Source organism: Pseudomonas gingeri, assembly GCF_013385425.1.
In the GTDB taxonomy this organism is placed as follows: Bacteria; Pseudomonadota; Gammaproteobacteria; order Pseudomonadales; family Pseudomonadaceae; genus Aquipseudomonas; species Aquipseudomonas gingeri_D.
This window is the reverse complement of sequence record NZ_JACAQA010000003.1, coordinates 399795-457465: the sequence shown is the minus strand read 5'-3', so window position 1 is coordinate 457465 and position 57671 is coordinate 399795. Positions and strand designations below refer to the sequence as shown.

General features: G+C 61.4%; 47 protein-coding genes, 3 pseudogenes and 1 riboswitch (2 of these 51 cut by a window edge). Of the genes and pseudogenes, 27 read left to right on the top strand and 23 right to left on the bottom strand.

The window, feature by feature from the left end; translation table 11 throughout:
- Positions 1-711 carry the end of a cystathionine beta-lyase gene (gene metC, locus HX830_RS04695; RefSeq protein ID WP_177099249.1) on the top strand. 2046 nt of this gene lie to the left of the window's left edge, so the window shows 711 of its 2757 coding nt (coding positions 2047-2757); its start codon lies off the left edge, out of view; its stop codon occupies positions 709-711.
- A gap of 151 nt (positions 712-862) precedes the next feature.
- Here metC and HX830_RS04690 read toward each other — a convergent pair whose 3' ends face one another.
- A complete protein-coding gene (locus HX830_RS04690; protein WP_100943409.1) occupies positions 863-1768 on the bottom strand; it encodes an AraC family transcriptional regulator in 906 nt (301 codons plus the stop codon).
- A gap of 125 nt (positions 1769-1893) precedes the next feature.
- Here HX830_RS04690 and cobF point away from each other — a divergent pair, with 125 nt between their 5' ends.
- Complete coding sequence (gene cobF / locus HX830_RS04685; protein WP_177099115.1) at positions 1894-2643, top strand: precorrin-6A synthase (deacetylating); 750 nt, start codon at positions 1894-1896, stop codon at positions 2641-2643.
- Positions 2644-2854: 211 nt separating this feature from the next.
- A complete protein-coding gene (locus HX830_RS04680; protein WP_256350393.1) occupies positions 2855-5188 on the top strand; it encodes a glycoside hydrolase in 2334 nt (777 codons plus the stop codon).
- A 3-nt stretch (positions 5189-5191) separates the two neighbouring features.
- On the opposite strand, the gene HX830_RS04675 is transcribed toward HX830_RS04680, so the two are convergent.
- A complete protein-coding gene (locus tag HX830_RS04675; protein ID WP_177099114.1) occupies positions 5192-6484 on the bottom strand; it encodes a glycosyltransferase in 1293 nt (430 codons plus the stop codon).
- Positions 6485-6572: 88 nt separating this feature from the next.
- Positions 6573-6791: riboswitch (cobalamin riboswitch) on the top strand.
- Between the two features lie 95 nt (positions 6792-6886).
- On the opposite strand from HX830_RS04675, the gene cobW reads away from it, so the two are divergent.
- The 4 genes from cobW to HX830_RS04655 are packed head-to-tail and all read left to right on the top strand — an operon-like array spanning position 6887 to position 13416.
- A complete protein-coding gene (gene cobW, locus HX830_RS04670) occupies positions 6887-7954 on the top strand; it encodes a cobalamin biosynthesis protein CobW (RefSeq protein WP_177099113.1) in 1068 nt (355 codons plus the stop codon).
- A 3-nt stretch (positions 7955-7957) separates the two neighbouring features.
- Positions 7958-11731: a cobaltochelatase subunit CobN gene (cobN, locus tag HX830_RS04665; RefSeq protein WP_177099112.1), complete on the top strand. Its 3774-nt coding sequence runs from the start codon at positions 7958-7960 to the stop codon at positions 11729-11731.
- 12 nt (positions 11732-11743) lie between these two features.
- Positions 11744-12769, top strand: coding sequence for an ATP-binding protein (locus HX830_RS04660; protein WP_177099111.1), 1026 nt, complete (start codon positions 11744-11746; stop codon positions 12767-12769).
- Between the two features lie 35 nt (positions 12770-12804).
- Complete coding sequence (locus HX830_RS04655) at positions 12805-13416, top strand: vWA domain-containing protein (RefSeq protein ID WP_177099110.1); 612 nt, start codon at positions 12805-12807, stop codon at positions 13414-13416.
- 162 nt (positions 13417-13578) lie between these two features.
- Here HX830_RS04655 and HX830_RS04650 read toward each other — a convergent pair whose 3' ends face one another.
- The gene (locus tag HX830_RS04650) at positions 13579-13842 is read right to left on the bottom strand and encodes a hypothetical protein (protein ID WP_100943402.1); all 264 of its coding nucleotides are present in this window, start codon (positions 13840-13842) and stop codon (positions 13579-13581) included.
- A gap of 360 nt (positions 13843-14202) precedes the next feature.
- Here HX830_RS04650 and HX830_RS04645 point away from each other — a divergent pair, with 360 nt between their 5' ends.
- Entirely contained in the window at positions 14203-15528 is a 1326-nt protein-coding gene (locus HX830_RS04645; RefSeq protein WP_152739680.1) for a sigma-54 dependent transcriptional regulator, read from the top strand.
- A gap of 67 nt (positions 15529-15595) precedes the next feature.
- Here the strand turns inward: HX830_RS04645 and HX830_RS04640 are convergent, their stop codons facing one another.
- The 8 genes from HX830_RS04640 to HX830_RS04605 form a co-directional block, all read right to left on the bottom strand.
- Entirely contained in the window at positions 15596-16897 is a 1302-nt protein-coding gene (locus tag HX830_RS04640) for a hypothetical protein (RefSeq protein ID WP_177099109.1), read from the bottom strand.
- A 49-nt stretch (positions 16898-16946) separates the two neighbouring features.
- On the bottom strand, positions 16947-17696 hold the full coding sequence (locus tag HX830_RS04635; RefSeq protein WP_152739682.1) for a hypothetical protein: 750 nt from the start codon (positions 17694-17696) through the stop codon (positions 16947-16949).
- Between the two features lie 43 nt (positions 17697-17739).
- Positions 17740-18420, bottom strand: a complete 681-nt coding sequence (locus tag HX830_RS04630) for a C39 family peptidase (RefSeq protein ID WP_152739683.1) — start codon at positions 18418-18420, stop codon at positions 17740-17742.
- Positions 18421-18483: 63 nt separating this feature from the next.
- Positions 18484-19458: a heme utilization protein gene (locus HX830_RS04625; RefSeq protein ID WP_152739684.1), complete on the bottom strand. Its 975-nt coding sequence runs from the start codon at positions 19456-19458 to the stop codon at positions 18484-18486.
- 65 nt (positions 19459-19523) lie between these two features.
- Positions 19524-20099, bottom strand: a complete 576-nt coding sequence (locus tag HX830_RS04620; RefSeq protein ID WP_152739685.1) for an adhesin — start codon at positions 20097-20099, stop codon at positions 19524-19526.
- 1 nt (position 20100) lies between these two features.
- Entirely contained in the window at positions 20101-20541 is a 441-nt protein-coding gene (locus HX830_RS04615) for a hypothetical protein (protein ID WP_152739686.1), read from the bottom strand.
- Between the two features lie 338 nt (positions 20542-20879).
- Positions 20880-21407 (bottom strand): AAA family ATPase, encoded by a 528-nt coding sequence (locus HX830_RS04610; RefSeq protein WP_177099247.1) that lies wholly within the window; start codon positions 21405-21407, stop codon positions 20880-20882.
- 61 nt (positions 21408-21468) lie between these two features.
- A complete protein-coding gene (locus HX830_RS04605) occupies positions 21469-23103 on the bottom strand; it encodes a methyl-accepting chemotaxis protein (RefSeq protein ID WP_177099108.1) in 1635 nt (544 codons plus the stop codon).
- Between the two features lie 295 nt (positions 23104-23398).
- Here HX830_RS04605 and HX830_RS04600 point away from each other — a divergent pair, with 295 nt between their 5' ends.
- The gene (locus HX830_RS04600; RefSeq protein ID WP_177099107.1) at positions 23399-24226 is read left to right on the top strand and encodes an undecaprenyl-diphosphate phosphatase; all 828 of its coding nucleotides are present in this window, start codon (positions 23399-23401) and stop codon (positions 24224-24226) included.
- Positions 24223-24654: a DUF1294 domain-containing protein gene (locus HX830_RS04595; RefSeq protein WP_152739689.1), complete on the top strand. Its 432-nt coding sequence runs from the start codon at positions 24223-24225 to the stop codon at positions 24652-24654. The genes HX830_RS04600 and HX830_RS04595 overlap by 4 nt, the downstream gene beginning before the upstream one ends.
- On the opposite strand, the gene HX830_RS04590 is transcribed toward HX830_RS04595, so the two are convergent.
- Together HX830_RS04590 and HX830_RS04585 are read right to left on the bottom strand one after the other, a co-directional pair.
- Entirely contained in the window at positions 24649-24993 is a 345-nt protein-coding gene (locus HX830_RS04590; RefSeq protein WP_218171194.1) for an MmcQ/YjbR family DNA-binding protein, read from the bottom strand. The genes HX830_RS04595 and HX830_RS04590 overlap by 6 nt on opposite strands.
- An 11-nt stretch (positions 24994-25004) precedes the next feature.
- Positions 25005-25913, bottom strand: a complete 909-nt coding sequence (locus tag HX830_RS04585) for a LysR substrate-binding domain-containing protein (RefSeq protein WP_103494242.1) — start codon at positions 25911-25913, stop codon at positions 25005-25007.
- Between the two features lie 129 nt (positions 25914-26042).
- On the opposite strand from HX830_RS04585, the gene HX830_RS04580 reads away from it, so the two are divergent.
- Together HX830_RS04580 and HX830_RS04575 are read left to right on the top strand one after the other, a co-directional pair.
- On the top strand, positions 26043-26654 hold the full coding sequence (locus HX830_RS04580; RefSeq protein WP_177099105.1) for an FMN-dependent NADH-azoreductase: 612 nt from the start codon (positions 26043-26045) through the stop codon (positions 26652-26654).
- Between the two features lie 248 nt (positions 26655-26902).
- Positions 26903-27934 carry an alpha/beta hydrolase family protein gene (locus HX830_RS04575; protein WP_177099104.1) on the top strand — a complete coding sequence of 344 codons (1032 nt, stop codon included), beginning with the start codon at positions 26903-26905 and terminating at the stop codon, positions 27932-27934.
- Position 27935: 1 nt separating this feature from the next.
- On the opposite strand, the gene HX830_RS04570 is transcribed toward HX830_RS04575, so the two are convergent.
- The 3 genes and pseudogenes from HX830_RS04570 to HX830_RS04560 form a co-directional block, all read right to left on the bottom strand.
- Positions 27936-29129, bottom strand: coding sequence for an MFS transporter (locus tag HX830_RS04570; RefSeq protein WP_177099103.1), 1194 nt, complete (start codon positions 29127-29129; stop codon positions 27936-27938).
- A 125-nt stretch (positions 29130-29254) separates the two neighbouring features.
- Entirely contained in the window at positions 29255-30844 is a 1590-nt protein-coding gene (locus HX830_RS04565; protein WP_103494246.1) for an ABC-F family ATPase, read from the bottom strand.
- Between the two features lie 20 nt (positions 30845-30864).
- Positions 30865-31388: pseudogene (locus tag HX830_RS04560) on the bottom strand (tyrosine-type recombinase/integrase); the annotation flags it as partial.
- 61 nt (positions 31389-31449) lie between these two features.
- Here HX830_RS04560 and HX830_RS04555 point away from each other — a divergent pair.
- From HX830_RS04555 to HX830_RS04545, 3 genes are read left to right on the top strand one after another with little or no spacing between them, the layout of a single operon-like run.
- Positions 31450-31983, top strand: coding sequence for a glycoside hydrolase family 19 protein (locus HX830_RS04555; RefSeq protein WP_177099102.1), 534 nt, complete (start codon positions 31450-31452; stop codon positions 31981-31983).
- Entirely contained in the window at positions 31980-32354 is a 375-nt protein-coding gene (locus HX830_RS04550; protein ID WP_371317469.1) for a hypothetical protein, read from the top strand. Before HX830_RS04555 ends, HX830_RS04550 begins: the two co-directional genes overlap by 4 nt.
- The gene (locus HX830_RS04545) at positions 32351-32608 is read left to right on the top strand and encodes a hypothetical protein (RefSeq protein WP_177099101.1); all 258 of its coding nucleotides are present in this window, start codon (positions 32351-32353) and stop codon (positions 32606-32608) included. The genes HX830_RS04550 and HX830_RS04545 overlap by 4 nt, the downstream gene beginning before the upstream one ends.
- 4 nt (positions 32609-32612) lie before the next feature.
- Here HX830_RS04545 and HX830_RS04540 read toward each other — a convergent pair whose 3' ends face one another.
- From HX830_RS04540 to HX830_RS32030, 3 genes and pseudogenes are all read right to left on the bottom strand, one after another.
- Positions 32613-32822, bottom strand: coding sequence for a hypothetical protein (locus HX830_RS04540; protein ID WP_177099100.1), 210 nt, complete (start codon positions 32820-32822; stop codon positions 32613-32615).
- 229 nt (positions 32823-33051) lie between these two features.
- A complete protein-coding gene (locus HX830_RS04535) occupies positions 33052-33807 on the bottom strand; it encodes a hypothetical protein (RefSeq protein ID WP_177099099.1) in 756 nt (251 codons plus the stop codon).
- Positions 33808-34330: 523 nt separating this feature from the next.
- Positions 34331-34601 (bottom strand): annotated as a pseudogene (locus tag HX830_RS32030) (hypothetical protein); the annotation flags it as partial.
- A 487-nt stretch (positions 34602-35088) separates the two neighbouring features.
- Here HX830_RS32030 and HX830_RS04530 point away from each other — a divergent pair.
- Together HX830_RS04530 and HX830_RS04525 are read left to right on the top strand one after the other, a co-directional pair.
- Complete coding sequence (locus HX830_RS04530; RefSeq protein ID WP_177099098.1) at positions 35089-41385, top strand: TcdA/TcdB pore-forming domain-containing protein; 6297 nt, start codon at positions 35089-35091, stop codon at positions 41383-41385.
- A 109-nt stretch (positions 41386-41494) separates the two neighbouring features.
- A complete protein-coding gene (locus tag HX830_RS04525) occupies positions 41495-41839 on the top strand; it encodes a hypothetical protein (protein WP_177099097.1) in 345 nt (114 codons plus the stop codon).
- 14 nt (positions 41840-41853) lie between these two features.
- On the opposite strand, the gene HX830_RS04520 is transcribed toward HX830_RS04525, so the two are convergent.
- Positions 41854-42960, bottom strand: coding sequence for a GNAT family N-acetyltransferase/peptidase C39 family protein (locus HX830_RS04520; RefSeq protein WP_103494249.1), 1107 nt, complete (start codon positions 42958-42960; stop codon positions 41854-41856).
- A 92-nt stretch (positions 42961-43052) separates the two neighbouring features.
- Between HX830_RS04520 and HX830_RS04515 the strand changes: the two genes are divergently transcribed.
- Both HX830_RS04515 and ilvA read left to right on the top strand, forming a co-directional pair.
- The gene (locus tag HX830_RS04515; RefSeq protein WP_248745905.1) at positions 43053-44639 is read left to right on the top strand and encodes a RimK family protein; all 1587 of its coding nucleotides are present in this window, start codon (positions 43053-43055) and stop codon (positions 44637-44639) included.
- A 199-nt stretch (positions 44640-44838) separates the two neighbouring features.
- Positions 44839-45870, top strand: a complete 1032-nt coding sequence (ilvA, locus tag HX830_RS04510; RefSeq protein WP_177099095.1) for a threonine ammonia-lyase, biosynthetic — start codon at positions 44839-44841, stop codon at positions 45868-45870.
- An 11-nt stretch (positions 45871-45881) separates the two neighbouring features.
- Here ilvA and eco read toward each other — a convergent pair whose 3' ends face one another.
- Positions 45882-46361, bottom strand: a complete 480-nt coding sequence (gene eco, locus HX830_RS04505) for a serine protease inhibitor ecotin (RefSeq protein WP_103494252.1) — start codon at positions 46359-46361, stop codon at positions 45882-45884.
- Positions 46362-46788: 427 nt separating this feature from the next.
- Here eco and HX830_RS04500 point away from each other — a divergent pair, with 427 nt between their 5' ends.
- Together HX830_RS04500 and pgm are read left to right on the top strand one after the other, a co-directional pair.
- Positions 46789-47058, top strand: a complete 270-nt coding sequence (locus HX830_RS04500; RefSeq protein WP_103494253.1) for a DUF1652 domain-containing protein — start codon at positions 46789-46791, stop codon at positions 47056-47058.
- Between the two features lie 164 nt (positions 47059-47222).
- On the top strand, positions 47223-48869 hold the full coding sequence (gene pgm / locus HX830_RS04495) for a phosphoglucomutase (alpha-D-glucose-1,6-bisphosphate-dependent) (protein ID WP_177099094.1): 1647 nt from the start codon (positions 47223-47225) through the stop codon (positions 48867-48869).
- Between the two features lie 158 nt (positions 48870-49027).
- Here the strand turns inward: pgm and HX830_RS04490 are convergent, their stop codons facing one another.
- Positions 49028-49726, bottom strand: a complete 699-nt coding sequence (locus tag HX830_RS04490; RefSeq protein ID WP_177099093.1) for a pirin family protein — start codon at positions 49724-49726, stop codon at positions 49028-49030.
- 271 nt (positions 49727-49997) lie between these two features.
- On the opposite strand from HX830_RS04490, the gene HX830_RS04485 reads away from it, so the two are divergent.
- Positions 49998-52463: a UvrD-helicase domain-containing protein gene (locus tag HX830_RS04485; protein ID WP_177099092.1), complete on the top strand. Its 2466-nt coding sequence runs from the start codon at positions 49998-50000 to the stop codon at positions 52461-52463.
- Between the two features lie 149 nt (positions 52464-52612).
- Here the strand turns inward: HX830_RS04485 and HX830_RS04480 are convergent, their stop codons facing one another.
- Positions 52613-52903, bottom strand: coding sequence for a DUF1652 domain-containing protein (locus tag HX830_RS04480; protein WP_177099091.1), 291 nt, complete (start codon positions 52901-52903; stop codon positions 52613-52615).
- A 170-nt stretch (positions 52904-53073) separates the two neighbouring features.
- Here HX830_RS04480 and HX830_RS04475 point away from each other — a divergent pair, with 170 nt between their 5' ends.
- From HX830_RS04475 to HX830_RS32390, 5 genes and pseudogenes are all read left to right on the top strand, one after another.
- Positions 53074-53889: a helix-turn-helix transcriptional regulator gene (locus HX830_RS04475; protein WP_177099090.1), complete on the top strand. Its 816-nt coding sequence runs from the start codon at positions 53074-53076 to the stop codon at positions 53887-53889.
- Between the two features lie 49 nt (positions 53890-53938).
- On the top strand, positions 53939-55345 hold the full coding sequence (locus HX830_RS04470) for an NAD(P)/FAD-dependent oxidoreductase (protein WP_177099089.1): 1407 nt from the start codon (positions 53939-53941) through the stop codon (positions 55343-55345).
- 104 nt (positions 55346-55449) lie between these two features.
- Positions 55450-56529 carry a polyamine ABC transporter substrate-binding protein gene (locus tag HX830_RS04465; RefSeq protein WP_177099088.1) on the top strand — a complete coding sequence of 360 codons (1080 nt, stop codon included), beginning with the start codon at positions 55450-55452 and terminating at the stop codon, positions 56527-56529.
- A gap of 336 nt (positions 56530-56865) precedes the next feature.
- Positions 56866-57585 (top strand): annotated as a pseudogene (locus tag HX830_RS32395) (MCP four helix bundle domain-containing protein); the annotation flags it as partial.
- A 42-nt stretch (positions 57586-57627) separates the two neighbouring features.
- A protein-coding gene (locus HX830_RS32390; protein WP_371317471.1) for a methyl-accepting chemotaxis protein crosses the window boundary here: on the top strand, positions 57628-57671 show its beginning. The gene runs 820 nt beyond the window's last position; only the first 44 of its 864 coding nucleotides appear in the window; the start codon lies at positions 57628-57630; its stop codon lies off the right edge, out of view.

The window sequence follows — 57671 nt, the reverse complement described above, 5'->3', positions numbered from 1 at the left end:
CCGAGTTCCCTGCTCTACGAACTGAACGATCTGCCGGCCATCGCGGCCTTGTGCAAGCCACGGGGTATCCTGCTGGCGGTCGACAACACCTGGGGTTCGGGCTACCAGTACCGGCCGTTGGTCCTGGGGGCGGATATCTCGATCATGGCCTTGACCAAGTACCTGTGCGGTCACAGCGACGTGGTGATGGGCAGTGTCTGTACCACCGAGGCGGCCTGGCCGGCGTTGGCGCGGATGAGCGACAGCTTTGGCAACACGGTGAGCCCGGATGATGCCTACCTGGTGCTGCGCGGTGCGCGGACCCTGGCGGCGCGCCTGGAGGTGCATCAACGCCAGGCGCTGGAAGTTGCTCGCTGGTTGCAGGCGCAGCCACAGGTGCGCCAGGTGTTCCATCCGGCCTTGTCCACGCACCCGGATCATGAGCTTTGGGTGCGGGATTTCGGTGGCAGCAACGGGCTGCTGTCGTTCGAGTTCGCTGACGCCGATCCCGGACAGTTGGAGCGCTTTATCGGGGCGTTGCAGTTGTTCGGGCTGGGGGCTTCATGGGGCGGCTATGAAAGCCTGGTGACCGTGGTGGATGTGAGCGAGCGGCAATTTGCCGGGCCGACACTGCACCCGGTGATCCGCTTGCATATCGGCCTGGAGGCGGTTTCTTCGCTGATTGAAGACTTGCAGCGTGGTTTTGCCGCCCTGGCACAACCTTCCGCCTAGCGTGATCCAGGTCTATCGTGTACGCAAAGTTTGTATCCGGCGCCGACCTGTAGGAGCAGGGCTTGCCCGCGAAGCTTTTGGCGGTATCAAGGGCCCCTTCGCGGGCAAGCCCTGCTCCTACAGGTCCGCGTTCTGCCTTGAACCCAGGCCATCAGCCGTGGTTCTGCTCCGTCAGGCGCTGTACCGCCAGACGCCGGTAATGCGAGGGCGTCATGCCCTTGAGTTGCTGGAAGCGGCGGTTGAAGTTGGAAATATTGTTGAAGCCTGACTCGAAGCAGACATCGGTCACCGGCTTGTCGCCGTCCGCGAGCAATTCGCAGGACTTGCTGATGCGCAGGCGATTGACGAATTCGACGAAACAACGGCCGGTGGCCTGCTTGAACACCCGGGAAAAGTAGGTGGGCTTCATGCCCAGGTACTCGGCCACTTCTTCCAGCGGCAGCTCCCGGGCATAGTGGGCAAAAATATAGTCGACCGCCCGGTTGGTGCGGTCGATATTGTGCTCGTCGGCCAGTTGTGGTGTGGTAACACCCGACAGCAACTGGTAATCGTCACAGTTGCCGAGCAGCTCCAGCAGGATCAGGAAGTGACCGAGCCGGGTGACTCCCTGGGAGTCGGCGATACGTTGCATCAAGGTCGTGGCCTGGCGCACGGTGTGCTGGCAACGGAACTCGATGCCGTACTGGGCCCGTTCCAGCAGTGGCGTCAGGGTTTTCAGCTCGGCGAACACCAGATGACCGCTTTCGAACAGCTCGTCGGTGAAGTTCACCAGCATGTCGCGCTTGGGCACCACTTCGTCCTCGGCCACCTGGCTGATCCAGTTGTGGGGCAGGTTGGGGCCGGTCAGGAACAGGGTCTGTGGGTAGAAGTTGCCGATATAATCGCCAATGAACACCTTGCCGGAGCTGGCGACGATCAGGTGCAGTTCGTATTCCTTGTGGAAATGCCAACGGACCAGGGGGCAGGGAAAACCATGCTGGCGATAGATGATCGACAGGCCGTTGTGGTCGTCCATCAGCTCGTAGGAGGGGTCGGTGACGCGGGCTGCTCGGGTCATGCCTGGCTACTTGTCGTTTTTTGTTGTGGGCGCTTTCCGATAATGCCCTCATCCTTGCCATCGCGCCAGTTGCGCCGTACCCAAGAGGGGGACGTGCCAGGCGTCAGACAACCGGAGCGCCAGTCATGAAAACCCTTCTGCTGATCGGCATGGGCCCCGGCCACCCGGAGCAGATCACCGTCCAGGCGATCAATGCGCTCAATCGCGCCTCGGTGCTGTTCCTGCTGGACAAGGGCGAGACCAAGGACGATCTGTTGAATTTGCGCAAGGACATCTGCGAACGCTACATCCAGCAGCCCGGTTGCCGACAGGTCCAGGTCAGCGATCCGGTGCGCGAGGACTCGGCGGCGTCCTACGAGGCGGGTGTCGAGCACTGGCATCGGCAACGGGCGGCCCTGTTCGCACGGCTGATCGACGAGGAGTTGGGCGAGGATGAGTGCGGCGCGTTCCTGGTCTGGGGCGATCCGGGGCTCTATGACAGTACCCTGAGAATCCTTGAGCGGGTCCGTGCGCTGGGCGGTCCGGCGTTTGCCGTCGAGGTGATTCCGGGCATCAGCAGTATCCAGGTGCTGGCCGCGCAGCATCGGATTCCCCTGAATCGCATCGGCGAGCCGCTGCTGATCACCACCGGGCGACGACTGGAAGCGGCTGATCTGGACAATGTGGTGGTCATGCTCGATGCCCGCTGTGCGTTTAGCCAGTTCGCCGACCAGGACCTGGAAATCTATTGGGGCGCCTACCTGGGGACCGACGACGAGCTGCTGGTGGCCGGCAAGCTCCACGAGGTGGGCGAGCGGATTCGCCGTGTGCGCGAAGCCGCGCGCAAGCGCAAAGGCTGGATCATGGACTGTTACCTGTTGCGCCGGCCGCTGTAGGAGCGGAGCCTGTCGGATCGCCGCACCGCCGCGAAGGGGCCCGTGAGGCCGCTGAAAGCTTCGCGGCGGTGCGGCGATCCGACAAGCTCCGCTCCCACATCCACAGATTTTTAGTGCTTTCACTCGACTTGAGGAGAAGCGGACTACAGGGTCTTTTCTCCTCGGTCAGTTAAGGTTCATCGGTTTACACACCTGAATCGATGAGGACAACATGAAGGTCATGCCGCCGCGGTGGATGAATGATCGTCACTGCCTGCAGATCTGGCTGACCCTGCTCGGATGGACCTTGGCCCTGAGCGTCGAAGGGGCTTCCCAGGTCTACCTGCCTCATCGTTCAGGGACCTTTGTCGTCGACCCGGCGACCCTGGCCGTGTCCCTGCACCACAGCGACGAACATCGGTTCCCGGCCTTGCTCAGCGCCGCGGCCTTCGACGAGGACGCGCAGATCATCGAGCGAGACGGTAACCGCTGGCGGGTCCGACAGGCGGACCAGGATTTCAGGATCGAGGTCGGGGTCGATGGGAATGCCCTGGTGGTCACGGTGCAGGCCGAACAACCGGGGCGGCTGGAGTGGCCCAGGCCCGTCGAGGACGGGGCGATCGAAGCCCATGCGATTCCCTTTGGCGAAGGCGCCTATATCCCCAGCGACGATCCGAAATGGCTCGACTGGCTGCTGCGGCGTTATCAGCCGGCCCGGCTCAATGGGGTGTTGTCGATGCCGTTCTGGACCGAACTGCGCAAGGACTGTTCCATCACCTGGATCGTCGAGACACCGTTCAATACCAGCTTTGGCATCAAGGCGCAAAACGCCCGGCCCTTGCCGACCCTCAGCCATGCCTTCAATCGCCTGGCCCCCGGCGCGCCTTACCGGGTACGCATCGTCGTCGGCCCGCGGGAACCGCTGATCGGCGCACGGCTGTACCGCCAGTGGCTGCGCGATCACGATCAGTTCGTCTCGTTGCGCGAGAAAATCCACACTCAACCCCACGTTGCCCGCCTGGGCGGCGCGCCGCATATCTATCTGTGGGATGCCGGACCGCTGAAGGCGGGCGATATCCTGCACTGGCCGGAGTTCCTGCGCTTTTTTGCCCAGCACCGCGATGACAGCGATCACCTGGCCTCCAGGCTCTGGGGGGCCTTCGAGCTCAAGGCTCGAGAGGCCTTCCTGCTGGCGTTGGGTGAAGCCGATAGTGCCTTTGGGCAGGTCCCACCTTTTGCCCGGACCCAGGTGATCCGGGCGATCAATGCCGGGTTGCTCGCGGTGATCGGGCGTGAGGCCCGGGCACCCTTGCCCGGCAATCATGATCCCCTGGCCGAGGTGGCCTGGGCGCAAACGGTGCGTCAGCAGTTGCGCGAGGCCTTTGGTGATCTGCTGGCACCGGCCGAGCGTTGGGGTGGTGGTTTGTCCCTGGACACCGTTGCCGCCTTGCAGGGGGCGGGTCTGGCCCGGGCCTGGCTGGGCGCCGATGACTGGCGCGATGCCTTCTGGCACCCCGAGGCGGTGGACGCGGCCAAGGCCGCCGGCTACCTGGTGTCGGCCTACGACAGTTACGGCAGCGCGCATCCGTCGAATCTGCAAGCCAGTTGGGCGACCGCGAAGATGGGCGATGAACTGGTCGCCGCCGGTTATACCGACGAGCAGGGCAAGAAAGTCCAGGGCTTCAATGGCCGTGGTGTGTTCGTCAATCCGCGCAGCGTCGAGGCCTATGCCCGGCGGCGGATCAGCGCCGTGGCGCGGGCGGGGCGCCTGAACAGCTATTTTCTCGATGTCGACGCCGCCGGTCCCGAGTTCAGTGATTACACACCGGGTCGGGAAACCAGCCAGGCGCAGGATGCCGAGGCGCGCCGCCGGCGCCTGGCGTATCCGGTCCAGGCGCTGGACCTGGTCACGGGCAGCGAGGGCGGGCAGGCCTTCTATGCGCCGATCATCGCCTTCAGCCATGGCATTGCCACCCAGCCCTTTGCCTGGATGGACGCTGATATGCGCAAGAACAAGCGCTCGCGTTATTACCTGGGCGGTTATTGGCCGCCGGAAACCCCCAACCTGTATTTCAAGGCGGTCCCGCTCAAGCCGGAGGTGGCGCGCTTCGTGACGTCGGCCGAGTTTCGCTTGCCGCTGTACCAGATAGCGCTGCATGACAGCCTGGTCAGTACCCATCACTGGGAGTACGGCTCGCTGAAGTTCTCCAGCGAACGTGATGTCACGGCCTTGCTGCAGTTGCTGTACATGGTGCCGCCGCTGTATCACCTGAACGATCAGGTGATTTCCCGTGACCTGCCGCTGATCAGTGCCTACGACAAGGTGTTCCGGCCCTTGCACGAGCGCCTGTTCAGCCAGGCCTTGGACGATTTCCAGGTGTTGTCCGGGGATCGCCTGCTGCAACGCTCGACCTTTGCCGATGGCACGCTGATTACCGTCAACTTCTCCGTCAGGCCCAGCCGCACGCCGGAGGGCCGGCAACTGCCTCCGTTGTCGGCCCATGTGGTGGTGGCCGGCGAGCCGGCGCAACTGATCGAGATCCGCCAGCTCCTCGGTGCCTCCTGAGGCTCAGTCGACGCGGTTCTTCGCCTCGATCCACTGGGACATGTACTGGGTGCTCTTGTGGTGATGGTGACGCAGCATCGCCCCGGTGAAATTGTTCCGACGGTGGGCCGCCAGATCCTCGCGGCAGGCCTGGATCCGGGTAATCAACGCCGAGCCGTGGACCCGACGCTCATAGCGGGCGGCGAGCAGCACCTGGCCGTTGGCCTGGGCCCGCTGCCACAGCGTACGGTCCTGGTAGAGGCGCACGGCCGATTGCGCCAGGGCGACGGCGCTGGTTTCGATGGCGCCGGCCCAGGGCAGCTCGCCGTGCATGGCTTCGGCGCCGATGGGGGTGGTGACATTCGGTGTGCCGCAGAGCATGGCGTCGACGATCTTGCCCTTGATCCCGGCGCCGAAACGCAGCGGCGCCAGGCACACCCGTGCCGCGGCCATGACCTGCAAGGCGTCCTCGGCCCAGTTCATCACATGAAAGCCCTGGGCGGGGTTATGCAGCGCGGTGGCCTTGGGCGGGGTGTAGGCGCCATAGATATGCAACTGGGCCGTGGGCAGTTGCTGGCGGATCAGCGGCCAGATCGTGGTCTTCATCCAGAGCACGGCATCCCAGTTCGGCGCGTGGCGGAAGTTGCCGATGCTGAGAAAGTGCGCGCGCTCATCGAAATCGCGGTACGCCGCCGTGGGCATGTCGATCATCAGTGGGCACCAGTGCAATAGTGCCGCGGGGACCTTGAACTGTTCGATCAGCAACTGCGACTCGACATCGGAAATCATCAGGTTCAGGTCCGAGCGGTAGATGGCGGCGATTTCCCGCTGGGCCTGATCGGTCGCGCTCATCTGTTCGAACATCTGCCGCTGGTCGGGGGCGAACAGGGTGCTGAAGTCATTCAGGTCCTGATCGTCTTTCAGGCGTGCCTTGAGCTGTTGCTGGCGGGCATCGCGCAGGCTTTGCAGGTCGGCGGTCTCCAGCACCCGCAGGGCCCCGGGACAGTGCTTTTCCACGCGCCAGCCGAACTGCTCTTCCATCATGAAACGGTCGAACAGCACCACGTCGGGTTGCAACTCGGCGACAAAACTGTCGAAGCTGCTGCTATTGAGCTCGATACGACATTCCTCGATGCCCAGGCTCGCCAGGTCGGCCTTGTGTTCGCCAATAACGGCCGGGCTGGCGAAGGTGATGCGCCAGCCGGCCTCGAGAAAGCTTTCGAGGATCTGCATCATGTGCCCGCCGGCGGCCGACGAGCGCGGTTCCGGCCAGACATAACCGATAACCAGGACCTGGGTGATGTCGGTGGCGTTCATAACAGGATTCCTTGAAACGGGCAGGGCGGGAAAAGGGGCGCAATTAAACCACAGCGGCGCTCGCGATTGACCTGCCCCGGCGCACTGCGTAGCCTTGCAGCTTCGAGGTTCTTCGGCGTTCGGCCGAAGCTAAGAAGGGAACGCGGTATGCCGCGGCTGCCCCCGCAACTGTAAACGGTTCGATAGCCCTGCAATGCCACTGCCTACGGGCGGGAAGGCGCAAGGCCCGGCCGGTTCGCCTGCTTTCGAGAGCAAGCGCGACCGCCAGACCGTAAGCCAGGAGACCTGCCTCGTCACCGTTTCTCACTACAACCGGGCGGGGTGATCCGGTGGCGAACGCATCCGCGCCCAAGGGCCGCGGTTCTCGTCCCGTATGCCCGCCACTTTGCCAAAGGGCATCCGATGAAAACACTGGCCAAGCTTCCCGTCACCATCGTCACCGGCTTTCTCGGCTCGGGCAAGACCACCCTGTTGCGCCATATGCTCGACAACGCCCAGGGCCGCCGCATCGCGGTGATCGTCAACGAGTTCGGCGAACTGGGCATCGACGGCGAGATCCTCAAGCAGTGCTCCATCGGCTGCAGCGAAGAAGAAGCCAATGGCCGTGTCTATGAACTGGCCAACGGCTGCCTCTGCTGCACGGTCCAGGAAGAATTCTTCCCGGTGATGCGCGAACTGGTGGCGCGCCGTGGCGACCTCGATCATATCCTTATCGAAACCTCCGGCCTGGCGCTGCCCAAACCCCTGGTACAAGCCTTCCAGTGGCCGGAAATCCGCAGTGCCTGCACCGTCGACGCGGTGATCACCGTGGTCGACAGCCCGGCCGTGGCCGCCGGCACCTTCGCCGCGTTCCCGGACCAGGTGGATGCCCAGCGCAAGCTCGACCCGAACCTGGACCACGAATCGCCGCTGCACGAGCTGTTCGCCGACCAACTGTCCAGCGCCGACCTGGTGATTCTCAACAAGGCCGACCTGATCAGCCCTGAAGACCTGGCCCGGGTGCGCCTGGAAGTGGCCGAGGAGTTGCCGCCGGCAGTGAAGGTCATCGAAGCCAGCAGCGGTCGCCTGCCCCTGGACGTGCTGCTGGGCCTGGGCGCCGGTTCCGAGGAGCATATCGACGGTCGCCACAGCCACCATGATCACCACCACGACGATGACGATCATGACGACCACGATCATGATGCCTTCGACTCGATCTCCCTCGAACTGCCGCAAGCCGATGAAAGCCTGCTGCTGGACGCCCTGACGCAACTGGTGGTCAAGCACGGTATCCTGCGGGTCAAGGGTTTCGCCGCGATCCCGAACAAGCCGATGCGCCTGCTGATCCAGGGTGTGGGCAGCCGTTTCGACAAGCATTTCGACCGCGCCTGGACGGCGGACGAGCCACGTGTCACCCGCCTGGTGCTGATCGGCCAGGAACTGGATGCCGCGTTGCTCGAATCGACCCTGCGCGCCGCGTTGACCGCCTGACCCATGCATCTGCTCAGGACCCAGCCCGGCGGTTTCGTGTCGGATGACAATATCGCCGACCTGGGGCAAACCCCCGCCGAGCTGGTGATCCTCTGCAGCGGCGATTCAAGCCTGGCATTGCTCGCCGAAGCGGCGCGGCAACTGCCTGAAAATTACCCCAGTCTGCGCCTGGCCAACCCCATGCAGGTGCAGAACCACGCCTCGGTCGACCTCTATTTCGACCAGGTGCTGCAACACGCCCGGGTCATTCTGCTGTCGCTGCACGGTGGGATCGGTTACTGGCGCTACGGTATCGAGCGATTGGTGCAACTGGCCGAGCGCGGGGTGATCCTGATCCTGGTACCGGGCGACGACCGTCCGGACCCGGAACTGAGCGACCTGAGCACGGTGCCCGCCGAGGAAGGCCGGCGGCTTTGGCATTTTCTGCGCCAGGGCGGCATGGGCAATGCCCTGGACCTGTATCGCTGTCTCGCCAACCTTTGGTTGGGGCGCGACTACTCCTGGGCCGAGCCGCAACCCTTGCCGCGCACGGCGATCTATCATCCTCGCCACAGTGGCGCCGGACTGGCTGGCTGGCGTGCCGACTGGCAGGTCGGTCAGCCGGTCGCGGCGGTGCTGTTCTATCGCTCGCACTTGCAGGCGGCCAATACCGCCTTCGTCGATGTGTTCTGTCAGCGCTTGCAGGCGGCAGGGCTCAATCCCTTGCCGATTGCCGTGGCCAGTCTCAAGGAGCCCGCTTGCCTGAGTGTGGTGGAGGATCTGCTGGACGAGGTGGCGGCCGCGATCATCCTCAATACCACCGGATTTGCCCAGTCCAGCCCCGAGGCTCCCCATCTGCGGCCGTTTCGCCGGGATATCCCGGTGATCCAGGCCATCTGCGCCCAGGACAACGAGCCCGGCTGGCAGGCCAGCGAGCAGGGCCTCGGGCCCCGCGACCTGGCGATGCATATCGCCTTGCCGGAACTGGATGGGCGCATCATCAGCCGGCCCATCAGCTTCAAGGACCTGGCCTGGCGCAGCGAGCGCAGCCAGAGTGATGTGGTCTGCTACCGCGCCCAGCCCGAACGCATGGATTTCGTTGCCGAACTGGCCCGTCGCTGGATTGATCTGGCACGGCTGCCCAATGCGGACAAGCGCGTTGCCCTGATCCTCGCCAACTACCCGACCCGCGATGGGCGGATCGGCAACGGCGTGGGCCTGGATACCCCGGCGGCGGCGCTGAATATTCTGCGGGCGCTCAAGGAGCAGGGTTATCCGTTGAGCGAGGATTTGCCTGAAAGCGGCACGGCGCTGATCCAGGCCTTGCTCGGCGGTGTCAGCAACGATCTCGACAGCCTTGACCTGCGGCCGTGTCACCAGAGTATGGCCCTGGCCGATTACCAGACGATGTTCGAGCGCCTGCCCGAGGCCAATCGCCAGGCGGTCATGGCGCGCTGGGGCCGGCCGGAACAGGACCCGATGTTCCGTGGCGGGCGGATGATGGTCGCGGGGCTGCGTTTTGGCCTGACCTTCGTCGGCATCCAGCCGGCCCGGGGTTATCAGGTCGATGCCAGCGCGGTCTACCATGACCCGGACCTGGTGCCGCCCCATGGCTACCTGGCGTTCTATTTCTGGCTGCGACACACCTACGGCAGCCATGCGCTGATCCATGTCGGCAAGCACGGCAACCTGGAGTGGCTGCCGGGCAAGGGCGTCGGGCTGTCGCAGCAGTGCTGGCCGGATGCATTGCTGGGGCCATTGCCGAATATCTATCCCTTTATCGTCAACGACCCGGGCGAGGGTGCCCAGGCCAAGCGCCGCACTCAGGCCGTGATCATCGATCACCTGATGCCGCCGTTGACCCGAGCCGAAACCTACGGACCGCTGCGGGATCTGGAGTTGCTGGCTGACGAATACTATGAAGCTCAATTGCTCGACCCACGGCGTGCCCGCGAATTGCAGCGTGACATTCTCAAGCTGGTGCGCGAGACGCAGATCGACCGTGAACTGCAACTCGACGCGGGCCTGGACAGCGATGCCGACGCGGCGATCTGGCTGCCCCGGTTGGACACCTACCTGTGCGACTTGAAAGAGTCGCAGATCCGCGACGGCTTGCATGTGTTCGGCGAATCGCCGAGCGGGCGCCTGCGCATCGACACGCTGCTGGCCTTGCTGCGGATTCCCCGTGGCGACGGGCGCGGTGCCCAGTCCAGCCTGTTGCGGGCCTTGGCCAAGGCCTTTGAAATGGGCTTCGATCCGTTGGACTGTGCCCTGGCCGAACCCTGGAATGGGCCCCGGCCTGAGTCGTTGCAAGGCGTCAGCGAGGAAACCTGGCGCACCGCCGGTGACAGCCGTGAGCGTCTGGAGTTGTACGCCGGGCAACTGATCGAGCGTGCGCTGCAAGCCGGGATCGATTGGCCGGACACGGCGTTGTGGGCCGATGTGCGGCTGATCATCGATGGCTTGCTGACGGTGGTCGCCCCGCGCCTGGATGCTTGTGGTCCGGCGGAGATGAATGGCCTGATCGATGCCCTGGCGGGTCGCTTCGTGCCGGCGGGTCCCAGCGGCGCGCCGAGTCGCGGACGCCTGGATGTATTGCCCACCGGGCGCAATTTCTTTTCCGTGGATGTGCGCAACCTGCCGACCACCACCGCCTGGCGCATCGGCTTTCAGTCGGCCAACCTGATTCTCGAACGGCATTTGCAGGACCATGGCGACCATTTGCGCCAACTCGGCCTGTCGGTCTGGGGCACGGCGACCATGCGCACCGGCGGCGACGATATCGCCCAGGCCATGGCGCTGATGGGCGTGCGGCCGGTGTGGGCCACGGGCAGCCAGCGGGTCGACGATTTCGAGATCCTGCCCCTGAGCTTGCTGGACCGTCCGCGGGTCGATGTGACTTTACGGGTGTCCGGGTTTTTCCGCGATGCCTTTGCCAACCTGATCCGCCTGTTCGACGCGGCCGTGCAGGCCGTGGCGGCGCTGGACGAACCGGCGGATATGAACCCGTTGGCTGCCCGGGTCCGCGCCGAGCGCGAGCAGTTGCAGGCCGAAGGTCTGGATAAGGAACAGGCGGCCCGTCAGGCCGGCTGGCGAATTTTCGGTGCCAAGCCCGGGGCCTATGGCGCCGGGGTGCAGAACGCCATCGACGGGCGCTTGTGGCAGAGCCGCGAGGACCTGGCCGAGGTCTACCTGAACTGGGGCGGTTATGCCTATGGCGGCCAGGATGAAGGCACGGCGGCACGTGGACAGTTCGCGCAACGCTTGAGCCAGGTCCAGGCGGTGCTGCAAAACCAGGACAATCGTGAGCACGACCTGCTCGATTCCAATGATTACTACCAGTTCCAGGGCGGCATGCTGGCGGCGGTGGAAACCCTGCGCGGTGAACAGGCCGCCAGCTATCATGGCGACCACAGCCAACCGGACCTGCCGAAGATCCGCACGCTCAAGGACGAGTTGAACCGGGTGATCCGCTCGCGGGCGGCGAATCCGAAATGGATCGACGGGGTCAAGCGCCATGGCTACAAAGGTGCGTTTGAGCTGGCGGCGACCGTCGATAACCTGTTTGCTTTCGATGCCACCACCGGCCTGATCGACGATCACCAGTACGCCTTGCTGGCCGATGCCTATCTGCTGGACCCGGACACCCGTGACTTTGTCCGCGAACATAATCCGGCGGCGCTGCGGGATATGACCGAGCGCTTGCTGGAAGCCCAGCAACGCGGGTTGTGGAGCGAGCCCGGCGAGTACCGCGAGGCGCTGGAAAACCTGCTGCTGGATATAGAAGAAGATTCCTGAGGTGTGCAAGCCATGAGCGATACCCCGCATTTCCCGCTGTCGGCCGTGGTCGGCGCCGACGACCTGAAACTGGCGCTGTGCCTGACGGCGATTGACCCGAAGATCGGCGGCGTGCTGATCGAGGGCCCACGGGGCATGGCCAAGTCGACCCTGGCCCGTGGGCTGGCGGATCTGTTGGCCAGCGGGCTGTTCGTCACCTTGCCCCTGGGGGCGACGGAAGAGCGGCTGGTGGGCACCCTTGATCTGGACGCGGCCTTGGGCGAAGGCCGGGCGCAGTTTTCCCCCGGCGTGCTGGCGAAGGCCGACGGCGGGGTGCTCTATGTCGATGAGGTCAACCTGCTGCCCGATCATCTGGTGGACCTGTTGCTGGACGTCGCCGCCAGTGGCGTCAATCGGGTGGAGCGTGATGGTATTTCCCATCGGCACTCGGCGCGGTTCGTATTGATCGGTACCATGAACCCGGAGGAGGGCGAGTTGCGTCCGCAACTGCTGGACCGTTTCGGCCTCAACGTGGCTCTCAGCGGCCAGCCGCGGCCGAGCGAACGGGGGCAGATCATCCGTCGACGCCTGGACTTTGATAGCGACCCGCAAGGTTTCTGCGAGCAGTGGGCGCCGGCGCAGGAGGCCTTGCGCGAGCGCTGCCGCCAGGCCCGGGCACGCCTGCCGGAGATCGCCCTGGATGACCGGGCCCTGGAGGCGATTACCGAACGCTGCTTTGCGGCGGGTGTCGACGGCATGCGCGCCGACCTGGTGTGGTTTCGTGCTGCCCGGGCTCATGCGGCCTGGCGCGGTGCCGGGCAGATCGCCCCGGAGGATATCGAGGCGGTGGCCGAGTTTGCCTTGCGCCATCGTCGTCGCGAAGGTGTGCCGCCAACCTCGGCACCGGCCTCGAATCCGGGGGCGGCGCCCCAGTCGGCAAGCGAACCCGGCGAGGGCCAGGGGCAATGGGGTGAGCTGCCGGCCCAGGCCTTGCCGGTGGGGGCGCGCCGGGAAATTCCGAGCTGGCCAAAAAAGCCCCAGGCATCCGCCCTCGACTGAAACCGGGGGCGGATGCCAGGCCTCGGTCAGGTCGTTTGTCCGCTGGGCGTCAAGGCGTCAGCAGGGCTGGTGATAGCGGTGCGATCAGTTGGGTGGAAACCTTGCTGGCCGGGCGCCCGCGTCTGCGCAAGGACCTGCGCTTTCGTCCGCGCAGCCGCTCGCCCCATGAACTGTGGCTGGTGATTGTCGATGCCTCGGCCTCGACCCGCCGGCACCATGCGTTGAGTGAGGCCAAGGGCTTGCTGGCGCAGGTGTTTGACGATGCTTATCGGCAGCGGGCGCGCCTGGCGTTGATGACCGCCAGCGGTGATCGGCCCAAGTGGCAGCTTCAGGGTTTGAAAGCTTCGAGTGATTTACGCGGTTGGCTGGAGGACTTGGGAGCAGGGGGCGGAACGCCTTTGCAGGCGGCGCTGGCGCAAGCGGCGGATTGGTTGGCCAAGCGGCAGAAACGCTTGGTGGCTGAACAGCAGCGGGTGCTGTTGCTGACGGATGGGCGTTTGAAAGCCTGGTCGGGCTTGCCGGTCTTTGACTGCCAGGCGTTGCTGGTGGATCTGGAAAAAGGTCCGATCCGCCTGGGACGTGCCGTGCGGTTGGCGGCGGAACTGGGCGCGCAGTATCGGCATATCGACGAGCTTTCGACACCCTGAAAGACACTGCGATCGTGCGGGAGAACGCGGTCAACTGTAGGAGCAGAGCTTGCTCGCGAACCGCTGCAAGCGGCCATACACCTTGGAGCTACGGTGCCTATGAATCCGCCTTCGCGAGCAAGCTCTGCTCCGACAAGGTTTTGCGTGTTCTCTGGAGCGCTATCAGGCCGACAATGTCCACGGCTGCAGGTCGTAGCCTTTCTGGCTCAACTCCGCACGGGCCTGTTGCAGCAGGCTGACCAACTGCTCGGAGTCGGAGTAGGCGCTGCAAGGAATCTGCTGGCGACCGATGCTGTTGTTGGTCCGGTCGATCACGGTCAGGCTCAGTTCGCCTTTGTCTTGTGCCACCCAGGCAACACATTGGAATGGCTTGAGGGCCTGGCCGGCCATCAGAAGTGCTTCGTTCATACGGAGCGGGGCGTTCATGGGTTTTCTCTCAAGTATGCCCAAACAATTTCGCTGGACCGTCGGTTTGGGCTCACCGTTTCGGTCGGTTACTTGTACTGATGTCCGATCGCGGGCATCAGGTCACACAAGTCATAAAGTTTTTTTCACTTTCTTTCATATACTCAGTTCAAGCCCCGGTATGGCCATGTCCGCTCCGCCAAACCAGTAGCGGTGGCCCGAAGGCTCTGGCTTGCAGCTTTCCGGATCTATGGCTTATGCATCGGCAAAGTTATAACCAAACGGTACAAGCCTGCGTCAAGTTCTTGCTAGTGTTACAGGCAGGTTTGCCAACTGCTTGTTTCTAATAAATATTTAAAACTCTGGCGCCAAGGATCAGTCATGCAAGAAGCGGTTCCGCTCAGACGCCTGCTGGTGGTTGATCCCTGCGATGATTGTCATCGCCTGTTACCTGGCTTGCGCACCGTCGGCTGGGATGTCGACAGTTGCAATCTGGACGCCGCCCTCGACCGTTCCTGCGATGTCGGTCTGTTGCGTCTGCAACCGTTTCATCTCGAACGCCCTGAAGCGGTCAAGGACCTGATCAGCCGCAGCGGCACCGAGTGGATCGCGGTCCTCAGCCAGGAAGTGCTGCGTTTGCAGAACGTCGGTGACTTCGTATGCGAGTGGTTCTTCGATTTCCATACTTTGCCCTTCGATGTTTCCCGCGTACAGGTGACATTAGGTCGCGCCTTCGGCATGGCGCGCTTGCGCGGCCAGGGTTCGATCCATGTCGACCAGCCGGAGCACGAGTTGCTCGGCGACAGCCGGCCGATCCGCGAGCTGCGCAAGCTGCTGGGCAAACTGGCGCCCACCGAGTCGCCGGTGTTGATCCGTGGGGAAAGCGGGACCGGCAAGGAGCTGGTGGCGCGCACCCTGCACCGGCAGTCCCAGCGGCATGCCAAGCCGTTCGTGGCGATCAATTGCGGGGCGATTCCGGAGCACCTGATCCAGTCCGAGCTGTTCGGCCATGAGAAAGGCGCCTTTACCGGGGCGCACCAGCGCAAGGTCGGGCGCATCGAAGCGGCCAACGGCGGCACCTTGTTTCTCGATGAAATCGGCGACTTGCCCCTGGAGTTGCAGGCCAATCTGTTGCGTTTCCTCCAGGAAAAGCACATCGAGCGAGTCGGTGGCAGCCAGCCCATCGCGGTGGATGTACGGGTGCTGGCGGCGACCCATGTCGATCTGGAAGCCGCCATCGGCAGCGGGCGTTTCCGCGAGGACCTCTATTATCGGCTCAACGTCTTGCAAGTGATGACGGCGCCACTGCGCGAACGGCATGGTGATGTGGCGATGCTGGCCAACCATTTTTCCCATTTCTACAGCCAGGAAACCGGGCGCCGGCCGCGTAGTTTCAGTGAAGAGGCCTTGGTCGCCCTGGGCAATCATGCCTGGCCGGGCAATGTCCGCGAGCTGGCCAATCGGGTCAGGCGCGGGCTGGTGCTGGCCGAGGGGCGGCAGATCGAGGCCCGGGACCTGGGTTTGAACAGCCTGCCGTGCGACAGCGCCCCCATGGGCACCCTGGAAGACTATGTGCACCGTGCCGAGCACCAGGCACTGTGCGATGTGTTGAACCGGCACAGCGACAATATGAGCGTGGCCGCCCGGGTGCTGGGGGTGTCACGTCCGACTTTCTATCGATTGCTGCACAAGCACCAGATCCGCTAGGGTGCGGTGAGCGAAACGAAAAGGCCCGCAGCGTTTGCACGTTGCGGGCCTTTTCCATGGGGCGGCGTCAGAAGTAGTAGGGGAATTTCACGCTGAAGGAGAAGTCCGGCGCGTCGGGGGTCATGCCCAGGGACAGCATGGGTACGATGGTGAGGTTCGGCGAAGCGGCAATGGTCATGCCGATGTTGAAGAACCCCGAGTTGGCATCGCTGCCGATCACGTTCTGCCAGCTCTGACCGCTCTGCTGGAGCTTGCTCCTGCTTTGCACCAGGTCCGAGAACGAGAAGGACATGCTCATCTTCTCGTTCAGGGCGAAGGCTACGCCGGCGCCGATCTGGAAGCTGTCGCCGAGCTGGACCTTGCCGGGAACGACCACACCCTGTTGTGCACTGATATCGTTGAACGATTGCTCGAAGTTGTGAGTGTAGGCCAAGGTGCCGAACAGTACGGCCGGGTCAAAGGTTTTGACCAGCGAGATGCCGGGTGTGACGGACCAGACACCGTTGCCGGTCGGCAAGCTTTGCGGATAAGTCAGGCTGTTGCTTTGAGACGAGGTGAGGAACTTGATGCCATACGGATCCTTGCCGGTAGGCGCCTTGATCCGGAAGCTGAAGACGGCATCCGGCCAGTTCTCCGACTCGTCGAGGAACTTGTAGGCCACTCCGAAGTTGACGTCGCCCAAGGCCGGGTCCTGTCTCACCGTTTGCTCGACGGTGGTGCCGGCCGCGCCACCGTTGCCGCCCCCGGCTTGATAGACCGAGTCCCGGTAGACAATCGGGGCGTTTATGTCGAACTGCCATCGGTTGTCGAGGTTATAACGGCCGGTCAGGTCGAGCGTCCAGGTATCGGACTTGATCCGATCCAGGTTGATATTGCCGAGGAAGATCGAGTCCAGGGCCAGAAAGCCATTGAGAAACAGCTGTCGGGTATCGTAGTGCGAATAGGTAATCCCGGTCTCGACACTGAACTTGCCATTGCCAAAGAAGCCGCTGGCCTCGTTGTACAGGTCGGACACACTCTGGGCTGGCGCCGAATCATCCTTGAGCGACTGGCCATAAGAGGCGCCGGACGTGCTGGCCGCTGAGCCTGGAGCGTTGGCGCCGGCCGCCGCCACCGTTTGCCCCTTTTTCAGGTCCGCCGGGGATTTGACCAGGCGTTTGGGCGGTGGCGGTGCCGGCTGATCTTCGACCTGACGAACCCGTTGTTCCAGTACCGACAACGCTTGCTGCTGTTGTACGTAGCGTTGTTTCAGCTCCTGGAGTTCCTGTTTCAGGGCCTCTACCTCGGGGTCAGTTGCTGCTTGCAGCATCGTCGCCGGGAAGAGCGCACCCACACATACCGCCATGCGTAGAGAGAGCGATAGAGACATGAGATAAGTCGTCCTTTTCTGACATCCAATGGTCGAAAATGAGCGTAGTTCAGAATCCCATACTGCGTAGTCCCTTGAGTTGAGTCAGGCTGCAATCCAGTGCTCCCACGGTAGGCATGTTGTTCTGCAACACCACATTGAGTTGGGTCATGCTGTTGACCAGGTTGTTGCCACCCAGCAGGGTAGTGGACTGCAGCACACCGCCCTGGGCGATCTGTTGCAGCGCGTTGCCCTGATTGTTGTTGGCCAGTATCTGCATTTTCACGCCGCTGGCCGCGGCAGAGACGGTGACGCTGCCGGCGGCGCCGAGACCGGTGATGCTGCCACCACTGGTGAGCACCTGGCCCATTTGCTGAGGACTGCTCGGGACCTGGTTGGCTTCGCTGACATTGATCGCCACGTTGTTGCTGGCGCCGTTGCCGTCACCGGCGGCACGCACCACCTGGGTCACTCCCGCCGAGGCGTTCAGGCCGGCACCGCCGATCACCGTGCCGGTGCCCTGGGTGGGGGCCGACCCGTTGCCCTGGGTGCTGAAGGTGGTGACGTAGAACTGCGGCTTGACAGTCGATTGCTGGATCTGCAGGGAAGTGGCCGCGCCGATGGTGTCGCCCTGGGCGTTGGTCCAACTGCTTTGCATAACGATCCCGAAGCTGATGATGCGTCCTGGCATGACGTAGCGACCACGCAGTTCGGACATCTCTGAATCTTTCAGTTCGATAGGCTTGAAGGGCAGGGTTGCGTGTGCCGGCAGGCAGGTGAGTGCCAGGCAACTGACCATCAACCAGTGTGAGTTTTTCATGTGCTGCTCCCGGAGCATCCTGCCCCTTTATTTTTAGTTCACCTTAGAAGAAGTCGCTCTGGATAAAGCCGAAATCCATCAGTTCCGCGTCTTGGACCGGGTGGAAGGTGTCCAGCTTGTTCTTGGCCGTCAGCGGGGCCGGTGGGTCGAGCAAGGCGTTGCTCTTGTCGTAGCCGGGACCGATGATGGCGAAGATGATGCCGTTCCAGCCTTTCTGGAAGTCGGCCTTGCTGTAGCGCTTGTGGCCCAGTACCGGGTCGCCGATATAGACCCAGTCCTTGTCGGCGCGCTGCATCACCACGAAATGCTTGTAGCCGCGGATCTCCATCATCACCACGACCGGAATGGTCACGCTGGGCAGGCTGTCGGCGGGAATCTTGTAGCCCCTGGCGCGCATGCCGATGCTTTCGATGTAGCGCTTCATGTCCAGCATGGAGAAGCCTTGCTTCTTGACCAGCTCCTGGTCGGAGGTGGTCAGCATGCCTTTGATGATCTGTTCTTCGTTGACGTCCAGCCAGTAGGCCTGGCGCAACAAGGTGGCGAGTGCGGCGGCACCACAACTGAAGTCGGTCTTCTGCTCGACCAGGTCGGAAAAACGCCGTTCGCGAATGCTTTGTACGTGCTTGTAGAAAACCACTGCACCCGGCAGGCCGGGCACGGCCATGGTCGCGGCCTGAATAGGGATGGAGAGAAAAAGCGCGAGGGCAAGGGCGATAGTACGCATGGTCATACGCCTCTCAGAGCTGAAAAAAGAGCCCCGTTTCCGGGGCTCTCAGTACTGTTGCCACTACATGCAGGCGCGGCAGCCTGCTGCGATGGACAGGGTGTTGCCTTGTTGGTTGCCGACACCGGCCGCCACGTTGGCACCCACATTGCCCGAGGCATTGTTGAGCGAGTTGTTGATGCTGGCGTTGTTGACCACTGGCATGGTCCAGCCGTTAGGTGTCATCACTTGATAAGTGGCGACGCCATTCAGGTCGATAGTCCCCATCTCGGTACCTTTGATGGTTTCTTTCCCTTTGCCGTTGTCACCGCCACCCCAGCCGTCATTGCCATAACCGCCTTTGCCGCTGCTTTCGGTGCCTGAGAAGGTCCCTTTGTAGCTGCCATCAATATCGATAGTGGCTTTGAGGGTGGTGACTTTGTAGGCTTGAACCGCGGCGTTGGCCACTTGCAGGCCGTTGGAGTTCTGGGTAGCCGCGCCGGTTGCCGACGCGACACGACCGCCGGATACGGCGATGGCCAGGTCGTTTTTCTGTTGGTTGAAGTTGCCGGCGGCGACGTTGACACCCATGTTGCCGGAGCCGTTGTTACCAGAGTTGTTCAATGACCCATTGTTCTGGGTGGATTGGTTCAGGACCGTGTTGTTGTGGTTGGTTTGGGTCAAGGTGGTGCTGGAAACGGCGCTGCCGAAGATAAAGCTTTCGTCGGCGGTGGCCAGCGCGGCTTCGTTGAGCTGCTGGTTGCCATCGCCGGCCGCGGCGTTGGCGCCCATGTTGCCGCTGGCACTGTTCAACGAGCCGTTGATGCTGCCGTTGTTCTGGGTGCCTTGGTTGACGACGGAGTTGCCGTGGCTGTCCTGGGTGTCATTCACCGAGGCGGTGGCGCCTGCGGTGATTTGCAGCAGGGTTGCCAGGTCCGGGCCTTTGTCATGGTCATGATGACGACGACCGTGTCCTTCATCACCGCCTGCCTGAGCGGCCATTGCCATGATGGCGGCCAGAGCGAAGACCAGTGGTTTGAGAGCCATTGTAGGTTTCATGGTGTGTATCTCCGTGCTTATTAGTTGAGTTAAGTGTTGGTACTTTCTAATGGGCACTGCACGGGTCAATCAGCGACCCGGATACTGAGGGTGTTGGCCATACGGTTGCCCACCCCCGCGCTCTGGCTCACCTGAATCACGCCCCGGCTGCCGGTGAAGGCCTGGTCGCTGGTAACGACCTGGCGACTGCCGGAGGGTGTGGATGAGTCCGAGTTCGGTGACAGCGCCACGTTCTGTTGGGACAGGACGCTGTCGTCGATGCTTTGCGGCGCGGCACTGATGCTGATCCGCACGGCATTGATCATCTGGTTGTTGGCACCGGCGGATTGGTTGACCCCAACCATGCCGTTGCCGTTACTGAAAGAGTTGCCCTGGATGGCCGCCTTGGCGTCGATTGCCGTACTGGCCCCGCTGGTGATTTTCTGGTTCAGCGAGGTCGTGGCACTGGCGTTGGTGCCGACCGCGATGGCGCGGCTGTTGAGCTGTTGCTGCTGGTCGCCGGCGGCCTGGTTGACCATCACGTTGCCGTTGTATTGCTGGCTACTGTTGTTGATCGTGGCGCTGTCGATAACCGGGCTACCGGAGTCGGCCAGTACGCCGGCGCTACTGAACAGGGCGAGAAGAAACAGTGAATGGCGCATGTCATTGCCCCTTGCCGATGGCGCCGAGGGCGTTCATACCCGCCGACAGCCCATGGTTGATCGTGTTGGCGATGCTGGCGCCATTGCCGCCGCCGTGTCCGGCGGTCATCCCTGGCAAGCCATTGGGGTTGTTCAGGCCCGGCATGCTGGCGGTATGGTTGTCGATCAGTTGGCTGATGGAGCCGCCGGTGCTGATGCCGGCGATATCGCCATCGCTCAGTTCCTTGCCGGTGGCCGAGGTGATCACGGCGGAAGGGTTGGCGTTGACCGTGGTGGGGTTGGGATCAGGTTGTAGGGCCGGGCGGCCATAACTCTGTGGTTGCACGGTACGATCAAGGACAATCACTCCGTTGCCCCCGGCCTGGGCCGTGAGGCAGAGCATCGAACTGATCGCGCAACTGATCAGCACGGTGCGGGTAAAGCCGGTAGTGAAAGTCCCCATGACGGCATTCCTTCTTCAGTACGCTGGCCCTAGCCTGGCGTTTGAGAGGGAAAGAGCAGAAGCTGTGCCGCTTTTTGTTTTTCCTTTTAAAACAATGGGTTGTTTTGGAAGGCAAATGAATCGCGTGAAAGCTGTTTCACGGATGAGACAGTATCGAGGGGGGCAGACGGGGAGATTTCGGCGCAACGCGGTAATACGGGCCTTTCAGGGGAGGTGTATCAGGGGCTTAACACTTGGGGCATTGCCGTGCCTGAACCGTTGATTTTGAGGCTTCGTCTGTGTACCGGGTGTTTCAGAAATGGACACTGATCCCGATTTTCCTAGGGTTTTCGGCGTTTTCAGGCACTTTCAAGCAGCCGGGCGACGGCCGCGAAGGCCTGCTCGCGACGTGCCTGCCAATCGCCATCAATCACTGTGACTGTTTGTCCATGCCGCGTCAGCCAATCCAGGCTGGCGGCGAAAAAGGTCTGGCGTTCACCCAGCTCCGGTTGGCAGCGCTGGCCATCGTCGGTCCAGCCCACGCCTTCGGGACGCAGTAACAGGTGCAGGTCATAGTGGCGCGCCTGCAGGGCCTGTTCGACCCACGCCGGGCATTCGCCGAACAGGGTCCGGCTCCAGAGCAGATTGCTCAGCAAGTGGGTGTCGAGAATCAGCAGCTTGGGGGCCTGCGCGCGAGCCGCATCCTCCCAATCAAGCTGCCCGCGGGCGATGGCCGGGATATCCTCCAGGCAAGTATCACGCAGGTTGCACTCGATGAAATAACGCACGTATTCGCCCACCACCAGGCCACCGAAATGGGCTTGCAGTTCGGCGGACAGCCAGCTTTTACCACTGGATTCAGGCCCCGCCAGGACAATGACCTTCATGGGCGCGGGCATGGGAATTCCTTGGGCTCGAAAAAAGGAGGGCGATTGTACCCTCCCGCTCTCAGACCTTGAACTGCTTGAGCAAGGTATTGAGTTGCTGGCTCAGGTTCTTGAGCTTTTCACTGTCGACACTCGATTGCTCGGCCGCCAGGGCCGTGCTGTGGGACAGGCCCGCCGCGTCGGTGACGTTCTGGTTGATCTCCTCCACCACATGGGACTGCTCGAGGGTGGCGCTGGCAATCGAGGCATTGAGCCCATTGAGGTTACGCAGGGCCTGGCCGATGGCGTTCAGGCTCTCACCGGCCAGGCCGGCCTGCTCGATGGTCAGTTGCGAGGCACGGCTGCTGTCGCCGATGACTTTCACCGCGGCTTCGGAATGACCTTGCAGGCGTTCGATCATCGACTGGATCTCCGCCGTGGACTTCTGGGTGCGCTGGGCCAGCAGGCGCACTTCATCGGCGACCACGGCAAAGCCGCGACCCTGTTCACCGGCCCGGGCGGCTTCGATGGCGGCGTTCAGGGCCAGCAGGTTGGTCTGTTCGGCAATCGAGCGAATCACTTCCAGGACGCTGCCGATCTGCGTGCTTTCGGCCGCCAGGGTGCGGATCACCTCCACCGCCTGGTCGATGGTGGCGGAGAGTGAATCGATCTGTTGCAGGCTGTTGTCGATATTCAGTTGGCCCTGGCGCGCCTGGGCTTCGGCATCACGCATCTCGCTGGCGGCCTGCTCGGCATTCTTGGCCACGTCCTGCACGCCATAGGTGACTTCGTTGATCGCCGTCGCCACCATTTCCATCTGTTGCGATTGCTGCTGGCTGCGGGCCTGGGCCTGGGTGGCGTTGCTGCCCAGGTCGCTGGAGGACTGGCCGAGTGCCGTCGCCGAGTCCTGGAGCTGGCCGACCACGCTGCGCAGCTTGCTGGTAAACCCGTTGAAATGGCGGGCCAGTTGCGTCACTTCATCCTGCCCGTGGGTATCGAGGCTGTGGGTCAGGTCGCTTTCACCGCTGGCGATATTGGCCATGGCATTCACGGTTTCCTGCAGGGGGCGCACGATGCTGCGGGCAATCATCGTCACCAGCAACGCCATGATCAGCGCAATCCCCAGGCCGATCAGCGACGCTCGCCAGACCTGGCCGTAGAACTCGTCCTGCAGGTCGTCGACGTACACGCCCGAGCCGATGATCCAGCCCCAGGGTTCGAAGAGCTGGACATAGGAGGTTTTCTGTACCGGGGCGCTGGCGCCCGGTTTCGGCCAGCGATAGTTGATCATCCCTGCGCCCTTGGCTTTGGTCAGGGTGACCATCTCGTTGAACAGGGCGTAGCCGTCCGGGTCCTTGACCCCCGACAGGTCCTGGCCTTCAAGCTTGGGGTTGGCCGGGTGCATGATCATCACCGGGCGCAGGTCGTTGATCCAGAAATAGTCGGTCTGGTTGTAGCGCAGGCCGCGGATCACGCTCAAAGCCTGCTTCTGCGCGGCGTCGCGGCTGAGGGTGCCGGCGGTTTCCAGGTCGTGGTAGTAGTTGAGGATGCCACTGGCGACCTGGACCACGTGCTGGGTCTTCTGCGCCTTGCCCTGGTACAGGTCGTCATGGATCTGCTGGAGCATCAACAGGCCCAGGGTCAGCAGCATCGCCATGGCGACGATGAGGATGAGCCACAACCGCCGACTGATCGACACATTTCGCAAACTATTCATGAGGACACCGCTCCTTGTTTCTTCTTGTTGTGATCATCGCCAATCTGCATCCAAACAGGTTTTATCGCTCCTGCCCAGCAGGCTTTTGGCTACTTTCCTGGCAGCCACAAACAGACGTGTCTGATAGGATCTCGGCCCGAAACTGACAAACCTGAGTTGATGTTTGATTTTTCAGGCATTTTTTACGCTTTGACGACAAGCGGTGCGGCACGCTGTGTACCTGTTGTCATGGGCAGATGATCGAACGTCGAATTTTTCAAGTGCCGCGCGGGGTGTGCGGCAGCATGGGGGAATAATGGATCTGTGGACCGCCGTACAGGCAGTGATTCTGGGTATTGTCGAGGGTTTGACGGAGTTCTTGCCGATCTCCAGCACCGGGCACCAGATTATCGTCGCGGACCTGCTGAATTTCGGTGGGGAACGGGCGATTGCCTTCAATATCATCATCCAGCTCGGGGCGATCCTGGCGGTTGTCTGGGAGTTTCGTCACAAGGTGTTCTCGGTGGTCCGGGACCTGCCGACGCAGCGCAATGCCCAGCGCTTTACCCTCAACCTGCTGGTGGCGTTCCTGCCGGCGGTGGTGCTGGGGGTGTTGTTCAAGGAGGTTATCGCCACCTATCTGTTCAACCCGATCACCGTCGCCGCCGCGCTGGTGGTGGGCGGCTTGATCATCCTCTGGGCCGAGCGCCGCCAGCACGTGGTGCATGCCGAGACGGTGGATGAGATCACCTGGAAAGATGCCCTGAAGGTCGGCTTCGCCCAATGCCTGGCGATGATCCCCGGCACCTCGCGTTCCGGCGCGACGATTATCGGCGGCTTGCTGTTCGGGCTGTCGCGCAAGACCGCCACCGAGTTTTCGTTCTTCCTGGCGATGCCGACCATGGTCGCCGCCGCGGTGTATTCCGGCTACGGTTTCCGCCATCAGTTCCAGATGGTGGACTTGCCGGTGATTGCCCTGGGTTTCGTGACTTCCTTTATCTTCGCGATGATCGCCGTGCGCGGCTTGCTGAAGTTCATCGCCAGCCATACCTACGTGGCGTTCGCCTGGTACCGGATTGTCTTCGGCCTGGTGATCCTGGCCACCTGGCAGTTCGGCTGGGTCGACTGGTCGAGCCACGGATGAGGGCGCCACGTAGCCAGGAACTTGGCCACCAGGCCAGCGGCCGGGTCCGGCATCTCAAGCTCAAGCTGGCGGCGCTGCTGGTGCTCTGCGTATTACCTGGATTTGGCGCGCTGAAGATGTGGCTCGGTGGTGGCTCCCCGGCGCCGCTGTGGGCTTACGGACTGGTCAGCCTGCTGGCGTTTTTTCTCTACTGGAGCGACAAGCGCAAGGCCCGTGACGAAACCTGGCGTACACCGGAGAAGGTCCTCCACGCCATCGAGCTGCTGGGCGGCTGGCCGGGGGCGCTGATCGCCCAGCAGGTGTTTCGGCACAAGACCCGCAAAGTCTCGTTTCAGCTGGTGTTCTGGTTGATCGTGCTATTGCACCAGGTGTTCTGGATCGACTACCTGTTCCTCAGCGCCAGCCTGGTGCACCTGTCGTTTCTATAACAGCAGGCCGACCTGGACGCGCTTGGGCAGTTTTGCCACCACCAGTTGATGGGAATGCTGGATCAACCCTTGCAGTTCGTCACGGCCCAGCGGGTAGGGCGCGTCCATGATGATCCAGTGGGCCCTGGCCAGATACGGCGCGGGCCCGATTCCCGGGCGGTCGACATGACCGAGGAACAGCTCCTTGTCGACCTTGAAGGCCAGGGAGTCGCCGCGCAGCCCTTGCACGGCGAACATCTTGTTGCCTGCAATGGAAAATACCCGCACGCCGCCCCATTTGTAGTCTTCCCGCGCCCCGGGCAGCGTCAGGCAGAACTGCGCGACGTCTTCCCGGCTCAAGTTTGATCCTTTCACAGTGTTCTATCTCCACAACCTTTGAAAACTTCGGCCAGATGATCGATCCAGGCCCGCACCGCCGGAAGTACGCCGCGCCGATGGGGGTAGACGGCCTGCAACCAGCCGCCGGGCAAGGACCATTCCGGGAGTATCTGCACGAAAGTGCCGTTGGCCAGCTCCTGCTCACAATACAGCATCGGTAGGACGGTAAAGCCCAGGCCGGCAAGGGCACAGGCCTTGCGCACGACAAAGTCGTCGACTCCGAGTCGGGCCTCGAGGGTCAGTTCGCGTTTTTCACCCTCGGCGTTGATCAGGCTCAGGTGCACCAGCCGATCAGCCTCCAGGGCGCCCAATACGGGTGCATTCCTGAGATCGTCCAACTGGTTGATGGGGTGTTGCTCGAGAAAGGCCGGTGTCGCCAGGATAAAGGTTTGCGCCTGACGCAGGCGGCGGGTCACCAGCAACGGGTCTTCGTCGCCTTGTTCGCGGACCCGCAGGGCGACATCGACGCCCTCGGTCACCAGGTCGACCCGCCGATTGACCATCAGCACTTCCAACTGAACCAGCGGGTGCGCGGTCAGGAAGCTGGAGATCACCCAGGGCATGAACTCCTGGGCCAGGCCCACCGGAGAGGAGACGCGCAAGCGTCCACGGGGTTCGCTGGACATGCTGGCCACTGCCTCGTCGGCCATCTCGGCCTCCAGCAGCATCGCCTGGCAATGGCGCAGGTAGCGCTCGCCGACCGCCGTGAGTTTCAGCTGGCGGGTGGTGCGTTGCAGCAAGCGCGCGCCGAGGCGTTCTTCCAGCTCGGCGATGCGTCGCGACAGGCGCGACTTGGGAATGCCCAGCAGACGCCCGGCCGCCGCGAAGCCGCCGGCTTCGACCACCTTGGCGAAGTAGTAGAGATCGTTGAGGTCCTGCATGGGCGTGGCTCGATTGTTCTATGGTTGGGACAAACTATCACATTCAAGCTGTCTAATCGGCTATTGGTTTCGCCTGTAGGATTATCTCAACTTGATCGCCCAGTGGCGATCCTCACTTGGAGATCCCGCATGAAACTCTTGCACATTGATTCCAGCATCCTGGGCGACAACTCCGCCTCCCGTCAGTTGAGCCGTCAGGTGGTCGACGCCTGGAAACTCGCCGAGCCTTCTGCCGTGGTGACCTACCGCGACCTGGCCAGCGACGCCATCAGTCACTTCTCCAGCCTGACCCTGGTCGCCGGCGGTACCGCTGCCGAACTGCGTGACGCCGCCCAGCGCCACGAAGTCGAACTCAGTGCTTCGACCATCGAAGAGTTCCTCGCCGCCGATGCCATCGTCATCGCGGCACCGATGTACAACTTCAGCATCCCGACCCAACTCAAGGCCTGGATCGACCGCATCACCGTCGCCGGCAAGACCTTCCGTTACACCGAAGCCGGTCCTGAAGGCCTGGCGGGTGGCAAGAAACTGGTGATCGTCTCCACTTCCGGCGGCCTGCATGTCGGCATGCCGACTGGCGTAGCCCATGAAGACTACCTGAACGTGCTGTTCGGTTTCCTCGGCATCACCGATATCGAATTCGTCCGCGCCCATGGCCTGGGCTACGGCGAAGAAGTTCGCGCCAAGGCCATCAGCACCGCCCAGGCGCGGATCAGCGAAGAGCTGTTCGCCACCGCGTAAAGCTTTGGTAAACACGCGAGCTTCTTTCGGGAACACCCATTAAACTCTGTGCTCTGATCATTATGAATGGTCAGCGTACGGAGTTTTTTGCGTCTGGCTGTTTGGGTTTGGCTCGGGTTATGCATCATCGATCAACCATAGGTGCTCTGAAAAACCTCGAAAATCAGTCAAAGCCCTCTCCAGAGCTTTAGCTTCAGGGAATTGAAGAGAATTGGTGTGCTAATTACGCAGCAAAGGTGGGCATCCCCATGATGCGTCTTTGTGCAGTGTTACTGATCTGTCTGTCCAGCAGCCTCCTGACGGTGCAGGCTGCGCCGCCTGCTCATTGGAGCGTCGGCTATCATCGCCTGACATTCCTCGATCCGCTGGATCTCAAGCCGATGTCGGCGATTGCCTTCTATCCTTCCAGTGATCGTGAGCACACGAGCCGGATCGGCAACTACACGATCCAGGCCGGCGAAGATGTCAAGGTTGCCATTGGCCGCTATCCACTGCTGATGTTGTCCCATGGCAACACCGGCACGCCCCTGGCCCTGCACGACCTGGCCACTTCCCTGGCGCGCAAGGGCTTTATCGTGGTCGCGGTGTTGCACCCGGGCGACAACTACAAGGATCAAAGCCGCCTGGGGACGCTGAGCAACCTCTATGGCCGGCCCATGCAGATTTCCGAAGCCATCACCGCCGCCCTCGGCGACTCGACCCTGTCACCGTTTATCGAAGCCGAGAATGTCGGCGTGATCGGTTATTCGGCGGGCGGCGAAACCGCGCTGATCCTGGCCGGCGCCCAGCCGAACCTGGAGCATCTGCGTCGTTATTGCCAGCAGCGTCCGGATGACAAGGATGCCTGCAACACCAAGGGCGAATTGATTGTCGACCGCGATGACCTGCAGCCGGTGGCCGATCCACGGGTGCATGCGTTGTTGCTGATGGCGCCGCTGAGCCTGATGTTCGGCCGCCATACCCTGGCCGGTGTCCATGTGCCGGTACTGATGTACAGCGGCGGTGACGACAAGCTGGTGTTTCCGGACAAGAATGCCGCCGCCCTGGCGCGCAAGCTGCCGGTGGCGCCGCAGTTCAAGCTGATCGCCGGGGCCGGGCATTTCGTCTTCATGGCGCCGTGCGGCCCCGAGCAACTGCAGGCCACGCCGGGACTCTGTACCGATGCCGAAGGGGTCAACCGCGAGGATATTCATCGCGACCTGATCCACGAAGCCGGGCGCTTCTTCAGCAATACCCTCAGTACGCCGAGCCATGGCGGGATGCAGACCGCCGATCAGTGAGTCAGTGGGCGGCCGCGCGACGTGCCAGTAGCACCGTGACCGACAGGCCGCCGACCGAGAGGAGTGCGGCCGTGAAGAAAATCCACGAATAGCCCAGGTTCGAGGCCACCGCGCCCATCACCGGACCGGCGATGGCCAGTGCCAGGTCGAAAAACACCGCATAGGCGCTCAGGCCTGCGCCGCGACTGCTGCTCGGCACCTGTTTGATCGCCTCCACACCCAGCGCCGGATACACCAGCGACAGGCCAAACCCCGCCAGGCCCGCGCCGGCCAGGGCGACGCCGGTGGAAGGCGCCAGCCAGAGCAGCACCAGGCCCAGGGTCTCGATACTCATGCAGGCGATGGCCGCCTTGAAACCGCCGAAGCGGTTGATGCAGCCGATAAAGAACAGCCGGGCGAGGATGAAGCAGGTGCCGAACACCGTCAGGCAATAGGCGGCACCGGTCCAGCCGCGGCTGAGATAGAAGAGGGTGACAAAGGTAGTCAGGGTGCCATAGCCGATGGAGGCCAGGGTCAGGCTGGCGCCATAGGGCGCGATACGCCCGAACACCGCCCAGAACGGCAGGCGCTCACCGCGAATCACCGGCACCGAAGGTTTGTTGCGAATCAGCAGCAGCGCCCCGAGGGCCAGGGCCGACAAGGCGATGCCGAGGCTGGCGAAGCCGTAATCCTCGACCATCAGCACCCCCAGTGGCGCGCCAATGGCGATGGCGCCGTAGGAGGCGATGCCGTTCCAGGAGATGACCCGGGCGGTCTGATCCGCGCCGACCTGGCCAATGCCCCAACTGATGGTGCCGACGCCGATCAGGCCCTGGGCGATTCCCAGCAGCAGGCGCGCGCCGATCAGAATCCCCAGGCTCAGCAGTGGCAGGTGCTGCAGCTGTGTCGACAGCCAGGTCAGCGCGCCGCTGAGCACAATGCCCGACAGGCCATGGATGATCGAACGTTTGGTGCCGATACCGTCGGCCATGCGCCCGGCCATGGGGCGGCTGAGCAGGGTCGCCAGGTATTGCGAACCGATGGTCAGGCCGGCGATCACCGCGCTGAACCCCAGTTGTCCGTGTACATAACCGGGCAACACCGCGATCGGCAGGCCGATGCAGAGGAAGGCGATAAAGGTGTAGAAGACGATGGAAACGATCTGCAGGGTGATCGTCAGGTTGCTGGTCGGTCTGGGTGGTTGCTGGGCGGACATGAAGGCTCGTTCGCGGGCGGGCGGTTAGAGGCGAACATGATGGCGGGATGGGAGGATAAAAGAAAGCAGGCTAACTAATTTCTTGTGTGCTCTATGGGAGCCGGCGTGCCGGCTCCCATAGTTTTTTAGAACACCACGCCCTGGCTGCGCAGGTAGTCGTCATAGGTGCCGCTGAAGTCGATCACGCCGCTTGGGCTCAGTTCGATGATGCGGGTGGCCAGGGATGAAACGAACTCACGGTCGTGGCTGACGAAGATCAGCGTGCCCGGGTAGTTCTCCAGCGCCAGGTTGAGGGACTCGATGGATTCCATGTCCAGGTGGTTGGTCGGTTCGTCCATGATCAGCACGTTCGGCTTTTGCAGGATCAGCTTGCCGAACAACATGCGGCCTTGCTCACCACCGGAGATGACCTTGACCGACTTGAGGATCTCGTCGTTGGAGAACAGCATGCGGCCGAGGGTACCGCGAACCACTTGTTCGCCTTCCTTGGTCCAGCGGCCCATCCAGTCGAACAGATTGGATTCGTCTTCGAAGTCCGAAGCGTGATCCTGGGCGTAGTAGCCCAGTTCGGCCGCTTCGGTCCACTTGACGGTACCGGCGTCCGGGGTCAGTTCGTTGACCAGGGTGCGCAGCAGGGTGGTCTTGCCGATCCCGTTCGGGCCGATGATCGCCACGCGCTCGCCGGCTTCAACCTGGAAGCTGAAGTCCTTGAACAGGGTCTTGCCATCAAAACCTTTGGCCATGCGCTCGACGATGACCGCCTGGCGGTGCAGCTTCTTGGTCTGTTCAAAGCGAATGAACGGGCTGACGCGGCTCGATGGCTTGACTTCGGCCAGCTGGATCTTGTCGATCGCCTTGGCGCGGGAAGTGGCCTGCTTGGCTTTCGAGGCGTTGGCCGAGAAGCGGCTGACGAAGGATTGCAGCTCGGAGATCTGTGCTTTCTTCTTGGCGTTGTCCGACAGCAACTGCTCGCGGGACTGGGTCGCCACGGTCATGTATTCGTCGTAGTTGCCCGGGAACAGGCGCAGCTCGCCGTAGTCCAGGTCCGCCATGTGGGTGCAAACGCTGTTCAGGAAGTGACGGTCGTGGGAGATGATGATCATCAGGCTGGAGCGCTGGGTCAGGATGTTTTCCAGCCAGCGGATGGTGTTGATGTCCAGGTGGTTGGTCGGCTCGTCGAGCAGCAACACTTCCGGATCGGAGAACAACGCCTGGGCCAGCAGCACCCGCAGTTTCCAGCCCGGGGAGACTTCGCTCATCGGGCCGTTGTGCTGCTCGATGCCGATACCCAGGCCCAGCAGCAATTCGCCGGCGCGGGATTCGGCGGTGTAGCCGTCCATCTCGGCGAAATCGGTTTCCAGCTCGGCCACGGTCATGCCGTCTTCTTCGGTCATTTCCGGCAGCGAGTAGATGCGGTCGCGCTCGGCCTTGACCTTCCACAGCTCTTCGTGACCCATGATCACGGTGTCGAGTACGCTGAATTCTTCGTAGGCGAACTGGTCCTGGCGCAGTTTACCCAGGCGCACGTTCGGTTCCAGCATGACCTGGCCGCCGGACGGGTCGAGGTCGCCGCCGAGGATTTTCATGAAGGTCGATTTGCCGCAGCCGTTGGCGCCGATCAGGCCGTAACGGTTACCGGCGCCGAATTTGACCGAGACGTTCTCGAAGAGCGGCTTGGCGCCGAACTGCATGGTGATATTTGCGGTGGAGATCAATTACTTTACCTATCAATAGCTTAGAGTGCGCTTATTTGGGCTGGGACCAATTTGGGACCAATCTGGAGCTTTTCCAATTCGCTCCAGTCCGAGCTTGAGTTGATCCAACGCGCATAAGTCGAGAGCAGCATCTGCACGCTATGGCCGAGCTGCTGGGAGATGAATGCGGGGTTCATGCCAGACATAATGCATATTGTCGCATAGGTATGACGACAGTTGTACGGCGGCTGCGGCGGATGTTAAGCGCCTTCAGGGTCGGCACCCACTGCCCGTGCAGGTCGGACGTCTGCTTCACGTACTCGGCGTTCTTCGAAGGCGGGAAGATGAAAGGGGTTTTCAGGATCTTTCCTTTCCCTCTTCTTCGACGATCTGCGTATTGCTTGGCAAACTCCAGTGCGTGCAGTGCTCTCTCGTTGAGCAGAACAAATCGATCACTGCCGGTTTTCGTGCGCTCCACCACCTCGCCCAGGGCGATCCCGCGACAAACGTGGGCGACCCTCTTCTCTACGTCTACCGCGTCCCACCTCAAGGCCAGGGCTTCGGCCCGATACGAAACTTAACCGTAACCCGCCGAACGTGGGTTTTTTATTGCCTGGAGAAAAGCCATGCCCATCAACCAGCAGCAGTTGCTGCAGATCCTCCCGAACGCCGGCGCCAAAGCCGGCGTTTTTGCACCCTTGCTCAACACTGCAATGCAGAAGTACCAGATTGTCGGCATGCTGCGCATCGCCGCGTTCATTGCCCAGGTTGGCCACGAGTCAGGCCAGTTGCGCTGGGTACGCGAGATCTGGGGGCCGACTCCGGCCCAGGCCGGCTACGAGGGCCGCAAAGACCTCGGTAATACCATGCCGGGCGATGGCTCAAAGTACCGCGGGCGCGGCCTGATCCAGATCACCGGGCGCGCCAACTACAAAGCGTGCGGTGATGCCCTGGGCCTGGACCTGGTCAATCAGCCGGAGCTGCTCGAGCAGCCGCAGTACGCGTGCATGTCTGCCGCCTGGTTCTGGGCGAGCAGGGGCCTGAACACCCTTGCCGACGCCGGAGACTTCACGAAGATCACGGGCAAGATCAACGGTGGCCAGAACGGTGCCACTGATCGACAGACCCTGTACGCGGTCGCCCTGAAGGTGCTGGCGTGAGCCCGGCCGCTTGGCGGGTGGCCTGCATCGGCCTGGGACTGATCCTGCTGATGGCTGCGGGGGCGGCCGGCGGTGCCTGGCTGGCCGCCCAGCACTACCGGCCGCTGCTCGACACCGCGAACAGCGACTTGGCCACGGCCAGGTCCGCCCGCGACAACCTGCTTGCACTGACTGGCGAGCAGAACGCCGCGCTGGCCACGATGGCCCGGGACGCGAAGGCGCGCGAGGAGGTCGCCGCGCTGGCAGCGGCCAAGGCCAGGGAGATGGCCCAGGGCGACTACACCGCGGCGAATCGCCTGTTGCAAGAGCGAACCGGCGGCGACCCGGCCCAGGCGGCCGCATCGATCATTGATCAGGAGTTGGGATTATGAGGGTGCTGCTGATGGGGTTGGTTGTGCTGCTGACGGGGTGCTCGGCCCGGGAGCCGGAGATTCGCACTTTACGGGTGGAGGTGCCGGTGCAGGTTCCCTGCCGTGCGCCCGTGGTGGTCGAGCCTGCGTTTGCAGCTGCCAGCCTTAAAAAGACTGACAGTCTGGAGCAGAAGGTGCGTGCGCTGCTGGCAGAGCGCCGGCAGCGGATGGGGTACGAGCGGGAGCTTGTGGCGAGCAATATGGCATGCCAGTGATCGGTCACTCGGGGGAATTGAGCACTGCCAGGCTCATGCTGATGAACTCGAGGTTATTGTCCAGCGGCCAGAGTGCGGCGCGGATGTTGTCGGCTACCTCGATTGAGCCACGTTGCTCGACCCAGTTGGACAATTTCTCGATCGCTGCTCCCAAGGCGAGCTGGTTCTCATTGAGCTTGGTGAGCAGGGCTGGCAGCAGGTCTGTATTTGGCATGGTTGGCCTCCGTAATGGAGTTAGCGTAGCTGTGGCGTGTTGGGGTTGTGTTCGTTCGGCAGGACGCCGAGGGAGTGGAGTCTGTTGTCACCGTGGCCAGCCTTAAAAGGCTGGCCCGCTGAAAAAAGGTCCGGGCAATGCTGGCGGAGATCTTGCGGCGGCCGGGCTATGAGAAGCAACTGGTGGCGGCCAACCCTGCGTGCCAGTAAGTTTCGCCACGACCTTCCCGTCAGGTTGTTATAAAGGGGAGCAAATTTTCAATGATCGGATGGGCTCGAGTTGCGAGCTCTTGCGTTTTCGTGATGATCTGATTGGTGACCGATAGAGTTTCGAGGACCTTCTTCGCCATTCTTTGTCCTTCTGGCGACGCTTCCTGAATTTCAGAAACATTTCTTACTATAGCGCCAACGGCTTGGTCGCTGAGTTCTTCAATCTTGTCGGGACCGCCGGCTAAATAGCTCAGTAGTCCAGCGTGAATGGCCTCGATGTGCTTGGTGAAAAGACGTTTAAGCTCGTCTGAAAGATCAGAGTCCAAGCACTCCTGGAGCAGTTTTGATAGCTTTTCGGTAAACGTGATAATTTTTTGTCTAATCTCAGCATCGGCGGCCGGATAGCAGTTTGACAAGAGATGGTTGCCGAATACCAGCCCTTGAAGGGTAACGCAGTTGAGATAATTTTTACAGTCTTGCCACTGACTGATAAAATCGCAGCTGGTCAGCATAACTTCGATACTGAACAATGGCGTCAAGTAGATTGTAATTTCACCCTTCGCGTTGTCTATAATTGCTTTTTTGCCTGCCTGGACCAGTTCGTATATATCGGAAATGCCCCTTGCAATTTTTAACGTGTCCACAATGTGGCAACCGAATATTGCAGCCCAAGCATCATTCGTCGTCATTGTGCCTTGGATCCGTGCGCCTTCCTCGGCGAACCGCAGAAGCTTTCCAACGGGGTTATTGCCTTCGCTCATCCACCACGCTGTCATTACGCTGTTATTCCTGAGACAAAAGGGCCCTATTGGGGGAGGAAAGGCACTTGCGATAAACGCTAAGCTCCTGACTTGTATGGATTATTTTTTGGGTAGATCGGATTTTGACCCCCAACGTGTGGATTTCAAGACCATCGCTCTACCAACTGAGCTAAATCCCCAATTACCGTGCAATACAGAGTAGGCAGATTCTAAACAAGGCAAAGTGCTACCGTCAAATAGCTTGTTTAATCATCTCAACCCCCAATTCCTGGTGGAAGAAGGGGCCATGGGAGATTTTCTCTACGAGAGTTGATCGGCGGGGAAACTACCCTCAAGAGTGTGGAGCAGGGCTGAATGATTGGTGGTGTTCGTTCGGCAGGACGCCGGGGGAGGGGGTTATGCATTATCGGCATGACCTAGAAATCACCCGCAGGTACCATTCGTGGAACCAGCGGGTGCATTTCCGAGCGTTATCCGTGATTACTCATGATGACTTCGACCAGCAAACATTGATCACGAGTAATCACTGGAATGCATTTTATACTGCATGGTGATATTTGCGGTGGAGATCAATTACTTTACCTATCAAGGGGTTATGCGCAGCTGATGGGGTGCTTGGGCCATTCCCTGGGCATTTCAGGAGCTTTTCCATCTCGCTCCGGTCACCGCTAGAGTTCAGCCAGCGCGCGTACGTAAAGAGCAGCATCCGACGCTGTGTCCGAGCTGCTGTGCAATTTAAAGGCGGGATTCATTCCAGACATTGGGCCTATTGTCGCATACGGATGACGACAGTTACATGGCTGTCGGCGAGTGTCTGTCTGTGAGGCCCAGCACAGAGCCATGTCTATACATATGTACGACTTGAGACATAACGCTTCTCAGCACAATACGTCCCCGTAATTGAAATCATGATTCTGGAGGCGGTACATGGGTGTTGGAGCGGCTACAACCAGGGACGGTGTGGATGGGAACGGGAGCAGCGGATCGAGGAAAAGACCCGGTTCGGCCCTCGGGAACGAGGGCGGACGCCCCAGGATCCAGGGGAATGAAGCCGGTACCTCGACACAAAGTAATGAGCCGAGCCCATTCGGGACCCGCCTCGCCCTCTGGGGGCAATCGAAGCGCTACAACGAAGCCAATGAAACCTTTGATAGCCAGATCATCCTGGAACTCGGCGAGGTCCCAGGGATTGCCGACGCCATACGCTCACTCGGACTGCAGCATCCCGACAAGCCCACGGTGTGGTTTCGACTGAATGGACAGGGCTATGCGCCGGTGCTTGGCGATCCCGCGCTCATGAACGGTCATGCCCGTATCCTGGTCCTCGGCGTAGCGGGTGCGGAAGGGGTCTTGAGCGGCTATACGCCGGCCCAGGTGGAAAGCCGGATCAGCGAGTTCCGTGGCTGGCTGCGTGATCGCTACCACTACGGTAGTTATGGCTTGAAAGGTTCTATTTACGAGGACTATCTGACCACTGCCTCGAACTGGAACACCCGGCATCCCGCTTATCCGGTGACCGGCATGGGCCGCGGCGGCAAACGTGATCCCGATTTCTGGCGCAAGGTGAAAGAGCGCCTGCGCGATAGCAGTGGAACACGCGCGGAAAAGGTCCGGGCGCTCAGCCAGATGGACCTCAGGATTGATCTGCGTGGCCTGCCTTTTTTCAGCATGCCGGGCAGTGTGGCGACCGAACTGGAGCAGGTGGATGGCGCGCTGATTGCCGATATCCTTCACCGCCAGTCAGAGGGTACCCCTGCACCTGTGGTCACCCGCGTGATAGAACCCATGGCCGGCTCGGGGGTTTATTCGAACTGGGCCAGGGCGCTGGGGTTCAAGGGCAAAATCATCGTCAACGATATCAATCCCTTGATCGCGGTGACCCAGAGCGAGGTGGTCAGCCATCCGCAGGGCGTCGTCAGGGGTGTCCAGGAGATCAAGTCTGATCTCCTGGCGATCAGCCGCCAGCATGGTTTTGATTTCGACGACAACCTCTCAATGAGTTTTGAGCGCCTTTTTCCGGATGACGTCCCTTTACCCAAAAAAGAGGCGGAACAAGCAAGACGGCGGGAAAAGCTCAAGGCGTTTGTCAGGCAGGATCGGGCGGACAATCTTCGTCAGGCGGTAAAGGATTATTTTGAAGACAGTCTGGCTGAATTGATCTCGCTGAAAGATGGCAAGGTGATTGTTGATGAGCCGGCGGTGCCGAAAATTGGTCAATTAACTGCCAGGACACGGGTCGCCGCGTTGTTTTATGTCGTGCAGAATGCGGCCAAGCATACTAGTGCGGTCACCATCAACCAAGTCTCCTCGGCCGAGTACAGGTTGCACTTGCCTCTGTCCTTGCTGACGGCGGAGGAACATTACCGGGTCAATTTTCTTCCTTTGATCACCAATGAAAGAAAGTTGTTTTTTATCAGTCGGCTCCACGGCGGGAATCTTGATACTACCGAGTTCCTGAACGGTGATGGTTGGGAATTGTTTGCCCGCGCCGATCTGGGGCCAGGTGATCTGATCCTGCTCAGTGGGCATTTCAGTAATAGCTATCTAAGCGTTGAAGAGTTTTATGAGAAAGTCGATCGTTATGTGACGCGAGCGGTTGAAAAGGGTGCGCAGGTCCTGATTATCAATGACTTCAGTGAGGCCAAGGAGCAGGGATTCAAACAGCGCGGTTACCAGGTTTCCCGGCATGCGCGATTGAGTAACAATAAAAGATCCTATCTGTTGGCGTTGCGCAATGTTGTGGCGACCTCCAGTACACCCGAAGCATTAAACAACCGTCTTCGCGATTTCGTGGTTGCGATGCATGATATCGAGAAACGGGTCGGTTTTATTCCCGGTGAAGTATTGGTCGGCTGGAGTGACGAGGATTATTACGACCCCGAGGCGGTGCAGAGGGCGAATGTCGAGCAGTGGTCGGCGTCAGCCTCTGACGACGAGAACAGAGAGCCTCTTTCGCAAGATGACAGCGTACTGAACCGGGACGAAGTCGGCGAGTGGGATCTGCCGGCGCTGGCGGTATCCAACGAAAGCGAGGGTACCAGCCGGTTCGACTACCAACTGATCGTTCAGCTTGAAGATAATCGGACGGTCAGGCAGGCGGCGATTGATCTGGCCGGTAAACACCCTTCGGATTCATTGCTGCTCCAGCTCGACGTCGCGGGCCAGTTGCGCTTCGCGCCAGGCCAGGATGCGCTGCTGGCGCGTATCGGCCAGTTGAACCGGCAGGGAAAAAACCACTGGCGTTTGCAGGCGGTGGGTCATGGTCGTGACGATGCCGCGGGGCAGCGGACCCTGGCGGGCTACTTGCCGTCCGAACTGGCGCAAGGCCTCAGGCAGTTACTGGACAATCCTTTGCTGTCCGGGCCGGTGCGGGGGCGGGCTGTCGCGCCGGAACATATCAGCCTGGTGGGATGTGCGCTGGTGGATAACGAGCCGACACAAACCAGCAGCTATATACAGGCGTTCGTACACGCCCTGGATCGGGAAAAACTCTCCGTACGTTCCGTCGCGGCCCATTCGGCGAAAATTATCGTCAACCCGCAGGGCGGCAAACGGGGCGTCACCCTCACGGACACCAAGATGGTCCTGCGTCGCAGCGGCGATGCCTGGATGGCGCTGGTCGCGCCAGGAAAAACCGGGTACGACGAGAGCCTGCTGCTGACGGAGACGCTGGATGAAAAACTGGCTCAGTTGGAGCTGAAGAAACAGCGGCTCGGCGTGGTGACGCGGGTGCAAGGCTTTCAGCAAGGCATGGAGCAATTGTACCGTGACAATAATCTGTCCGCGGGCGAATGGCTGCCGCTCTGGCACAGCCTGAAGCAGGAGGAAGCTGCCAAGGGCGGCGAGTACCGATTGGCGTTCGCGCAGATTGCGCATCCTGAGGAATCGACGCGGGTACTGCGTTTGACGGACCGCCGCGTGGTTGAATTCATGCAGGACTACAATCGGCAACTGACCCGGGTCGCGCAGGCTCAAGAGGGGACGGGCGAGCCCTTGACGGGCCAGGTCGACGCGACCGAAGGGGAGGCCGCCGATGGGCTCAATGCCCTGTTTATGGTCCAGACCCTGTTCGCCTGGTTTGGCCACAAGAGTCGCACCGAGGCGGCCGGCGGCGAGTTGACGGGGGTATTGGGCTGCTCGCTGCAAGTGCACGCTTGGCTCAATACGGCGCAGATCGTCCATGGCACGGTCATGGATGTGGCGAAAGTCGTGCACCTGTTTCGTTCGGCACTGGCGATCAGCAAGGGCCAGGCGTTTTTCAGTGAGGCTCAGTCCCTCAACGTGATGTCGTCGCTCTCCAGGCTCAATGCCGGCGTTGGCCTGTTCTTGAATCTGGGCAGCGTGGTACTGGACGTCATCGAGTTGTCCCAGGCGCAGAATGAAGCCCAGCGTGCGGTCTTCGCCACTCAATCGGCCTTTGATAGCGCCGGACTGGCCCTCGGCGTGTTCAGTCTTGGCGCTTCGATGGCGGCGAATGCCGGTATCGTCGGTGCCGCCAGCGCCTCGGGTTTTGCCGGCGCGCTGGCGGCACCCGTGGCGGGCCTGGGCATCGGCTTCACCGCCCTGGCCCAGGCCTTCAGTGCCGTGGCCGAGGAGGCCGCCCAGGTGGGTAGCTATTTTGCCGGTCTCGATAGCGCCTATCGCCAGGGCGGCTATCGGCGCGTGGAGCGCAAAAACAGCACCGATCATGGGGCGGATGTCCTGGCCCCCGGGCATGTCCTGATGGAGTCCATTCCGGGCGCGGTGATCAGCGCACTGGATCTGCGTCGCCAGCAACTGACCCTGGGCAGCCAATACCTTTACCGCAACGACCCCAGGGGCTCGACCGGCTCCGGCAGGAGCAACTACTTCCTCTGGTGGCCAGGCCGCGGAGCGAACCTGGACAAGAGCCAGGCGATCAATATTCGCGAAGGTATCGGTTATCGCCAGGCCGAGGTCAGCTTCGCCCCCGGCGATGCGATCCTGGTGCTACCCATGACCCCGAAGTCGTACCTCAATTACGAATACATGATCCTGCCGTTTGCCACCACTCGGCACGACTACGGTTTTGATGTTTTGCGCAGGCTCGAGGAAGACTATCGCTTCGACTTTGACTTCTACGCCTTCCCCGGCGAGCGGATTGTCCGGCGAATTATACCGGAGTACGTGGCGACGCCGGTCAGGGTGTTATTGGACGCCCAGGACCGTGACATCCTGGTGCCCGCGCTGCCGGATATCCTGCAGGGCAAGCTGTCCTATCAACTGGAGGGCGAGGGCGGCCATTACCGTCTCGGCCTGCTGGACGGCGTGTCGATTTCCCTGGGGGGCTCGGCGAACAGCCGTTGGACACTGGATGCCCGGCAACTGAAGGAGGCCACGATGCGCCTCGACGGCAATCAGTTGCAGGTGGGGAGCCTGGCGATAACCCTGGCGGAGAACTGTGGCGAGATTTCGTTGATCGACGCCAGTGGCGAGTTGTTTACCGTCGACCGGGAGAACCAGCAACTGAGTCTGTTGGAGGCCGATGGCAGTGTATTCGCGGATTGGCAGGCCCTGCATGCGCATCTCAAGCAGTTGACCAGCCATTCACCCCACAGCCAACCCTTCGTGACGGTTGATCATTATCGCCCGGCCGGGCAGGACACCGGCAGGGCGTTCTATCAGGTGAGCCAGGACCGTTTTATCTACACCGATTATCCGCAGGCCAGCGAGTTTCTCGGCCAGGCGCAGTTGGGCGGTATCGTCGAAGACAAGGCCTGGTTCTACCGGGACGCGGATGTCTGGCAGGTGGCAATCGCCACGGGACAGGTACTGGTCCAGTACCGGCCGCGGACCTTTGCCGGAACCATCACCCACAGCAGCCTGGTGCAGCGCGATGGTCAACTCCTGCTGGCGATTGAAGAGCTGTTGCCGGACTGCTCCGTCGAGCACATTTACCAGGTCGAAGAGGCCTCGCTGAAACTGCTGGCGATCCATCGGGTCGGGCAACTGTTCAACCCCGGCGAAAACAGTCTGGCCCTGCTATCCGCCGCTGGACACTGGCGTGATCCGCTAAAACGGATGACCGAGCGGCAAGTCAGCGCCATCTGCGCGCCAGTAGTGACCTGCGCCGCCAGCCTGGGGCAGACGACAGAGCGCGAGTGGCTGGTTTTCAACAGCGAGTACCAGCCGCCGCGTGTGGTGCGGGCAAATCTGGGCGCTGCCCTGCCGCGGGACCTTTCGCTGGTGGGGTCGACGGGGGGTGACAAGCCGGGTTTCTACTTCTACGACCCACATGCGCGGCGGGCTTACTTCCAGGCCGATGAAGGCATGAGCGGGACGCTGGCTACGGCGGTGGACCTCAGCGAGGTCAGTGCTGTCCGGGGCGGCGATCAGTCACCGTGGCTGGCCCTGACGACGGAGGGGTGCCTATGGCTGTTGGACCGTGGCGCTGCGCGGCTGGCGGGCGTGGTTGCCAGTTGGCTCGCCGGCCACCGGGAAGATCTGGCGACGGCGCTCGGACGGCTGGCCAGTACGGCGCCAGCACGACTCGACAACCTGGCGTTATGGGGGCTGGGAGGGCTTGCGGGAAAAACCACCGGCGCCTGGTATGACTGTGCCGCGCAACGGCTGGTGCAGGGCGGCGGCAATCTTGATGGACGGCAGGCCCTGACCTATCTGGGACTGACCGCCGATGACCACCATGCCTGGATTCTGGATGGCGAGAGCCAACAGCTCTATCGCCAGGCTCTGCTCCCGGCCAAGACCGGGTTGGCATTCGACGAGCAGTTGCTCCCGTCACCAGCGGCCCCCGATGCGATGGCCTGGCAGGCGCCGCAGCGGTGGATCAGGGGGCAGCGGCAAGGGACCCGGTTGCACCTGGAAAGCAGCGACGGGGTCATGGTCCTGCTGCCGGTTGCCGCCACCCTGACGGAGCGGGCGGTTCTGATTGCGCTGCGGATCAAGGCACATCAAGAGCTCGCGCAAGTCAGCGAGCGAATCGCGGCGTTGCGCCAGCATTACGATCTGCCGCCGGCCGTGCGATTGCTGACCGAGCCGGGCCAGGCCCCCGGCTGGTATCTGCCGGACAGCGCGGAGCTGCTCTGTGCCCAAGGTCCGCAGGCAGACCATCAGTTGACTTACCTGGGCAAGGCCGCAGGCCAGGCGGGCGGTTATATCCATGATGAAGACAGTGGGCAATTGTGGTGCCTGGACAATCTGCAGGCGACGCCGGTAGGGCGCTACAGTTTTGTCCATTTGTCCAAAGGCAACCTGATCCTGCAGCTCGATCACAGCAGTCCGGCGTACGGCGAGCCGTTGCCGGTCCTGGAGGAGGCCGAGTGCCTGATGGTTTCCGGCCACAGCCATGGCGTGCATCACTACCCACTGGGTCGTGGGTTGCTTAGCCATTATCGACAGATCGTCATTGACGCGCAGAGCCGTGATGCGGTTATCAGTGCCGATTCCGAGCGGCTGGTGTTGCAACACAGCGGCGAGGATCTGATGCTCTATGACAGTGACGTCCATACCAGCCTGCTGATCCCGGATATCGAGCAGGCGGCGCAACGCGGGACCAAATTGCAACTGGCGCCCCAGGCGCTGAGTGGCCTGCTGGCAGGGCTGGGCCGACAGTAAGGCGGCCGGCTGTGCCACGGCGGCACTGAATTCGAGGCGGTTGCGGGTATATTATGGGGCGAGGCGTTGTCCAACCCCCATAACGAACTCACCCTTGAAGAGAGGCGTCATGAACAGACTGGTCTTCGCTCCGATAGCCTTGCTGGTCGTCGGGCTTCTGGTCGTTGCCCTTCCTGCCGAAGGTACTCCCCAGGGCGCGCCGCGGTTGCTGGCGCAAAACCTGCCCAACAGCGACAACCCCTACAACAGCCCGATTCGCCGCGCCAATCCAAACAGTCGCCAGGGTTCGGTGCCCAGCGCACCGCCCTTGCGCGGTCCGAGTACGTTGCCGACGCCACGGCCTGCGACCATTGAAAACGGCGCGATCCAGAATGGCTATCCGCGCGATCAGTCGGCACCGATGGCGGTGCCAATCAGTCCCGGTACCCGCAGCGATCCGGATATGCAACGCTGAGTATCGCTCCCAGCTTATTGCTGCTCTCTTCGATAGACAATCACCGCCGCCCGCAGCTTGCTGCTGCCGAAGGCGCTCATCTTGTCGAACTCGGCATGACTGACCGGCAGATGCTGGCAGTCCAATGGCTGGCGATGCTGGCTGTGATCGACATCCGGGTCGTGCAGATAGACGAATTCTTCATCACAGTCGGTGACGATCACCCAATGCGGGGCCTTGGAGCGGGTCAGGCGATAGCTGCTGATCAGCACCAGCGGTTGTCCCGCTGCGGCCAGCAGGCGTGGCAGGTCCAGCGGGCCGCCGAACACCTGCTCGACATCGGTTGACGCCAGCTCGCTTTCAAAGCCCTCGTGGACCAGGCGCATGACGTCTTTTTTATGTTCGTTGCGCACACCGTTGAGCAGTAGCGGCCCCCTGATGCTCACTTGCAGGCGCACCGCGAAACCTCGGCGCCAGGCGGCCAATGCCAGGCCCTGGGGGCTGCAACCGCCGTGGCCGGAGGTCATGAACACCGTGGTCGCCTCGCGCCAGATCTGCACCTCTTCCCTACGCGAGGTACTGCGCCCGGGCTGCAACGCGCCCATGGCCATCAGCAGGCAGGCCGGTCCACAGGTGAACTCGGTGGTCTGGGCGTAGTAGGGGACCTGCAGGTCGCGGCTGTCGCGGTGTTCGAGAATACGTTTTTCCAGGCGCAGGGCGTCTGCGTGGTCCTCGTAGTAATCGCTGATCCGCCCGAAGCGGCGATAGCCGTTGCGTTCGTAAAGGGCGATGGCGGCGGCGTTGTCGCTGCGTACTTCCAGGCGCAGGTAGGCGCAGTCATGCTCCAGGGCGCAGGCTTCGCTACGTTGCAGCAGTGCCTTGCCCAGTCCGGTGCCGCGAGCGTGGGGAGCGATGGCGATGGAGTACAGGCGCGCCAGGGAGGTACCGCGATGAAACAGCACCAGGGCATAGCCGGCCAGTCGACCGTCCGCTTGCTGGGCGACCATCAGTTGCGCATGGGCACGGCTGACCATCCACTGGAAGCTGCGGGCGGTCAGCCGGTCGGTGGTGAAACAGTGCTCTTCCAGTTCCAGCAAGGCGGGCAAATCATCGGTCGTGGCAATGCGAAAGACAAGATCCATATAACCACCGTAAAAGTTGTGTAACGAAACGGGACTTTCAAAAAACTTCGTGCTTAATAGGAAGTGTCTTGTTTTCCATGGGGTCGGTTTTTATGTCAGCGGTACAAGGTCATTGGCGCGAAGTATCCGAGCAAACTGCACTGACAGCAATAACCACGACAAGTATTTTGTCAAGTTCAACAAGTCCCGGCAGTCAGTTGGTTATTATCGTGGAGCGCAAGGAAGACTGGGCCTCTTATTTTCCCAGCGAAGACATCGTCACGGCCCAGGAGTACCTTGAGCAGACCCGGGGCAATGAGCCTGGCAAGCGTGTCCAGGTGATCAACCTGTGCCGCAGCTACAAGTATCTGGGCCACGGCTATTACTGCTCGTTGCTGGCCGAGGCGAGAGGGCACAAGGTCATTCCGTCGGTGCGCACCATCAGCGAATTGACCCGCAAGGCGCTGTACGGCCTGGCCCTGGACGATCTCGACAAAACCCTCGATAAAGCCCTGGGCCATCAACTTTACCAAGGCACCGAAGGCTTTACCCTGACCTTGTATTTTGGCAGTACGGTGATTGAACCATTACAGGATCTGGCGCGTCAGTTATTTGAGGTTTTTCCCTGTCCGATATTGTTGGTCGAGTTTAAAAAGACCAACGCCTGGCATATCGAAGGGGTCAAGTCGGGCACCTTGCACAAGTTGCGCGAAGATCAGGAAGATCACTTTGCCCAGTCCCTGGACAGTTTCAGTCGCAAGATCTGGCGCGTGCCCCGTTCGCGGCGCCTGGCCCGTTATGACCTGGCGGTGTTGCATGATCCCCAGGAGGCGCTGCCGCCGTCCAATGCCAAGGCACTGGAGAACTTTATCCGGGTCGGCAAGGGCCTGGGCATCGATGTCGAACTGATCGAGAAAAAGGATTATTCGCGCATCGCCGAATACGACGCCCTGCTGATCCGCGAGACCACCAGCGTCGACAACCACACCTACCGCTTCGCCAAGAAAGCCGAAAGCGAAGGCCTGGTGGTGATGGATGATCCGACCTCGATCCTGCGTTGTACCAACAAGGTCTACCTGACCGACCTGCTCAAGAGCCACAAGCTGGGCATGCCCGCCACCGAGATTCTCTACAAGGAACGACCGGAAGATTTCGAACGGGTCGGCGATCGGCTGGGTTTCCCCCTGGTGCTGAAAATCCCCGACGGTTGTTTCTCCCGTGGCGTGATCAAGGTCGAAAGCCAGCAGGCGTTGCTGGAGGCCACCGCCGAGTTGTTCGAACACTCGGTCCTGCTGCTGGCCCAGGAGTTCTTCTACACCGAATACGACTGGCGCATCGGTGTCCTCAATCGCAAGCCGATCTTCGCCTGCCAGTACTTCATGTCCAAGGGCCATTGGCAGATCTACAACCACAAGGCCAAGGGCCAGGACATCAACGGCGAATGCCGCACCCTGGCGGTTCACGAAGCACCGCGGGCGGTGGTGGAGCTGGCGGTCAAGACCGCCAACCTGATCGGCGACGGGCTCTACGGTGTCGACCTCAAGCAGTCCGGCGACAAGGTGGTGGTGATCGAGGTCAACGACAACCCGAACATGGACGCCGGTATCGAGGACGCCTATCTGCAGGATGACCTGTACGGCCTGGTGCTCGAGGAGTTCGTCCGGCGCCTGGAGCTCAAGCGCCGTGGCCAGGCCTGGTAATCGATGCATCCGGGCATTGACTTGGCCGTGGTGCCCGGATAACGTCGACACATGACTTCCGTACAGCGCTTTTCTCAGCCAAGCATTATTACCGCCATTCCTTATCTGGCGGGCTGACCTGTATCTGTTACCCAAACCCGCCTCCGAGGCGGGTTTTTTGTTTCTGTCTCCGAGGCCAAACGATCACCCGGAGACCGCCATGCCCAGCACCACTACCCTCAGCCAGGAACCTGCCACCCATAGCCATTTGCTTGGCGACTATGTGCGCAAGATCCTTGCCGCGCCGGTCTACGACCTGGCGATTCGTACCCCGTTGCAAGTGGCCCCGGCGTTATCCCTGGCCCTGGGCAATCAGATCCTGCTCAAGCGCGAGGACCTGCAGCCGACGTTCTCCTTCAAGATCCGTGGGGCCTACAACAAGCTGGTCCAGCTCAGCGAGGTCCAGCGGCGCTGCGGCGTGGTCACGGCCTCGGCGGGCAACCACGCCCAGGGCGTGGCCCTGGCGGCGCGAACCCTGGGGATCCAGGCGACCATCGTCATGCCCACCCGCACACCGGAACTGAAAGTGCAGGGCGTGCGCAGTCGTGAAGCCACGGCCGTGCTGCACGGGGAGAGCTTTCCGTTTGCCCTGGCCCATGCCCTGCAACTGGCCGGGGAGCGTGGCTACACCTTTGTCTCGCCATTCGATGACCCGGATGTGATCGCCGGGCAGGGTACCGTGGCCATGGAGTTGCTCAACCAGCATCCCGGGCCGCTGGATGCGATCTTCGTTCCGGTCGGCGGCGGCGGGTTGATCGCCGGCATCGCCGCCTACGTCAAATACCTGCGGCCGGAGGTGCGCATCATCGGCGTGGAGTCGGAGCACTCCAATTGCCTGCAGGCGGCGCTAAGGGCGGGGGAGCGGGTGGTGTTGCCCAAGGTCGGGACTTTTGCCGACGGCGTGGCCGTGGCGCAGATCGGGGCGTATGGTTTTGAAATCTGTCGTGAGTATGTCGATGAGGTCATCACCGTCAGCGACGACCAGCTGTGCAGCGCGATCAAGGATATCTATGACGATACCCGCTCCATCACCGAACCTTCCGGTGCGCTGGCGGTGGCGGGCATCAAGCAGTACGTGGCGGCCCATGGGCTGCGCGGCCAGACCCTGGTGGCGGTCAACTCGGGGGCCAATATCAACTTCGACAGTTTGCGCCACGTTGCCGAACGCGCAGCCCTGGGCGGGGCTGCGTGAGCCAGAACGGTTTATTCGGGGCTGGCGGGCTTGATCAGCTTGGACGGTGTCCAGATCCGATAACGGATCTCGAGGTCATCGGGCGCGTAGATCACCAGGGGCAGCTTGCTGTTGTAACGCAGCATGTAGCCTTCGCCGATCACCGGGACGAAGTCTTTTTTCGTCTTGCTGCCGGGCGGGCAGGCCATCAGGGTGGACATCGGCCCGGTGACTTTCTCCAGGCGGTAATAGGAGTAACTCCAGCCCTCGAGGTTTTTCTCGTCCAGGTTGCCGCCCAGGCGCTTAGTGTTGCAATCGACGGGCATGACCTTGCCGGCGATGATCTCGACCCGATGGTCGGAGTCCTTGGTCATCTTCGGCACGCGAATGACCGAGCGGGTGAATCCGTCTTCGGCCTTGGGGAAGGGGGCCAGGTCGGCTTTGTCGGCGGCGAACACGCCGGTGGTGGTTAGCGCCAGCAGGAAGGTTGCGGCGATAGTCGTCGAATTCATGAGCTCTCGTTGCCCTGTCATGAGGGGGTACTCCCTCGTTTGATGGATGCGGTGGCGGCACGGTGCCTAATGACACTGGCGCTGGATGCCGGTCCAGGCCAGGGGCGTTTGCCACGATACCGGCAAACGGCACGATCCTAGAAGGCATTTGATGCATTTTGCATGGACGCGCGGGTCTATTAGCGCCTTAACGCATTGATTTTTCCAACAAACAATAATTCATCTTGTTTCGGCACGCTGAGTGCTAGGTCATTGTGTCGGATTGTCGGACGAATAACCTTAACGAGCTGTGTGAAAAGGCCTAATCTGAATATCGGTGTCGTCCTCCATGGCTGGACCGGGCGCCCGCTTGAAACGCAGATGTGAATGGCTAACCCTGGCTGTTCTGCCAAAGACCTGGCCGTCTCACATAAAGGAGAGAGTCGCCATGCAAGTATTGTCCACGTTGGAGTTACGCAACATCATCGAGAGCAGTTTCCTGCCCACGCGCTGCCAATGCAGCCTGGGGGCGGACGAGTCGTTGACGGTCAGAGTCTTCGACCGAAAATCCGAACGGATCGACCTTATGGTCACCGGAATCCAGGCATCGAAGCTTGACAGCAGTCGGGCCATCTCCGACTTGATTGCCGGACTGCGCTATGACCTGAAAAATCATCAGGTCGCCGCCCTTGGCGAAATGAAAGCACGGGCGCGCTAACGCGCCGCATCATTTGCGCTGATCAAGAGACGCGCTTCCTCTCACGGGGGAGCGCGTTTCCCATGGAAAATCTTCGCGCCAACGGATAGAACCCTTAACGTCAGTGTCGAACTGCCAGTAAACTGCGCGTCTTCCCCCGTACCATCCATCTCCAGAGGTTTTGCATGACACTCAGTCCTTTTGCGGGCAAGCCGGCACCGGCACAGTTGCTGGTTGATATCCCGCGACTGGTATCGGCCTATTACACCGGTCAGCCCGATGCGGCGATCTCCACCCAGCGTGTGGCCTTCGGCACCTCCGGGCATCGTGGCACTTCGTTCGAGCTGAGTTTCAACGAGTGGCATGTCCTGGCCATCAGCCAGGCCATCTGCCTGTACCGCCAGGCCCAGGGGATCGACGGTCCGCTGTTTGTCGGCATCGACACCCATGCGTTGTCCACGCCGGCCGGCGCCAGCGCCCTGGAAGTGTTCGCCGCCAATGGCGTGGACACCATGATCGCCGCCGCCGACGAGTACACGCCGACGCCCGCGGTCTCTCACGCGATCATCTGCTACAACCGCGGTCGCACCTCGGGCCTGGCGGACGGCGTGGTCATCACCCCGTCCCATAACCCACCGGAAAGCGGCGGCTTCAAATACAACCCGCCCAATGGCGGCCCGGCCGATACCCATGTCACCAAGTGGATCGAGGCCAAGGCCAACGAACTGCTCGCCAACCGCCTGGCCGGTGTGAAGCGTGTGAGCTACGAGCAGGCGCTCAAGGCCAGCACCACCCATCGCCACGACTACCTCAACACCTATGTAGCCGATCTGATCAATGTCATCGATCTGGATGCCATCCGTTCCTCCGGCCTGCGCCTGGGCGTGGACCCCCTGGGCGGGGCCGGCGTGCGCTACTGGTCGGCGATTGCCGAGCACTATCGACTGAATCTGGAAGTGGTCAACACCGAAGTCGACCCGACCTTCCGCTTCATGTGCGTGGACTGGGACGGCAAGATCCGCATGGACCCATCCTCCAGCCATGCGATGCAGGGCCTGATCGGTTTGAAAGAACGCTTCGACGTGGCCTTTGCCTGCGACCCTGACCATGACCGTCACGGCATCGTCACCCCGTCCGGCGGCCTGTTGGCGCCGAACAACTACCTGGCGGTGTCCATCGACTACCTGTTCCAGAACCGTCCGCAGTGGCGCGCGGATGCTGCGGTTGGCAAGACCGTGGTCAGCAGTGGCCTGATCGATCGGGTTGCGGCCCGCCTGGGCCGGCGCCTGTACGAAGTGCCGGTGGGCTTCAAGTGGTTCGCCGACGGCCTGTTCGACGGTTCCCTCGGCTTTGGTGGCGAGGAGAGTGCGGGGGCGTCGTTCCTGCGCAAGGACGGCAGCGTCTGGACCACCGACAAGGACGGCCTGATCCCGGCCTTGCTGGCGGCGGAAATGACCGCGCGCACCGGGCGTGATCCGAGCCAGATCTATCGCGGCCTGACCGATGAACTGGGCGAGCCGTTCTCCGTGCGGGTCGATGCCAAGGCCACCCCGGCGCAGAAGGCCCTGCTGAGCAAACTGGCACCTGAGCAGGTGACGTCCACGCAACTGGCGGGCGAGTCGATCCAGCGCATCCTCAGCCACGCGCCGGGCAACGACCAGGCCATTGGCGGGTTGAAGGTGATGACCGAGAACGGCTGGTTCGCCGCGCGTCCTTCGGGCACCGAGGACATCTACAAGATCTACGCCGAGAGCTTTATCGGTGACGATCACCTCAAGCGCCTGGTGGAAGAAGCCCAGGTGCTGGTGGATGGGGCGATTTCACCGAGCTGAACACGGTTTCTGTAGGAGCCGGCTTGCTGGCGATAGCGGTGGTGAATGCTACATCGCTATCGCTGGCAAGCCAGCTCACAGTTGATTGCGTTTGCAGCGTAAAAAAGGGGTGAACGACGATTGTCGTTCACCCCTTTTTGGTTTTGCCGATCAGCGAATCAGGCCAGGTCCACCAGGATGATTTCGCTGTCCTGCACGGCGGTCACCCGCAGCACCTGCTCATCCGCCACCGCCACCCCGTCGCGTGCTTCGGCACGCAGGCCATTGACTTCGATCACCCCCGTGGCAGGCACCAGGTAGGCGCGACGACCGCTGTCCAGATGATACTCGGCGCTTTCCCCGGCCTTCAGATTGGCCGCCACCAGGCGGGCATCGGCGCGAATCCGCAGGCTCTGGTCGTCGCCGCTCTTGCCGCTGGCCAGGGTAACGAAACCTTCGCCACGTTCCCCCTTGGGAAACGGCTTGGCGCCCCAGGACGGGGCCGAGCCGGCCTCGTTGGGAATCACCCAGATCTGGAAGATCTTGGTCGGCGTCGATTCCAGGTTGTACTCGCTGTGGGCGATCCCGGTCCCGGCACTCATGACCTGGACATCACCGGCTTCGGTACGGCCCTTGTTGCCCAGGTTGTCTTCGTGGCTGATGGCGCCTTCACGGACATAGGTGATGATTTCCATGTCCCGGTGCGGGTGTTTTGGAAAGCCGGTGCCGGGTGCGATCACGTCGTCGTTCCAGACCCGCAGGTTGCCCCAGTTCATGCGTTGCGGATCATGGTATTCGGCGAACGAAAAATGGTGGTGCGCATCCAGCCAGCCATGATGAGCGCCGCCCAGGGTCTTGAAGGGTCGAAGTTGCAGCATGAGTCTTCTCCTGTTCAGGTTCGTCATGGGCCGGCAGGAGCCGGGGCAGGACGGTAACCGGTGGTTGATGGCAGCGATCATCTATTAAATAGATATCGATAAAAAGCGTAAAAAATGCCTTAAATCAATCGATTTATTCGATTGTTAGAGTTCTCTCCGGACTTTCAATTCGTCGCCTAAATGGCTGATCGACAAGCAATTGACTAGAACTCGGGACGTAATGGAGCGACCATAGGCCTTTCGCCCAGACCGTCGCCTACCTGGAGTCAGCGTGCCATCACCGACACCCGAACCGCCTGCCGAACTTTCCCCCCTGGCTCAATTGCCCCTGTTCAAGCGCTTGCTGGCCAAGTTGCTGGGCGGTGGCCTGAGTCGTTTGCGCGCCCAGCACGTGGCGTCCTGGTTGCAGGGCCAGGCCGACGGCTTTCGTAGCGGCCATGGCGCCGGCCTCGAGTACGGTTATGAGGAGGGGCGACGCGACGGCCTGGAGGAGGGACGCCAGCTCCTGCTGATCCGCGATACGCGTCCGGTAGAACATCGCGCACCCGGGGTCGACGACAATCTGTTCGACGATTGGCGCCTGCCGCTGACGGCGGAATTGAAGAAGCGGATCAAGGCCGATGTGGCCCGGCTCCTGCCTGCCCAGTCGCAGCCCAGTGCGGCGCAATGGAAAATGATATTCAGTGACACACCCTCGACGTCGGTGATCGCTGGTGCCGGTGCCGGCAAGTCGACTTCATTGGTGCTGCGCATCCTGCTGCTGACCCACTACCTGGGCTTTGAACTGGACGCCATGACCGTGGTGACCTTTACCCGTGAGTCGCGCAAGGACTTCATGGCCAAGCTGGTGGAGGTCATGGGCCTCTGGGGACATGTGCTAAGCCCTCGGGATGCCCGTGAGGTGGTACGCACCTTTCACTCGCGGATCCTGCCCATGGTCCGCAGCCTGCCGGGCTTCGGTCAGTTGCAGGCGTTCGAGAACCTCAGTGAGCGTAGCCTGTTCGCCGAGGAAGGCGCCGACAGCAACCCGTTCGACCTGCGGATCAACGACGCCCAGCGCCAGCAGTTGAATGCCTGCTATCAACGTTTGCACACCGATAATCCGCGTTTTCGCGAAGTGCTGGTGCCGCTCTACAAGCAGGCTCTGCAACTGCGTGAGCTGGACCAGGACCACCCGGATGTGCGCAAGCGCATGGCGGTCACCGAGCTGGCGTCCAAACGCGACGAGGAGCTGTGCGACACCCTGGAGGACCTGTGGTTTCGCGCGGGTGCCTGGCCGATTGCCGGGATTGAACCGGACCGTGAGGTCATCGAGATCAACGGTTCGCCGTTCCATTGCCATGGTTACATTGCCGAGCTGGAGGCCTGGGTGGTACTTGGCTTCGATCCACGGGAAAGTCCGCAGATCAGTCGTCCCGGATCCAAGCTCACGGTGCGCGCCGAATGGGCGGTAAAGCGCACCCTGTTTCAAGCTTTCTGTCGTAAGCAATTGATATGGTTGGATAGTTACGAATCGGCCAAATGCGTTTTGTCGTCCCTGGCGGGTGATGCCACCGCCGGTCCCGGCTTCGATTACAAGGTCAAGGGTGAACTGGCGTCCGCACCGCTGCTCGACTGTTTTGTGATGGCCGCCGGCTTTATCGAGAACCTTGGGCTGGATGTGCCGGCCGCCGTCGCGCGGATGAGTTTCGCCGAGGACGATCCGGACCGCTTCTTCTTCGAAGCCCTGAGCCTGTTCTGGAAGGCCCTCGAAACCCATCTGCTGGCCCAGTCGCCACCGATCATGACCTATAACCGCATGTTCTCGCTGTTCGGCGAAAACACCCCGGAAAACCAGGCGCTGCTCAGTGACGAGCTATTGCGTCCGTTGTCGCACCTGATGATCGACGAGTTCCAGGACGTTTCACCGCAGATCGTCTCCTGGTTGCGGGCCAGCCTGCGGGAGATCCGCCGCCGTGGCCCGGCGATGCAGGTCGGTCGCGCGGCCCGGCATTCGTCGCTGTTGTGCGTGGGCGATGACTGGCAGTCGATTTATGGCTGGCGGGGGAGTTCGCCCAAGTACTTCATGGAGTTCAGCAAGCAATTCCCGTCACCGGCGACCACCCGGGTCATGCTCAGTGACAACTATCGCAGTCATCAGCACATCATCGATGCGGCCGAGCATATTGTCCGCGCGGCACCGGCGATTGCCGGGAAAAAGGCCAAGGCCAGCGGCGAGCCAAAGGAACTGTGGCCGGTCAATGTGCTGGATCGGGACGATGCCGGTTTGGCCAAACGTTTGGAAGAGCACTACCGGCGTGGCGAAAGCATCTTGATGTTGTTTCGAAAAAGTAGCGATAAGTTACTGATTAATGAGCATATTTCTTCTGTAGTTAATGTTGATTCTAGCTTGCCTTTCGAGCAGCGACGGCTCAAGCAACTGACCTATCACAGCGCCAAGGGGCTGCAGGCCGATGTGGTGTTCCTGTTGGGCGACTGCCTGCATCTGACCCGTTCACCCTACAAGAACCAGGTCTATCGCATGGCCGGGCTCGGGGAGGATGGCGATGCCGAGGCCTACGACAAGGCGCAGAAGGACGAGATCCTGCGGCTGGCCTATGTCGGCATCACCCGGGCGGTAAAGCATTGCTATTGGTATCTGGACGGGCAGGACGGCCAGGCCGCGAACGGGCCCAAGGCCTCGGATCGGGTGGCGGGGGACAAAGCTTTTTTCGCCGATTTACGCGCCAAGCGCTGAAGGTTGCGCTTATCTATGGAACTGTAAAAGGGTATTGAACACGCCCTATAAACTTGTGGGAGCGGAGCTTGCCCGCGAAGCTTTTAGCGTTCTCGCGGGCCTCTTCGCGGGCAAGCTCCGCTCCCACAAGGTCAGGTGTCGCCTTTGAGTCAGTTGACGGCCCGCAGCCCCATGGGCGGCACAAAGGCCTCAAGCTCATCCTCGACCGCCTCGATGATCCGCTCCACATCGGCGGCGTTCATCACCGTGGCGCAAGGAATGCCGGCGATGGCGATCAGCGTTTCGCCGCTGGCCCGGTCGAACAGCCGGGCGACCATGCTGCCCGGCGCATCCATGCTGGCTTCGAAGCCCATGGGATGAAAATGCCAGCGCATCAGTTGGCATGCGTTGGGGAAAGTCACCTTGCTGAAGACTTTACTCATGTTGCCCACCTGGGTCATTGAGCGCTTCCTTTTGCTCGCGGGTAGGAACGGCGGGACCTCATGGTCCCACCAGCACAAGGCTTAAAAATAGCATCCGTTCAACGGGCGCAAGAGAGTTTTTTCAAGCCGTTCGGCGATTGTTTTCGTGTAATTTGATCTATGTCTCTTAATCTTGGTTCGAGTGCGCCATGTCCGACGACAATGACGGCCCGCAGCAGACCCGGGCGACCGGCGAAACCGTTTTGCGTTACCACCTGTGCTGGAAACACCGCGACCTTGACGGGGTGATGGCGCTGTACCATCCCCAGATCCAGTACCACGACTTCTTTCAGAACCGTGTCCTGGGCCTTTCAGAGCTGCGCGAATACGTAGGATCGAGCATGCCGCGCGAATCAGATGAAGCCCTCGAACATAGCGATCGCATCCGTCTGGATGGCAATACCGCTTTTATCCAGTACCAGATGACCCTGCGTGGCGGCGAGGGCCTGGTATCGTTTCATTCCAGCGAGGCGATCACCGTGCGTGACGGCCTGATCTGGCGCGTGAATGAATACGCGTCCCTGGTGCGCGAACAGGTCGCCAGCACGACCACTGGCGGTAGACGCGCGGCGACCAGTCGCCTGGGCCTGTCGCCACGGCAACTGAGCTTTATGGCGGATGACCTGCAACAGTATTTCCAGCGCCAGCAAGCCTACCTGGACCCCGACCTGGACCTGCAACGGGTCGCCGGGGAGTGCGGCTATAGCCGTAATCAGATTTCCTATCTGCTCAACCAGGTGCTCGGCCAGAGTTTCTACCGCTACGTCAACCAGGCGCGCCTGCAGCATCTGCTGGCTGCACTGGACAAGGCCGTGCCGCCGTTACGTATCGATGAGTTGGCCTTTGCCGCCGGATTCAATTCCTTGTCGGCCTTCTACAAGTGCTTTCGCGAGCACACCGGCCTGTCGCCCAAGGCCTACGTCAAGGAAATTTCTCTGCGTGCACGCGCGCAAGACAGCCTCTGAGCACTGGCACTAGGATCGCAACCATCTGTTACCGGTTGTGGAGTCTGGAATGCCAGCATGGCGCACTATCAGTTTATGGATGGATCAGCTCGATGAGCCGCTGACGCCACGGGCATCCCTGGAGCAGGACCTGGATGTCGATGTGGCCATTGTCGGCGCCGGTTACACCGGGCTGTGGACCGCCTATTACCTCAAGCGCCAGGCCCCGCAATTGAATGTGGTGATTGTCGAGGCGCAGACCGCCGGTTTCGGCGCGTCGGGGCGCAACGGCGGTTGGGTGATGGGCAATCTGCTGGGCGAAGACCGTCTTTTGGCCGGGCTGTCGCCGGAACAGCGGCGGGCGTCCTTCGACTTGCTGCATGACATCCCCGACGAAGTGAAGCGGGTGATCGATCGCGAAGGCATCGACTGCGACTACCGCAAGGCCGGGGCGTTGTACTGCGCCGCGCGTTACCCCGAGCAGGAACACAGCCTGCGGACCTACCTGGACAAACTCTACAAGCAGGGTCTCAACGAGAGCGATTACCGCTGGCTGGGGCCCGAGCAACTGGCCGGGCAGATTCGGGTCGCCCGGCCCTACGGCGGCATCCATGCCGCCCATATCGCCACGGTCCAGCCGGCCAAGCTGGTGCGCGGCCTGGCCCGGGCCGTCGAGCGCCTGGGTGTGCGGATCTTCGAAAACACCCCGGTGACCGACTGGCGCTCTGGCGGCTTGCGCACGGTCCGGTCGCAGATTCGCAGTCGCTGGGTAGTCCCGGCCGTGGAAGGTTACTCGGTGACGCTGCCGCCCCTGGGCCGCTATCAACTGCCGGTGCAAAGCCTGCTGGTGGCCACCGAACCCTTGTCCGCCGCAACCTGGGACGAAATCGGCCTCAGCCAGGGCCAGGCCTTCAGCGAGAGCAGCCGCCAGGTCACCTACGGCCAACGCTCGGCGGACAACCGGCTGATCTTCGGTGCTCGCGGCGGCTATCGCTTTGCCGGCCGGCTACGGCATGACTTCGACCTCACCGACAGCGAAATCGAGTTGCGCCGCTACCTGTTCGGCGAACTGTTCCCGCAATTGAAGAAGGTCCGCATCAGCCATTCCTGGGGCGGCAACCTGGGCATGTCGCGACGGTTCCAGCCGCACATGCTCTGCGACCCTGCCAATGGCCTGGCCCTGGCCGGAGGTTATGGCGGCGAGGGCGTGGGTGCCAGCCATCTCGGCGGGCGGACCCTGGCCGACCTGATCCTGGAGCAGGATAGCGAACGGGTCCGGCAACCCTGGGTGATCCGCGAGGGCGGCCTCCAGGCACTGAAAGCCTGGGAGCCGGAACCCTGCCGCTGGCTGGGCTACAACGCGATCATCCGCAGCTTTGTCCATGAGGACCAGACCCTGGCCGACCCCGATACGCCGCCCTGGCGCCGCAAGCTGGCGAGCAGCGTTGCCGGCTTTATGGAGGGTTTCATGCAGTAACCGGCGCCTGGGCGCCAGCTCATCCATCACAAGACCGATGCACTGATTTTCTGATCCTCTGATCGCCCGAACCTGCCAACAAAAACTCACACAGGAATCGACTCATGATCCGCATGTCCCTTGCTCCCTTGATGCTGGTCGCCTCCCTCGGCCAGGCGGCCGAGACCGTCAAGATCTACAACTGGTCGGATTACATCGCCCCGGACGTCGCCCAGAACTTCCAGCAGGAGACCGGGATCGCGTTCACCTATGACGTCTATGACAGCAACGAGACCCTGGATGGCAAGTTGATGACCGGCAAGTCCGGCTACGATGTGGTGTTCCCGTCCAACCATTTCATGGCCCGGCAGATTGAGGGAGGGGCGCTGAAAAAGCTCGACAAGCGCCAGCTGCCGAACTGGAAGAACCTCAACCCGGCGTTGCTCAAGGCGCTGCAGGTCAACGACCCCGGCAATGAACATGGTTTCCCGTACCTGTGGGGCAGCACAGGCATCGGTTACAACATCGACAAGGTCAAGGCGGTGCTCGGTGATAACGCGCCGGTGGACTCCTGGGACTTGATCTTCAAGCCCGAGAACATGCAGAAACTGCAGAAGTGCGGGGTGGCGATACTCGACAACGGCCCCGAATTGCTCCCGGCCGCTTTGAACTACCTGCACCTGCCGCACCACAGCAAGAACCCGGCGGACTATAAAAAAGCCGGAGCCTTACTGATGAAAGTGCGTCCCTATGTGGCTTACTTCCATTCCTCGAAATATGTCAGTGACTTGGCCAATGGTGATATCTGCGTCGCGGTGGGTTTCTCCGGCGATATCCTGCAAGCCGAGAGTCGGGCCAAGGAAGCGAAGAACGGTATTGATATCGGCTACTCGATTCCCAGGGAAGGTGCCGCCATCTGGTTCGATATGGTCGCAATGCCGGCCGATGCCCCGGATGAAAAAGCCGGTTACGCCTTTATGAACTACCTGCTGCGCCCGGAAGTGATGGCCGGTATCAGCAACTATGTGAAGTACGCCAATGGCAATGTGGCGGCTGATAGCCTGGTGGACCCGGCGCTCAAGGCCGATACCAAGGTATATCCGAGCTCGGAAATGATGGGCAAGCTGTTTGCCCTGGAAGCGATGCCATTGAATATCGATCGCATTCGTACGCGGCTGTGGAGCAAGATCAAGACCGGAGAATGATTCGCTATAACTGGTGCTCCGCTTGTGGGAGTTCAGTGCTCCCACAAGTTACCGCTTCAGATCATTGAACATGCCTGTACAGTTAGTGGCTTATAGCCATAATTTTAAGCGCGTAGGGCGCCAATTGTATCGGTGATGAAATATTTCGCCATGCCAAGTCATAAAGTGAAATATTTTTTCATTCCCCCTGAATAAATTCACAACTTCTGCCGATAATCAGTTGTAAGCCCACCGTCACTGAAAAGAGTGGTGCAACACTGTCGGTATGGCCAGTTGCTATCTGACAGGTTTACGGCATGGAAGCTAGTAGTCCTCAAGCCTTATAGAGAGCAGCCCATGTCCCTACGAAATATGAATATCGCTCCCCGCGCGTTTCTCGGCTTTGCATTTATTGCATTGCTGGTGATTGTGCTGGGGGTCTTTTCCCAGACCCGTATGACGGTGATTCGCCAGGCATCCATTGATATGGAAACGAATCAACTGCCTAGCGTCGGGTTTCTCGGCAATGTGCTCGAAGACGTGCTGCGTATGCGCATCCTGTCTTTTCGCCTGCTGCTCAACCGTGACTCCGCATCCCTGCAGGACACCGATACGCGGGTTGCCGCCCTGGTGGACAAAGTTCGCAAGGACGTGAAGAGCTACGCCGATTTGCCTGCTGATGGGGATGAGCTGGCCAAGTACAAGGAGTTCTCGGGCACGCTCGACACTTATATCCGGGACCAGAGCCAGATGTTGGAGCTGTCGCGGCAGGACAAGGTCGATGAGATGCGTAATCTGATCAATAACCAGATCAAGGCCGGTACTGACCTGATGGGTGTGCAGCTCAACCAGTTGGTGGCGATCAACAAGGCCGGAGCCAAGGCTGCGTCGGCCCAGGCCGGTGAGCAATACAGCAATGCCAGTTTCGGCATTATCCTGGTTTCTGTGGTGGCGGCGCTGGCTACCGTGCTGCTGGCCTGGTTGTTGACCCGCAGCATCGTGGCGCCGCTGAACCAGGCGGTCGAAGCCGCTGAAGCCATTGCTGGCGGCAACCTGACGAAGGCCATTGCCATTGAAGGCAAGGATGAACCGGCCCGCCTGCTGGGCGCGTTGTCAAAGATGCAAGGCAACTTGCGCAAGACCATCGAGCAAATCTCTGGTTC

Bases quoted from the DNA above. Each gene is read 5' to 3' on its own strand.
- HX830_RS04530 (WP_177099098.1), top strand. From the start codon at position 35,089: ATGAACGGTCATGCCCGTATCCTGGTCCTCGGCGTAGCGGGTGCGGAA.
- HX830_RS04650 (WP_100943402.1), bottom strand. From the start codon at position 13,842: ATGAACGCCCCGCTCCGTATGAACGAAGCACTTCTGATGGCCGGCCAG.
- HX830_RS04575 (WP_177099104.1), top strand. From the start codon at position 26,903: ATGATGCGTCTTTGTGCAGTGTTACTGATCTGTCTGTCCAGCAGCCTC.
- HX830_RS04610 (WP_177099247.1), bottom strand. From the start codon at position 21,407: ATGAAGGTCATTGTCCTGGCGGGGCCTGAATCCAGTGGTAAAAGCTGG.
- HX830_RS04615 (WP_152739686.1), bottom strand. From the start codon at position 20,541: ATGGGGACTTTCACTACCGGCTTTACCCGCACCGTGCTGATCAGTTGC.
- eco (WP_103494252.1), bottom strand. From the start codon at position 46,361: ATGAATTCGACGACTATCGCCGCAACCTTCCTGCTGGCGCTAACCACC.
- HX830_RS04605 (WP_177099108.1), bottom strand. From the start codon at position 23,103: ATGAATAGTTTGCGAAATGTGTCGATCAGTCGGCGGTTGTGGCTCATC.
- HX830_RS04555 (WP_177099102.1), top strand. From the start codon at position 31,450: ATGCCCATCAACCAGCAGCAGTTGCTGCAGATCCTCCCGAACGCCGGC.
- HX830_RS04625 (WP_152739684.1), bottom strand. From the start codon at position 19,458: ATGAAACCTACAATGGCTCTCAAACCACTGGTCTTCGCTCTGGCCGCC.
- HX830_RS04490 (WP_177099093.1), bottom strand. From the start codon at position 49,726: ATGCTGCAACTTCGACCCTTCAAGACCCTGGGCGGCGCTCATCATGGC.
- cobW (WP_177099113.1), top strand. From the start codon at position 6,887: ATGAAAACACTGGCCAAGCTTCCCGTCACCATCGTCACCGGCTTTCTC.
- HX830_RS04645 (WP_152739680.1), top strand. From the start codon at position 14,203: ATGCAAGAAGCGGTTCCGCTCAGACGCCTGCTGGTGGTTGATCCCTGC.
- HX830_RS04635 (WP_152739682.1), bottom strand. From the start codon at position 17,696: ATGAAAAACTCACACTGGTTGATGGTCAGTTGCCTGGCACTCACCTGC.
- pgm (WP_177099094.1), top strand. From the start codon at position 47,223: ATGACACTCAGTCCTTTTGCGGGCAAGCCGGCACCGGCACAGTTGCTG.
- HX830_RS04620 (WP_152739685.1), bottom strand. From the start codon at position 20,099: ATGCGCCATTCACTGTTTCTTCTCGCCCTGTTCAGTAGCGCCGGCGTA.
- HX830_RS04500 (WP_103494253.1), top strand. From the start codon at position 46,789: ATGCAAGTATTGTCCACGTTGGAGTTACGCAACATCATCGAGAGCAGT.
- HX830_RS04525 (WP_177099097.1), top strand. From the start codon at position 41,495: ATGAACAGACTGGTCTTCGCTCCGATAGCCTTGCTGGTCGTCGGGCTT.
- HX830_RS04540 (WP_177099100.1), bottom strand. From the start codon at position 32,822: ATGCCAAATACAGACCTGCTGCCAGCCCTGCTCACCAAGCTCAATGAG.
- HX830_RS04690 (WP_100943409.1), bottom strand. From the start codon at position 1,768: ATGACCCGAGCAGCCCGCGTCACCGACCCCTCCTACGAGCTGATGGAC.
- HX830_RS04660 (WP_177099111.1), top strand. From the start codon at position 11,744: ATGAGCGATACCCCGCATTTCCCGCTGTCGGCCGTGGTCGGCGCCGAC.
- HX830_RS04480 (WP_177099091.1), bottom strand. From the start codon at position 52,903: ATGACCCAGGTGGGCAACATGAGTAAAGTCTTCAGCAAGGTGACTTTC.
- HX830_RS04585 (WP_103494242.1), bottom strand. From the start codon at position 25,913: ATGCAGGACCTCAACGATCTCTACTACTTCGCCAAGGTGGTCGAAGCC.
- HX830_RS04515 (WP_248745905.1), top strand. From the start codon at position 43,053: ATGTCAGCGGTACAAGGTCATTGGCGCGAAGTATCCGAGCAAACTGCA.
- HX830_RS04535 (WP_177099099.1), bottom strand. From the start codon at position 33,807: ATGACAGCGTGGTGGATGAGCGAAGGCAATAACCCCGTTGGAAAGCTT.
- HX830_RS04570 (WP_177099103.1), bottom strand. From the start codon at position 29,129: ATGTCCGCCCAGCAACCACCCAGACCGACCAGCAACCTGACGATCACC.
- HX830_RS04640 (WP_177099109.1), bottom strand. From the start codon at position 16,897: ATGTCTCTATCGCTCTCTCTACGCATGGCGGTATGTGTGGGTGCGCTC.
- HX830_RS04680 (WP_256350393.1), top strand. From the start codon at position 2,855: ATGAAGGTCATGCCGCCGCGGTGGATGAATGATCGTCACTGCCTGCAG.
- HX830_RS04580 (WP_177099105.1), top strand. From the start codon at position 26,043: ATGAAACTCTTGCACATTGATTCCAGCATCCTGGGCGACAACTCCGCC.
- cobN (WP_177099112.1), top strand. From the start codon at position 7,958: ATGCATCTGCTCAGGACCCAGCCCGGCGGTTTCGTGTCGGATGACAAT.
- HX830_RS04630 (WP_152739683.1), bottom strand. From the start codon at position 18,420: ATGCGTACTATCGCCCTTGCCCTCGCGCTTTTTCTCTCCATCCCTATT.
- HX830_RS04475 (WP_177099090.1), top strand. From the start codon at position 53,074: ATGTCCGACGACAATGACGGCCCGCAGCAGACCCGGGCGACCGGCGAA.
- HX830_RS04465 (WP_177099088.1), top strand. From the start codon at position 55,450: ATGATCCGCATGTCCCTTGCTCCCTTGATGCTGGTCGCCTCCCTCGGC.
- HX830_RS04675 (WP_177099114.1), bottom strand. From the start codon at position 6,484: ATGAACGCCACCGACATCACCCAGGTCCTGGTTATCGGTTATGTCTGG.
- HX830_RS04600 (WP_177099107.1), top strand. From the start codon at position 23,399: ATGGATCTGTGGACCGCCGTACAGGCAGTGATTCTGGGTATTGTCGAG.
- HX830_RS04595 (WP_152739689.1), top strand. From the start codon at position 24,223: ATGAGGGCGCCACGTAGCCAGGAACTTGGCCACCAGGCCAGCGGCCGG.
- HX830_RS04545 (WP_177099101.1), top strand. From the start codon at position 32,351: ATGAGGGTGCTGCTGATGGGGTTGGTTGTGCTGCTGACGGGGTGCTCG.
- ilvA (WP_177099095.1), top strand. From the start codon at position 44,839: ATGCCCAGCACCACTACCCTCAGCCAGGAACCTGCCACCCATAGCCAT.
- cobF (WP_177099115.1), top strand. From the start codon at position 1,894: ATGAAAACCCTTCTGCTGATCGGCATGGGCCCCGGCCACCCGGAGCAG.
- HX830_RS04520 (WP_103494249.1), bottom strand. From the start codon at position 42,960: ATGGATCTTGTCTTTCGCATTGCCACGACCGATGATTTGCCCGCCTTG.
- HX830_RS04470 (WP_177099089.1), top strand. From the start codon at position 53,939: ATGCCAGCATGGCGCACTATCAGTTTATGGATGGATCAGCTCGATGAG.